This is a genomic window from Phenylobacterium sp., from assembly GCF_013822795.1.
In the GTDB taxonomy this organism is placed as follows: Bacteria; Pseudomonadota; Alphaproteobacteria; order Caulobacterales; family Caulobacteraceae; genus Phenylobacterium.
In genome coordinates this window covers 1-56010 of sequence record NZ_PNLB01000026.1, presented here as the reverse complement: position 1 = coordinate 56010, position 56010 = coordinate 1, and the positions used below count along the sequence as shown (strand labels likewise).

54 protein-coding genes and 2 tRNA genes (1 of these 56 only partly in view) are annotated in these 56010 nt (G+C 67.2%); 22 read left to right on the top strand and 34 right to left on the bottom strand.

Going from position 1 to position 56010, the window contains the following annotated elements; genetic code table 11:
* On the bottom strand, positions 1 to 831 hold the 5' portion of the coding sequence (gene proS, locus C0481_RS20010; RefSeq protein WP_293407191.1) for a proline--tRNA ligase. Its footprint begins 729 nt before the window's first position; only the first 831 of its 1560 coding nucleotides appear in the window; its start codon is at positions 829 to 831; its stop codon lies beyond the left edge, outside the window.
* A 102-nt stretch (positions 832 to 933) separates the two neighbouring features.
* Here proS and C0481_RS20005 point away from each other — a divergent pair, with 102 nt between their 5' ends.
* Positions 934 to 1383 carry a MaoC family dehydratase gene (locus C0481_RS20005; RefSeq protein WP_293407188.1) on the top strand — a complete coding sequence of 150 codons (450 nt, stop codon included), beginning with the start codon at positions 934 to 936 and terminating at the stop codon, positions 1381 to 1383.
* Between the two features lie 61 nt (positions 1384 to 1444).
* Here the strand turns inward: C0481_RS20005 and C0481_RS20000 are convergent, their stop codons facing one another.
* On the bottom strand, positions 1445 to 2269 hold the full coding sequence (locus C0481_RS20000; protein ID WP_293407186.1) for a serine protease: 825 nt from the start codon (positions 2267 to 2269) through the stop codon (positions 1445 to 1447).
* Positions 2270 to 2451: 182 nt separating this feature from the next.
* On the opposite strand from C0481_RS20000, the gene C0481_RS19995 reads away from it, so the two are divergent.
* From C0481_RS19995 to C0481_RS19985, 3 genes are read left to right on the top strand one after another with little or no spacing between them, the layout of a single operon-like run.
* Complete coding sequence (locus C0481_RS19995; RefSeq protein WP_293407184.1) at positions 2452 to 2937, top strand: peroxiredoxin; 486 nt, start codon at positions 2452 to 2454, stop codon at positions 2935 to 2937.
* A gap of 39 nt (positions 2938 to 2976) precedes the next feature.
* Positions 2977 to 5058, top strand: a complete 2082-nt coding sequence (locus C0481_RS19990) for a S9 family peptidase (RefSeq protein ID WP_293407182.1) — start codon at positions 2977 to 2979, stop codon at positions 5056 to 5058.
* Positions 5055 to 5600, top strand: a complete 546-nt coding sequence (locus C0481_RS19985; protein WP_293407180.1) for a GNAT family N-acetyltransferase — start codon at positions 5055 to 5057, stop codon at positions 5598 to 5600. The genes C0481_RS19990 and C0481_RS19985 overlap by 4 nt, the downstream gene beginning before the upstream one ends.
* Here the strand turns inward: C0481_RS19985 and C0481_RS19980 are convergent.
* A complete protein-coding gene (locus C0481_RS19980; RefSeq protein WP_293407178.1) occupies positions 5597 to 6061 on the bottom strand; it encodes a cupin domain-containing protein in 465 nt (154 codons plus the stop codon). The two genes, C0481_RS19985 and C0481_RS19980, sit on opposite strands and share 4 nt — an antisense overlap.
* 92 nt (positions 6062 to 6153) lie before the next feature.
* Here C0481_RS19980 and C0481_RS19975 point away from each other — a divergent pair, with 92 nt between their 5' ends.
* Entirely contained in the window at positions 6154 to 7074 is a 921-nt protein-coding gene (locus tag C0481_RS19975) for a LysR family transcriptional regulator (RefSeq protein ID WP_293407175.1), read from the top strand.
* A gap of 7 nt (positions 7075 to 7081) precedes the next feature.
* On the opposite strand, the gene C0481_RS19970 is transcribed toward C0481_RS19975, so the two are convergent.
* Positions 7082 to 7155, bottom strand: a tRNA-Gln gene (locus tag C0481_RS19970).
* A 144-nt stretch (positions 7156 to 7299) separates the two neighbouring features.
* Between C0481_RS19970 and C0481_RS19965 the strand changes: the two genes are divergently transcribed.
* Positions 7300 to 7376 (top strand) — tRNA-Pro (locus C0481_RS19965).
* An 82-nt stretch (positions 7377 to 7458) separates the two neighbouring features.
* On the opposite strand, the gene C0481_RS19960 is transcribed toward C0481_RS19965, so the two are convergent.
* From C0481_RS19960 to C0481_RS19935, 6 genes are all read right to left on the bottom strand, one after another.
* The gene (locus C0481_RS19960) at positions 7459 to 8229 is read right to left on the bottom strand and encodes a L,D-transpeptidase (protein WP_293407173.1); all 771 of its coding nucleotides are present in this window, start codon (positions 8227 to 8229) and stop codon (positions 7459 to 7461) included.
* Positions 8230 to 8312: 83 nt separating this feature from the next.
* The gene (locus tag C0481_RS19955; protein WP_293407171.1) at positions 8313 to 8636 is read right to left on the bottom strand and encodes a hypothetical protein; all 324 of its coding nucleotides are present in this window, start codon (positions 8634 to 8636) and stop codon (positions 8313 to 8315) included.
* A gap of 120 nt (positions 8637 to 8756) precedes the next feature.
* Positions 8757 to 9992 carry a membrane dipeptidase gene (locus tag C0481_RS19950; protein WP_293407169.1) on the bottom strand — a complete coding sequence of 412 codons (1236 nt, stop codon included), beginning with the start codon at positions 9990 to 9992 and terminating at the stop codon, positions 8757 to 8759.
* 157 nt (positions 9993 to 10149) lie between these two features.
* Positions 10150 to 11553 (bottom strand): TolC family protein, encoded by a 1404-nt coding sequence (locus C0481_RS19945; RefSeq protein WP_293407167.1) that lies wholly within the window; start codon positions 11551 to 11553, stop codon positions 10150 to 10152.
* Positions 11550 to 14774 carry a multidrug efflux RND transporter permease subunit gene (locus tag C0481_RS19940; RefSeq protein WP_293407165.1) on the bottom strand — a complete coding sequence of 1075 codons (3225 nt, stop codon included), beginning with the start codon at positions 14772 to 14774 and terminating at the stop codon, positions 11550 to 11552. Before C0481_RS19940 ends, C0481_RS19945 begins: the two co-directional genes overlap by 4 nt.
* Positions 14775 to 14798: 24 nt before the next feature.
* Positions 14799 to 15947: an efflux RND transporter periplasmic adaptor subunit gene (locus C0481_RS19935; protein ID WP_293407162.1), complete on the bottom strand. Its 1149-nt coding sequence runs from the start codon at positions 15945 to 15947 to the stop codon at positions 14799 to 14801.
* A gap of 109 nt (positions 15948 to 16056) precedes the next feature.
* On the opposite strand from C0481_RS19935, the gene C0481_RS19930 reads away from it, so the two are divergent.
* Positions 16057 to 16629: a TetR/AcrR family transcriptional regulator gene (locus tag C0481_RS19930; protein ID WP_293407159.1), complete on the top strand. Its 573-nt coding sequence runs from the start codon at positions 16057 to 16059 to the stop codon at positions 16627 to 16629.
* On the opposite strand, the gene C0481_RS19925 is transcribed toward C0481_RS19930, so the two are convergent.
* From C0481_RS19925 to C0481_RS19905, 5 genes are all read right to left on the bottom strand, one after another.
* Entirely contained in the window at positions 16626 to 17093 is a 468-nt protein-coding gene (locus C0481_RS19925) for an Lrp/AsnC family transcriptional regulator (protein ID WP_293407156.1), read from the bottom strand. The two genes, C0481_RS19930 and C0481_RS19925, sit on opposite strands and share 4 nt — an antisense overlap.
* A gap of 128 nt (positions 17094 to 17221) precedes the next feature.
* On the bottom strand, positions 17222 to 17578 hold the full coding sequence (locus C0481_RS19920; protein ID WP_293407153.1) for a MarR family winged helix-turn-helix transcriptional regulator: 357 nt from the start codon (positions 17576 to 17578) through the stop codon (positions 17222 to 17224).
* The gene (locus tag C0481_RS19915; protein ID WP_293407150.1) at positions 17565 to 17786 is read right to left on the bottom strand and encodes a hypothetical protein; all 222 of its coding nucleotides are present in this window, start codon (positions 17784 to 17786) and stop codon (positions 17565 to 17567) included. Before C0481_RS19915 ends, C0481_RS19920 begins: the two co-directional genes overlap by 14 nt.
* Positions 17787 to 17990: 204 nt before the next feature.
* The gene (locus C0481_RS19910) at positions 17991 to 21023 is read right to left on the bottom strand and encodes a TonB-dependent receptor (protein WP_293407147.1); all 3033 of its coding nucleotides are present in this window, start codon (positions 21021 to 21023) and stop codon (positions 17991 to 17993) included.
* A 310-nt stretch (positions 21024 to 21333) separates the two neighbouring features.
* The gene (locus C0481_RS19905) at positions 21334 to 23118 is read right to left on the bottom strand and encodes a CIA30 family protein (protein WP_293407144.1); all 1785 of its coding nucleotides are present in this window, start codon (positions 23116 to 23118) and stop codon (positions 21334 to 21336) included.
* A gap of 235 nt (positions 23119 to 23353) precedes the next feature.
* On the opposite strand from C0481_RS19905, the gene sppA reads away from it, so the two are divergent.
* A complete protein-coding gene (gene sppA / locus C0481_RS19900; protein ID WP_293407141.1) occupies positions 23354 to 25129 on the top strand; it encodes a signal peptide peptidase SppA in 1776 nt (591 codons plus the stop codon).
* Between the two features lie 4 nt (positions 25130 to 25133).
* On the opposite strand, the gene C0481_RS19895 is transcribed toward sppA, so the two are convergent.
* From C0481_RS19895 to C0481_RS19885, 3 genes are all read right to left on the bottom strand, one after another.
* Positions 25134 to 26171 (bottom strand): aspartyl protease family protein, encoded by a 1038-nt coding sequence (locus C0481_RS19895; RefSeq protein WP_293407138.1) that lies wholly within the window; start codon positions 26169 to 26171, stop codon positions 25134 to 25136.
* A gap of 189 nt (positions 26172 to 26360) precedes the next feature.
* Positions 26361 to 29336, bottom strand: a complete 2976-nt coding sequence (locus C0481_RS19890; protein ID WP_293407135.1) for a TonB-dependent receptor — start codon at positions 29334 to 29336, stop codon at positions 26361 to 26363.
* A gap of 223 nt (positions 29337 to 29559) precedes the next feature.
* Positions 29560 to 31236, bottom strand: a complete 1677-nt coding sequence (locus tag C0481_RS19885) for a peptide ABC transporter substrate-binding protein (RefSeq protein WP_293407132.1) — start codon at positions 31234 to 31236, stop codon at positions 29560 to 29562.
* 9 nt (positions 31237 to 31245) lie between these two features.
* On the opposite strand from C0481_RS19885, the gene C0481_RS19880 reads away from it, so the two are divergent.
* Entirely contained in the window at positions 31246 to 31791 is a 546-nt protein-coding gene (locus tag C0481_RS19880) for a hypothetical protein (RefSeq protein ID WP_293407129.1), read from the top strand.
* Positions 31792 to 31794: 3 nt separating this feature from the next.
* Here the strand turns inward: C0481_RS19880 and C0481_RS19875 are convergent, their stop codons facing one another.
* Both C0481_RS19875 and oppB read right to left on the bottom strand, forming a co-directional pair.
* Positions 31795 to 32643 carry an ABC transporter permease subunit gene (locus tag C0481_RS19875; protein WP_293407126.1) on the bottom strand — a complete coding sequence of 283 codons (849 nt, stop codon included), beginning with the start codon at positions 32641 to 32643 and terminating at the stop codon, positions 31795 to 31797.
* A gap of 47 nt (positions 32644 to 32690) precedes the next feature.
* Complete coding sequence (gene oppB, locus C0481_RS19870; RefSeq protein WP_293407123.1) at positions 32691 to 33614, bottom strand: oligopeptide ABC transporter permease OppB; 924 nt, start codon at positions 33612 to 33614, stop codon at positions 32691 to 32693.
* A 104-nt stretch (positions 33615 to 33718) separates the two neighbouring features.
* Between oppB and C0481_RS19865 the strand changes: the two genes are divergently transcribed.
* The 3 genes from C0481_RS19865 to C0481_RS19855 all read left to right on the top strand — a co-directional run bounded on the left by C0481_RS19865 (position 33719) and on the right by C0481_RS19855 (position 35601).
* The gene (locus C0481_RS19865; RefSeq protein WP_293407120.1) at positions 33719 to 34129 is read left to right on the top strand and encodes a TIGR01244 family sulfur transferase; all 411 of its coding nucleotides are present in this window, start codon (positions 33719 to 33721) and stop codon (positions 34127 to 34129) included.
* Positions 34130 to 34244: 115 nt separating this feature from the next.
* The gene (locus C0481_RS19860) at positions 34245 to 34862 is read left to right on the top strand and encodes a TetR/AcrR family transcriptional regulator (protein ID WP_293407117.1); all 618 of its coding nucleotides are present in this window, start codon (positions 34245 to 34247) and stop codon (positions 34860 to 34862) included.
* The gene (locus tag C0481_RS19855) at positions 34852 to 35601 is read left to right on the top strand and encodes an SDR family NAD(P)-dependent oxidoreductase (protein WP_293407114.1); all 750 of its coding nucleotides are present in this window, start codon (positions 34852 to 34854) and stop codon (positions 35599 to 35601) included. The genes C0481_RS19860 and C0481_RS19855 overlap by 11 nt, the downstream gene beginning before the upstream one ends.
* Before the next feature lie 16 nt (positions 35602 to 35617).
* Here the strand turns inward: C0481_RS19855 and C0481_RS19850 are convergent, their stop codons facing one another.
* Positions 35618 to 35779, bottom strand: a complete 162-nt coding sequence (locus C0481_RS19850) for a hypothetical protein (RefSeq protein ID WP_293407111.1) — start codon at positions 35777 to 35779, stop codon at positions 35618 to 35620.
* A 65-nt stretch (positions 35780 to 35844) separates the two neighbouring features.
* Between C0481_RS19850 and C0481_RS19845 the strand changes: the two genes are divergently transcribed.
* On the top strand, positions 35845 to 36744 hold the full coding sequence (locus C0481_RS19845; RefSeq protein WP_293407108.1) for an MBL fold metallo-hydrolase: 900 nt from the start codon (positions 35845 to 35847) through the stop codon (positions 36742 to 36744).
* Here C0481_RS19845 and C0481_RS19840 read toward each other — a convergent pair.
* The 8 genes from C0481_RS19840 to C0481_RS19805 all read right to left on the bottom strand — a co-directional run bounded on the left by C0481_RS19840 (position 36741) and on the right by C0481_RS19805 (position 41655).
* Positions 36741 to 37766: a DJ-1/PfpI family protein gene (locus tag C0481_RS19840; RefSeq protein ID WP_293407105.1), complete on the bottom strand. Its 1026-nt coding sequence runs from the start codon at positions 37764 to 37766 to the stop codon at positions 36741 to 36743. The two genes, C0481_RS19845 and C0481_RS19840, sit on opposite strands and share 4 nt — an antisense overlap.
* Before the next feature lie 111 nt (positions 37767 to 37877).
* Entirely contained in the window at positions 37878 to 38141 is a 264-nt protein-coding gene (locus tag C0481_RS19835; protein WP_293407102.1) for a hypothetical protein, read from the bottom strand.
* A gap of 3 nt (positions 38142 to 38144) precedes the next feature.
* Positions 38145 to 38288, bottom strand: coding sequence for a hypothetical protein (locus tag C0481_RS19830; RefSeq protein WP_293407099.1), 144 nt, complete (start codon positions 38286 to 38288; stop codon positions 38145 to 38147).
* Positions 38289 to 38306: 18 nt separating this feature from the next.
* Entirely contained in the window at positions 38307 to 38666 is a 360-nt protein-coding gene (locus tag C0481_RS19825) for a DUF6481 family protein (RefSeq protein WP_293407096.1), read from the bottom strand.
* A gap of 8 nt (positions 38667 to 38674) precedes the next feature.
* Positions 38675 to 38878: a hypothetical protein gene (locus C0481_RS19820; protein ID WP_293407093.1), complete on the bottom strand. Its 204-nt coding sequence runs from the start codon at positions 38876 to 38878 to the stop codon at positions 38675 to 38677.
* A 67-nt stretch (positions 38879 to 38945) separates the two neighbouring features.
* Positions 38946 to 39155, bottom strand: a complete 210-nt coding sequence (locus C0481_RS19815) for a cold-shock protein (protein ID WP_293407090.1) — start codon at positions 39153 to 39155, stop codon at positions 38946 to 38948.
* A 251-nt stretch (positions 39156 to 39406) separates the two neighbouring features.
* A complete protein-coding gene (locus tag C0481_RS19810; RefSeq protein WP_293407087.1) occupies positions 39407 to 39883 on the bottom strand; it encodes a hypothetical protein in 477 nt (158 codons plus the stop codon).
* The gene (locus C0481_RS19805; protein WP_293407084.1) at positions 39808 to 41655 is read right to left on the bottom strand and encodes a long-chain-fatty-acid--CoA ligase; all 1848 of its coding nucleotides are present in this window, start codon (positions 41653 to 41655) and stop codon (positions 39808 to 39810) included. Before C0481_RS19805 ends, C0481_RS19810 begins: the two co-directional genes overlap by 76 nt.
* Before the next feature lie 148 nt (positions 41656 to 41803).
* On the opposite strand from C0481_RS19805, the gene C0481_RS19800 reads away from it, so the two are divergent.
* Positions 41804 to 42172, top strand: coding sequence for a VOC family protein (locus C0481_RS19800; protein WP_293407081.1), 369 nt, complete (start codon positions 41804 to 41806; stop codon positions 42170 to 42172).
* A 60-nt stretch (positions 42173 to 42232) separates the two neighbouring features.
* A complete protein-coding gene (locus C0481_RS19795; RefSeq protein WP_293407078.1) occupies positions 42233 to 43411 on the top strand; it encodes an NAD(P)/FAD-dependent oxidoreductase in 1179 nt (392 codons plus the stop codon).
* Between the two features lie 7 nt (positions 43412 to 43418).
* Here C0481_RS19795 and C0481_RS19790 read toward each other — a convergent pair whose 3' ends face one another.
* Positions 43419 to 44921 (bottom strand): bifunctional aminoglycoside phosphotransferase/ATP-binding protein, encoded by a 1503-nt coding sequence (locus C0481_RS19790; protein ID WP_293407076.1) that lies wholly within the window; start codon positions 44919 to 44921, stop codon positions 43419 to 43421.
* Positions 44918 to 45583, bottom strand: coding sequence for a pyridoxamine 5'-phosphate oxidase (gene pdxH / locus C0481_RS19785; protein WP_293407074.1), 666 nt, complete (start codon positions 45581 to 45583; stop codon positions 44918 to 44920). Before pdxH ends, C0481_RS19790 begins: the two co-directional genes overlap by 4 nt.
* Positions 45584 to 45680: 97 nt before the next feature.
* Between pdxH and C0481_RS19780 the strand changes: the two genes are divergently transcribed.
* The 5 genes from C0481_RS19780 to C0481_RS19760 all read left to right on the top strand — a co-directional run bounded on the left by C0481_RS19780 (position 45681) and on the right by C0481_RS19760 (position 49558).
* Complete coding sequence (locus tag C0481_RS19780) at positions 45681 to 46367, top strand: DnaJ domain-containing protein (RefSeq protein ID WP_293407072.1); 687 nt, start codon at positions 45681 to 45683, stop codon at positions 46365 to 46367.
* 33 nt (positions 46368 to 46400) lie between these two features.
* Complete coding sequence (gene aroC / locus C0481_RS19775) at positions 46401 to 47525, top strand: chorismate synthase (protein WP_293407071.1); 1125 nt, start codon at positions 46401 to 46403, stop codon at positions 47523 to 47525.
* Between the two features lie 137 nt (positions 47526 to 47662).
* A complete protein-coding gene (locus C0481_RS19770; protein WP_293407070.1) occupies positions 47663 to 48172 on the top strand; it encodes a response regulator in 510 nt (169 codons plus the stop codon).
* 129 nt (positions 48173 to 48301) lie between these two features.
* Positions 48302 to 48520 (top strand): hypothetical protein, encoded by a 219-nt coding sequence (locus tag C0481_RS19765; protein ID WP_293407069.1) that lies wholly within the window; start codon positions 48302 to 48304, stop codon positions 48518 to 48520.
* A 57-nt stretch (positions 48521 to 48577) separates the two neighbouring features.
* Positions 48578 to 49558 (top strand): NADPH:quinone oxidoreductase family protein, encoded by a 981-nt coding sequence (locus C0481_RS19760; protein ID WP_293407068.1) that lies wholly within the window; start codon positions 48578 to 48580, stop codon positions 49556 to 49558.
* A gap of 6 nt (positions 49559 to 49564) precedes the next feature.
* Here the strand turns inward: C0481_RS19760 and C0481_RS19755 are convergent, their stop codons facing one another.
* From C0481_RS19755 to queC, 3 genes are read right to left on the bottom strand one after another with little or no spacing between them, the layout of a single operon-like run.
* Positions 49565 to 49945, bottom strand: a complete 381-nt coding sequence (locus tag C0481_RS19755) for a 6-carboxytetrahydropterin synthase (RefSeq protein WP_293407067.1) — start codon at positions 49943 to 49945, stop codon at positions 49565 to 49567.
* 41 nt (positions 49946 to 49986) lie between these two features.
* Entirely contained in the window at positions 49987 to 50619 is a 633-nt protein-coding gene (queE, locus tag C0481_RS19750; protein WP_293407066.1) for a 7-carboxy-7-deazaguanine synthase, read from the bottom strand.
* Positions 50616 to 51347, bottom strand: coding sequence for a 7-cyano-7-deazaguanine synthase QueC (gene queC / locus C0481_RS19745; RefSeq protein WP_293407065.1), 732 nt, complete (start codon positions 51345 to 51347; stop codon positions 50616 to 50618). The genes queE and queC overlap by 4 nt, the downstream gene beginning before the upstream one ends.
* Positions 51348 to 51806: 459 nt before the next feature.
* Here queC and C0481_RS19740 point away from each other — a divergent pair, with 459 nt between their 5' ends.
* A complete protein-coding gene (locus C0481_RS19740) occupies positions 51807 to 54584 on the top strand; it encodes a TonB-dependent receptor (protein ID WP_363223837.1) in 2778 nt (925 codons plus the stop codon).
* Positions 54585 to 54978: 394 nt separating this feature from the next.
* Positions 54979 to 56010: TonB-dependent receptor plug domain-containing protein (locus C0481_RS19735; RefSeq protein WP_293407063.1), on the top strand; the 1032-nt coding region annotated here is incomplete at its 3' end.

Here is a 56010-nt window from a genome sequence, read left to right as displayed (position 1 = left end):
CGAGGTGCCCCAGCTGGAGGTGTGGCAGAACTCCATCTCGCCGCTGTCGCTCTGGTAGCGGATGTTTTGCGCGCGCGAGAAGCTGGTGCCCAGATAGTGCGAGGTGCCGGCCTGCAGGGCCTTACCGTCCTGCATCATGGCTTCGATCGAATAGGTGGCGTCGGCGCCGGGAAAGCGCTCGTTCTCCGGCTTCTCACCGGCGACGACCGGCATGGCCAGGACGTTCTCGGAGAACTCCCGGTACATCTCCAGCGCCAGCAGGGTCGACGCCAGCGCGTCCTCACGCGTGGCGTGGGCGGTATGGCCCTCCTGCCAGAGGAATTCCGACGTGCGCAGAAACAGGCGCGTGCGCATCTCCCAACGGACGACGTTGGCCCACTGGTTGATCTTCAGCGGCAGGTCCCGATAGCTCTTCACCCAACGCGAGAAGGCGTCGCCGATGATCGTTTCCGAGGTCGGACGGACGATCAGCGGCTCTTCCAGCTTGGCGTCGGGATCAGGCTGCAGCTTACCGTCGATGCTCTTCAGCCGATGGTGCGTGACCACCGCCATTTCCTTGGCGAAGCCGTCGACGTGCTCGGCTTCCTTGGCGAAGAAGCCAAGCGGGATGAACAGCGGGAAGTAGGCGTTGTCGACGCCCATCTCCTTGATCCGACGGTCCATGGTCTGCTGGATCCGTTCCCAGACGCCATAGCCCCACGGCTTGATGATCATGGAGCCGCGCACCGGGCTGGATTCAGCCATGTCCGCCTCGCGGACGATCGCCTGGTACCAGTCGGGGAAGGTCGACTTGTTGCCGGTCATCCGGCTGACGCTGAGAGCTCGTTGCATAAGGCGCTCTTTAATGTCCCTGGCGGCGGCGTAAAGGCGTTGCGAGCGCCCAGACAGGTGCTAGACCTCGAACATCTGTTTCAATTGATTTGGGAGCAAACGATGAACCCGGTGGAGTTCAAGGATCTGGCCGGCCTGGTCGGTCAGGAAGTCGGCGTTTCGGATTGGGTGGAAATCACCCAGGAACGAGTCAACCAATTCGCCGAAGCCACCGGCGACCATCAATGGATCCACGTCGACGTCGAGCGCGCGACCAAAGAAATCGGCGGCCCGATCGCCCACGGCTATCTGACCCTGTCGCTGATCCCGTTCCTGGGCGCCGGCATGCTGCCGATCAAGGGCGTGACCCGCGGCATCAACTACGGCTCGGATAAGGTCCGCTTCATCAACATGGTCCGCGTCGGCAAGCGCGTGCGCATGCGCCAAAAGCTGATCGGCGCCGAGCCGAAGGCCGGCGGCATGCAGCTGAAGAACGAGTGCACGATCGAGATCGAAGGCGAGACCAAGCCCGCCTGCATCGCCGAGACCATCTCGGTGGTCTACGGCGCCTAAGCGCTCCGACTAATCGTCAGAACGTGAGAACGCCGCCCGTCTCGATGACGGGCGGCGTTTTTCATTGCGGCGAGACCGCTTCTTCGGCCGAGGCCGCGCGCGCTCCGGTCATGGGTTCGGACCGCGCCATCGTGATCGGCGCATGCGGGTCGTCCATCAGCGCCATCGTCTCACGGATGAACTTGGCGTGGGTGACGATGCCGATCTCCAGCCGCTCGTTGTTCAGCTCGACCTGTTGGGTCAGCAGGCCGGCGATGAACTGGACATCCTGCCCCGCGTCGGCGCCGCCGACCCGGCGATGAGCCGCCTGCGACATGAAGACCGGGCCGCCCGAGTTGCCCGGGAACACCGTGAAGTCGAGCAGGAACGTCGGGAACACCTGGGCCGGCGCCACCGGGAACGAGGCGACGCGCCCCGATCGCAGGATCGGGAAGCCGGCCTGGTTCGCCGCCAACCCGCGCGGGAAGCCCAGGGCCATCATCTCGTCGCCAGCCCCGATGTGGTTCGACTGGAAGGTGTCGTCGCCAGCCAACCACTGCATCGGAATAGCGGACTTAGCGAAGGCTTCCGGCGCGGTGATCGAGATCGCCGCGACGTCGCGCGAAGGATGCTTGGTCCACAGCTGCGCGCCGTTGGCGTCCCTGATCTTCAGCGTCTGGGGCGAATAGCTCCAGCTGCCGTCGGGATTGGAGATGCGATAGCCGATCCGCGCCTCGGCGCCCGGCATTTTGGCCAGCACGTGATTGGCGGTCACCAGCACCGTGCGCGGGGCGCCGTCCGGCCCGGTCTCAGCGATGAGGAACCCGGTGCCCACCGTGCGCGTTCCATCGCCCAACGGCTGCTCCAACTGGACGGTCGCGTGTATCAGCTCAACTGCAAGATCCAAGGCATTCGCCCCTAGACTAAAGAACTCGTACGCTCCCCGACGATGAGCGTTACTTAGTTAAGAACGCCGTTAGCGGAAAGTCCGCTGGGCCGCGCCCGATTGCCGCGCGGCGTCTCTGTGCGCGCTATTAAGCGGCCAGTAGGGAGCCCGGCACAAGACTCGCACGGAGAGTTGAGCCGAGCATGTTGAAGCGTATCGCCGCCGGGGTGCGGATCCCCCCGGCCTCCCTTGCAGAACTTCAAAGCGGCGAGCTGACGGTCCTGTCGACCGAGCGGCTGTTCGAGGGTCGGCGCGCCATCGTCATGGGCATGCCCGGCGCCTTCAGCCCGACCTGCGCGCAAAAGCACCTCCCCGACTTCATCGCCAACGCTGAGCGGCTACGATCGGCGGGGTTCCAGCTGCTGGCCTGCGTCACCCCCAACGATCCCTGGGTCATGGACCGCTGGGCCCAGGAGCTCGATCCAGGCCGCAAGATCCGCTTCCTTTCCGACGGCAATCTCGAACTGACCCGCAAGCTCGGCCTCAGCGTGCGGGCCGACGGTTATCATCTGGGCGAACGCAGCGCCCGCTACACCATGATCCTCAAGAACGCGGTGATCGAGAAGCTGGCGGTCGAAAACACCATCGAGGAGTTCGCCTGCACGGCCGTGGACGCGGTTCTGCTCTAGGCCTTGAGGCGCGGCCCGCGGCGGCGCATGTAGCTTGCCATGAGCGCTCCCAAGCCCCCCGCCGCCGCCCGCGTCCCCAAGGTCATCGAACAGCTGGGCCGCACCCGCACCGACGACTACGCCTGGATGAAGGACGACAACTGGCGCGAGGTGCTGCGCGACCCCAAGGTCCTGCGGGCCGACATCCGAGAGCACCTGGAAACGGAAAACGCCTACACGAAGGCGCTGCTCGGAAAGACCGAGGCGCTGCAGGCCCAGCTGTTCGCCGAGATGAAGGGTCGCATTAAGGAGGACGATTCCAGCGTCCCTGCCCCCGACGGTCCCTGGGAGTACTACGCCCGCTACGAGATCGGTGCTGAGCACCCCGTCCACGGCCGCCGCGCGCGCGGCGGAGGCGAGGAACAGGTCCTGCTGGACGAGGACGCCCTGGCCAAGGGCAAGTCGTTCTTCCAGGTCGGCGCCGCCAGCCACAGTCCCGACCACAAGCTCTACGCCTGGGCGGCCGATGAGCAGGGCTCGGAGTACTACACGATCCGGGTCAAGGACCTGGAGAGCGGCCAGACGTTCGATCACGCGATCGACAGCGCCTACGGCTCGTTCGTGTTCTCGCCCGACAGCAAGTGGATCTTCTGGATCTGGCGCGACGAGAACGCCCGCCCCTCCAAGGTCTATCGTCGCCCGTCGCGCGGCGGCGACGACGTGCTGGTCTACGAGGAGACCGACGAGGGCATGTTCCTCGGCGTTGGCCTGGCGTCCGACCGCAGCCACATCCTCATCCATGTCGGCAACCAGGAGACCACTGAGCTCTGGCTGATTCCGGCCGCCGATCCGGCCGCCGCCCCGGTGGTGGCCGAGCCGCGCCAAGAGGGCGTGAAGTACGAACTCGACCACTGGTCGGACCGCTGGGTGATCCGCACCAACGCCGATGGCGCCGTGGACTTCAAGCTCGCCCAGTCTTCCGCGTCGGTCCCGGCCCGCGCGACCTGGACCGATTTCGTGGCCCATGAGCCCGGCCGTTTCATCACCGGCTTCGCCGCCTTCGCCGGCTTCCTGGCGCGCCTGGAGCGGGTGAACGCCAACGACCGCATCGTGATCATGGCTCGCGACGGCGCCAGCCACGAGATCGCCTTTGACGAGGAAGCCTACGCCCTCTCGTTGGAAGGCGGGCTGGAGTACGAGACGACGCTGACGCGCTTCGTCTACCAGTCGCCGACCACACCGAGGCAGTGGTTCGACTACGACATGGCCAGTCGCGAACGGACCCTGCGCAAGACGCAGGAGATCCCCTCGGGCCACGACCCGTCCCGTTACGTCGCGCGGAGGCTCTACGCGACGGCGCAGGACGGCGTCCAGGTGCCGGTCACCGTGCTGATGCTGAAGGACACGCCGCTCGACGGCTCCGCGCCGCTGCTGCTCTACGGCTACGGCTCCTACGGCCACGCCATGGAGCCGACCTTCTCGATCCGCAACCTCAGTCTCGTCGACCGAGGCTGGATCTGGGCGGTGGCGCACATCCGCGGCGGCTCCGACAAGGGCTGGGGCTGGTTCCTCGACGGCCGCAAGGAGAAGAAGACCAACACCTTCACCGACTTCATCGCCAGCGCCGAGCACCTGAGCGCCAACGGCTATGGCAAGGCTGGGCGGATGGTCGCCTATGGCGGCTCGGCCGGCGGCATGCTGATGGGGGCGGTCGTCAACATGCGCCCGGACCTCTGGAGCGGCATCATCGCCGCCGTACCGTTCGTCGACGTGCTCAACACCATGAGCGACACCACTCTGCCGCTGACGCCGCCCGAATGGCCCGAGTGGGGCAATCCGCTGGAGGACCCCGCCGCATATGACCGCATCGCGGGCTACAGCCCCTACGACCAAGTCACCGCCAAGCCCTATCCGCCGATCCTAGCGACTGGCGGGCTCAGCGACCCGCGGGTGACCTATTGGGAGCCGCAGAAGTGGGTCGCCAAGCTGCGCGACAACACGACGGGCGATGCCCCGATCCTGCTGAAGATCAACATGGAGGCCGGGCACGGCGGCGCGTCCGGCCGTTTCGACTTCCTCAAGGAAATCGCCCTCGACTACGCCTTCGCCATCTGGGCGCAGGAACGGGGTTGGGAACAGTGATCGTCAGGGCTTCGACGACGGAGGACGCCACGGCGCTGGCCGAGATCTACGGCCACCACGTGCTGAACGGTTTCGGCACCTTCGAGGAGGTGCCCCCGACGATCCAGGACATGGCCGCCCGCCGCCAGGCGATCGTCGAGCGCGGTCTGCCATACTTGGTCGCCGAGGACGCCGGCCGCGTTCTGGGCTTCGCCTATGCCGGACCGTTCCGGCCGCGCGCGGCCTATCGCTACACGGTCGAGGACAGCGTCTACATCGCGCCGGACGCGCTCGGCCGCGGTGTCGGCAAGGCGGTGCTGGGCGCCGTCATTGCAGCCTGCGAGGACTTCGGCATCCGCCAGGTGGTCGCGGTGATCGGCGACTCCGAAAACGCCGGCTCAATCGGCCTGCACCGCTCGCTCGGTTTCGAACACGCTGGGGTCGGCAAGGGCTTCGGCTGGAAGAAGGGGCGTTGGGTCGACATCGTCTGGATGCGCAAAAGCCTCAATGGCGGCGACTCCAGCGCCCCGGACGCCGCCGGCATGGTCCTGGGCGGCGCCTAACCCAGCCCCATCGGCGGCCCCACCAGGGCGATGCGATGGCCCGCAGCGGCCTCGCTCAGCACCGACTGCATCTGCGGGGTCGGTGCGACCGGCGCCGGCAGCCCCGGCGCGGCCGCCGGACGCCCCATCTCCCGCACGAACCCCTCGAAATCACCGCCGCGGGTCATGATCAGGCAGCGGGCGCCGGCCGCCGATCCGACGACGAAGCCGTGCGGCACGCCCTTGGGGCCGACCACCGTCTCGCCGGCCCGGACGATTCGTTCCTGCTCGCCGACGCGAAAGCGCACCACGCCTTCCACCAGATGGAAAATCTCGTCCTCGCGCTCGTGCACGTGCATCGGCGGGGAGTCCCCATAGGGCATCCAGTGCTCTTGAATGCAAAGACCATCAGCCGCCTCGCTCGAGGCGCGGCGGATGACGATGCGGGTGTTGAGGAACCAGAACGCTTGATCGTTGGTCATGGCCGGACCTCCTTCGGTTTGCAGAGGCTGATCGAGTAAGGGCAGGATCGCGCTCACGGAAATCGAACGATGTTATGGGCGCCATCACGCGCATGAATTTTCAGACCTTCGATCTCAATCTGCTGCGCGTCTTCGACGCCCTGATCCGTGAGCGCAGCGTCACACGCGCGGGCGAGCGCGTTGGCCTCAGCCAACCGGCGGTCAGCGCGGCCCTGGCTCGCCTGCGCGCGGCGCTGGACGACCAGCTGTTTATCCGACGCGGCCCTGAGATGACGCCGACGCCGCGCGCCGAGACCCTGGCCCCGTTTGTTCGCGACGCGTTGAACAACCTTGAGCGCGGCTTGTTCGGGGATCAGCGATTCGACCCGGCGACCGCCCAGGCCAGCTTCACCCTGCTGGGTGCAGACTTCTTCTCGACGCTGGTGCTGCCAGGCCTGGCCGCACGGCTGCGCGCCGAGGCGCCTGGGATACGGCTGCGTTTTCTCGACTCGGCCCATGGCGACGTCGACCGCCTGCTGCTGGACGACGCCATTGACCTGGCGCTGGAGCGGCCGCTGCAGGTTCCCGATTGGGTTTCGAGTCAGGTGCTGTTCGTCTCGCCCTTTGCAGTCGTCGCGGCCAAGGGGCACGACGCGCTGCGCGACCTGCCGCCGGGCTCGCCGATTCCGCTTGAGCAGTTCTGCGCCCTGCCCCAGGCGATCCGCACCATCTCCGGCGATATGTCCGGCGACGTCGACGAAGCGCTGGCCGCGATCGGCGCGCGTCGCGAGGTGGTGTTGGGACTGCCGCACTTCCAGAGCGTGGCGCTAGCCGTGGGACGCAGCGACCTGATCGCCGCCCTGCCCGTCCAGTACGCCCGCGCCGTGGCCGTCGAGGCAGGCCTGGACCTCTTCCAGTTGCCGATCCCTAGCCCCGCGCCCGAAGTGCGCATGTACTGGCACAGCCGCCACGACAAGCGACCCGCTCACGCCTGGATCCGGCGCGTGGTCGCGACGGCGGTCGCTGAACTCTAGGGGGAGATGGCTGGGGAACTAGGACTCGAACCTAGAATGACGGTACCAAAAACCGCAGTGTTACCATTACACCATTCCCCAGCAGGAACGGCTCGGGGGGATATGTCCCCCGCGGCGAGGGCGTGGAGATAGCTCAACACTTCGCCGGATGCAACGCCCCAAAAAAGGTCTTTCTGACCCGCTTGCGGTGCTGAACGATCGCCTCTATAAGGCGCCCTCCCAAGTCGGAGTGTGGCTCAGTCTGGTAGAGCACCGCGTTCGGGACGCGGGGGTCGCAGGTTCGAATCCTGCCACTCCGACCATTTTTTCCCGCCTTTCCCGAGGGCGGATTCAGCGCACGGCGGTGGGACGCCGCGCCCCAAGCGCTAGGCGCTTCCTCACCTCTCAGTGACTGTTGGCGGTCGAATAGGGAAAGACGTCCGTCGAACCCGTCGCGACGGTGTCGGCCGCATCAACGCCCGTAGCGCTGCTGGCGGCCAGTTCCGAGCGTGAGGCGTCCTGCGGGCGGAAAGCCGCGAAGACTTCCTCCAGCGGGCGGGTTTCCGGCAGCACGTAGGCCACGCCCTTAGTGCCGGCGAACGTGGGCTGCACGATCTTCTCGTAGAACTCCACCGGCACGTTGATGCATCCAAAGGTGATGCGATTGTCTTTTGGGGTGGGCGACTGCAAGCGCTGCAGACGGTGCTCTTTGGGATTGTTGAGCGGCACCTGGTGGATCGAGACAGCCGTATCGTAGTCGACCCAGAGGACGTCCTTGTCGCTCGGCGATTCGCCGAAGCCCATGACGAATCGGCCGGCAGGCGTCGTACGTTCCTCCGGCGTGATTTTCGACAGTTCCTTTTCACCGATACCCGGCGCTGAATCGTCCCCATGGGCTAGGCCCAATAGGGCCGGCGCCACGCCGCGCAGCCTGCCGTCGCCGCCGAACACGAAGACCTCGGCCGACACCTTGTCGATGATCAAGAACGGCATGCCGTCGTAGTCGTCCGACGCAATCACCCAGTCCGCCAGCCGCACGACCTCTTTCGAAGCCGGCGTCTGCGCCTGCTCGGCCGAACGTTCGGGCGTGGCGGCTGCGGCCGAGGCTGGAGGGACCCCGACCGACAACACACCAAGCGCCCAAGCCGCCAATATCGCTTTCAAAGGATCGCGCATAAAATTCGTCCCACCAACCCGACGCCAAACAACTGGCGTAGAGAGCGAACGTTTGACGGCGCAGATCGTCGAAATTGGGACGATCAGTTTCTCGGCATCTTCGCACTGCGGGTTTGAGCCGCCTGCATGGCCATCTGCTCATTTCGGTCGACACGGGCGGTCAACTGATCGAGCCGCTGGTTAGCGTTCCGAGCGTCATTCCCCGCCGCCTGGGCCGCGCTGTTGGCGGCGTCGGCGCGTTGAATTGCGTCTGTCGCCTTAGCGTCGACGGCGTCGATACGGCCGTTGACCGCAGCGATCTGCTCATTGACGTAGTCAGTTGTGGCGCAGCCGCTCAAAGCCAACCCGCCCACAGCCAGGATCGAGACGAAGCGTACGCTCGCCCAGGGATTCATCAGTCGGACCATTTCGCACGTCCTCTATGGTTGAAGACGAATGGTCGCCCAATCTGCTGAGCGCCTACACCCGGCGAATCCCTTAGTTCGTGTCCGCTTGTCTGCTGATGCTGGCCTGGGGCGTGGCCGCGCCTAATCGGCCTTGGCCAGGCCTTTCGCCCCGGCTTCGGCCGCCGCCAGGACACGCAGGAAGTTTCCGCCCCAGATCGCGTCGACCTGCTCCTCGCTGTAACCGCGCGCCAGCAGTTCGCCCGTCACGTTGGCGGCGTCAGCCTCGTCGCGGAAGCCCGGAACGCCCGAGCCGTGGTTGAAGTCGGTGCCGACGCCGACGTGGTCGGCCCCAATGCGCTTGGCGATGTAGTCGATGTGATCGACATAGTCCTTCAGCGTGGCCTGGGGCGACAGGGCTCGGTAGGCGACGAAGAAGGCGTCGCGGCGATCAGCCGGAAGGTCGTCTGCGCCCTGGTAGCCGGACTTGTCTAGCGCCAGGCCGTACTGCGCCCGCAGCGACTTCAACCGCTGCGCATAGTCGGTCGGCGCCGGCAGCAGATAGGCGTTGAACGGCACGACCTGCACCACCCCGCCGTTGGCTTTGATCGCGTCGAGCTCGGCGTCGGACAGGTTGCGGGTGTTGTCGACCAGGCCGCGCGCCGCCGAATGCGTCGCCACGACCGGCGTACGGGTCAGCTCCAGCGTCTGGAACACGCCCTTGGGCGTCAGCTGCGACACGTCGATCAGGACGCCCAGATCGTTGAGACGGCCGACCGCGGCCTTGCCCAGGGGCGAGAGGCCGCCGTGCTGCTCGCCGGCCCCTTGCTGGGGCCGCGACGAATCCGCAAAGGCGTTGTTGCCGGCGTGGTTCAGGGCCGCGACCCGAACGCCGTCGGCCTTTAGGCGATCGAACTCGGCGACGTCGGGCTTCAGCGAGTAGGCGTTCTGGAAGCCGATCAGCACCGCAATCTTGCCCTGCCCCACGATCTTGCGCACGTCTTCGGCCGAGTAGGCGATGGCGATGTCGCCAGGATGATCGACGGCCAGCTTACGGATCGCCGCCAACTTGGCGTCCGCCTCGGCGCGAGCGGCGGCGTGCCCTTCAGGAGTGTCGGGTCCGGTCGAAACCGCGACCGCGTAGACCAAGGCGTCGACGCCGCCGGCCTTGAGCTTGCCGAGTTCGGAGAAGGTCGTGCCGTCAGGCGCGTAGTAGCGGGCGTTGGTCCCCGGCAGCAGCACATCGACGTGGCCGTCAAGGACCAGGGCCCGGCCATGCACTGCCGCGGCATCCGCGGCGATGGCCGGCGCCGACATCAGTCCCAGCATCGCCCCCGCGGTCATCAGGGTTCGACGCGCCAGTCGTGCGCTCGAGATCATGATCGTCTCCAATGAAACGGGCGCCGCCCCAGCGCGATCGCCGCTACATTCCTACAATGTGAATAGGAATTATCGTCTCAATGGAGATTTTCTGCCGCAGCTAAGAGCCAAGCCGCAGCCTGCGACAGGGCGAGGGGATCCCCTCGCCCTGCGCGGGTCATTCGCCGGCGGCTTCCCAGCCGCCGCCCAGCGCCTTGAACAGGGCGATCTGGTTGGTGGTCACCTGGGCGTCGGACTGCGCGAGCTGGGCCTCAAGCGAGGCCAGCTGGCGCTCGGCCACTAACACGGCCAGCAGGCTGTCGACGCCGGCCTCGTTGCGCAGGCGGGCCAGCCGGGCCGCGGTCTCGCCTTCGTCGCGGGCGCGCTTGAGCGCGGCGCGGCGGTCGAGCTCGCGGGCGTACTGGGTCAGGGCCGTCTCAGTCTCCTGCAGCGCGGTCAGGTTGACCTTCTCGAAGGTGGCCAGCGCGGCTTCCGCCCCGGCCCCAGCCTGCTTCACACGGGCGCGAGCGGCCAGGATGTTCGGGAAGTTCCAATTGATCAGCGGCCCGACATTGAAGGTGTAGTCGTCCCCAAGGTCCCCGCTCCGCGCCCCGGTGGTGGCGATGCCGCCGCCGATGGTCACCGACGGATAGAGCGAGGCCGTAGCCACGCCGATGCGCGCGGTGGCCGCGGCCAGGTCCCGCTCGGCCTGACGCACGTCTGGACGCCGGGCGAGCATGCCCGCCCCATCGCCGACCGGGATAGCCTGAGCCACCTGCGGCGTCGCCTGGCAGCTCAACACCGCCTGCGGCGCTTCGGCCGGGGTCTTGCCGGTCAGCAGCGCCAGACGGAACAGCGCCGCCGAACGCTGGGCGTCGAGCGACGGCAGCACCGCCTTCGAGGTCTCGAGCTGAGTCGCCGCCGCCGAGGTATCGGCAGCAGTGCCGCGCCCGGCCTCAAGCTGACGGGCGGTCAGGTCGTAGGTATTCTGCTGCAGCTCGATGGTCCGCTTGGTCACCGCGATCTGGGCGTTGGCCGCACAGATGTCGGCATAGGCCCGGGCGGTCTCGGCGGCGACCGAGACGCGCACCACGTCCAGCGCCGCCTGCGCGGCGGCCACGTCGGCGCGGTTGGCCTCCAGGCTGCGGCGCACGCGGCCGAACAGGTCGACCTCGTACGACATGTCGAAGCCCGCGCGGTACTGGTCGCCCTCGGCGAACTGGCCCGTCACCACGTCCTGACCGCGGACGCGCTGTCCCGACGCCGAGATGGTGGTCGACGGCAACAGCCCCGAGCGGGTCTCGCTCAGCACCGCCCGCACCCGCGAGAGGTTCGCGGCCGCGACAGCGACATCCTTGTTGGCGACCAGGGCCTCCTGAACCAGACCATCGAGGGTCGGGTCCTGGAACAGCCGCCACCAGTCGCCGGGAGGGGCGTCGGCCGCGGCGATCGCCGGTTCGGCCGAGATGAACGCCCCCTGCCCCGAGGCCGCCGGCGCCGGGACCTGGTAGTTCGGTCCGACGGCGCAGGCGGTCAGCGCCGTAGCGCCCAGCAGCGCAGGGATCAGCTTAAGGCGGATCACTTCGCGCCTCCTTCATACTCGAGCGGGTGGTGCGGCGTGCCGCCCCCGGTGGTCGGATAGGTCTTCTCTTCCTTGCCCTTGGCCTTCGGTAGGCGAGCGGCCAGCCAGCGGCAGAGCACGTAGAAGACCGGCGTGAAGATCAGGCCGAAGACAGTCACGCCCAGCATCCCGAAGAACACCGCCGTGCCCAGCGCCTGACGCATCTCCGCCCCCGGCCCCGTGGCGATCGCCAGCGGCAGCACGCCCAAGATGAAGGCGAACGAAGTCATCAGGATCGGCCGCAGACGGGTCCGGGCCGCCTTGATGGCCGCTTCGAACCGGTCGGCCCCCTCGTCTTCCTCCGCCTGCTTGGCGAATTCGACGATGAGGATCGCGTTCTTGGCCGCCAGGGCGACAAGCACGATCAGACCGATCTGGGTCAGGATGTTGTTGTCCTGGCCCCGCAAGTTCACGCCGAGAATGGCCGCGAGGATGCACATCGGCACGATCAGGATGACCGCCAACGGCAGGGTGAAGGCCTCGTATTGCGCGGCCAGCACCAGGAACACGAACACCACTGCCAGGAGGAAGATCAGGGCGCCGGAGTTGCCGGCCGCCTTTTCCTGATAGGCGAGTTCGGTCCACTCGTAGCTGAAGCCGGCCGGCAGCACCTTGGCGGCGTGTTGCTCCATCGCCGTGAGCGCATCGCCCGACGCCACGCCCGGAGGCGCCCCGCCCTGCACTTCTGCGGCCGGGAAGAGATTGTAGCGCACCACGCGGACCGGACCGGTTTCGTCCTTCACCGTGGCCAGCGAGCCCAGGGGCACCATGCCGCCCGACGCCGAACGGACCTTGATGCCGGCGATGTCGGACGGGTCGTCCCGCGCGTCGGACTCGGCCTGCGCAGTCACCCGGAAGGTGCGACCCAGCAGGTTGAAGTCGTTGACGTAGGTCGAGCCGAGATAGGTGCTCATGGCGTCGTAGATCGCGCCAGGCTGCACGCCCATCAGCAGGGCCTTGTCGCGGTCGATCTCGGCGGTCACGCGCGGCGAGCCGGTGTTGAACTGCGAGAAGACGCCCACGGTGGACTGCGGCGTTCCAGCCGCGGCCCCAACCAGGCCGTTGGCCGCCTGCTCCAGCGCAGCATAGCCGGCGCCCGAGCGATCCTGGACCATCATCTTGAAGCCGCCGGCGTTGCCCATGCCTTCGACAGGCGGCGGCGCCAGGAAGAAGATGTTGGCTTCCTGGATGCCCGACAGACGTCCCATGACCATGCCGGCCATGTTGTCGGCGCTCAGTTCCTTGCCGCGCTCGGACCAGTCGTCGAGCTTCACGAAGAACACGCCGCCGTTGGACATGGCCGAGAAGCTGGCCCCGTCGAGACCGGCGAAGGCCGAGACGCCCTGAACGCCAGGGGTGTCCTGCACGATCGCCGCGGCTTGGCGGACGACTGCGTCGGTGCGCTCGAGCGAGGCGCCCGGCGGAAGCTGGACGACGCCGATCAGGAAGCCCTGGTCCTGCTGCGGGATGAAGCCGGTCGGGGTGGCGGTCAGACGCCAGCCGGTCAGCAGGATCAGGCCCGCATAGATCACCAGCACGATCATGCTGGCGCGCACCAGGCGGGCGGTCAGCGCGCCGTACTTGTCGCTCAGCCAGTCGAAGCCGCTGTTGAACTTGTGACCGGCCATCTTGATCGGACGCATCCAGCGCGGGCCGGTGTCGAGCGAGTGCTCGACATGCGGCTTGAGCAGCAGCGCGGCGAGGGCCGGCGACAAGGTCAGCGAAGTGATCAGCGAGATCACCGAGGCGGCCGAGATGGTGACCGCGAACTGGCGGAAGAACATGCCGGGGATGCCGGGCATAAAGGCGGTCGGCACGAACACGGCCAGCAGCACCAGACCGATGGCGATCAGGGCGCCGGACACTTCGTCCATGGTCCTGAACGCCGCCTCTCTTGGCGTCATGCCTCGGCGTATGTTTCGCTCCACCGCCTCGACCACGACGATGGCGTCGTCGACGACGATGCCGACCGCCAGCACGAGGGCGAACATCGACAGCGAGTTCAGCGAATAGCCGAGCGCGAGTTGCACCGCGAAGGTGCCGACCAGGGCGACCGGGATCGCCAGGATTGGGATGATCGCCGCGCGCCAGGTCTGCAGGAACACCATGATCACGACGACCACGAGGATCACCGCTTCGAACAAGGTGCTCTGCACCGAGGCGACGGACGCCTCGACGAATTCAGTCGGATTGTAGGGGATCGAGTAGCTCACGCCTTGCGGCATGGACGGCTTCAGTTCCTCAACCGCCTTCATGACTTCGGCGGCGGTCGACAGGGCGTTGGCGCCCGGTTGCTGAACGATCGCCAGGCCGATGCCGCGCTTGCCGTCGAAGTAGCCGCGCATCCCGTAGTCCTGGGCGCCCAGCTCGACGCGGCCGATGTCGCGCACGCGGGTCACGCGTCCGTCGGCGTCGGTGCGGATGACGATGTTGGCGAACTCTTCCGGATCGGCCAGTCGGCCCTGGACCTGCACCGGCAGCTGGAAGGCCGCGCCGGTGTCGTTCGGAGCCTGACCGAGGGCGCCGCCCGCAGCCTGGACATTCTGGGCTCGCAGCGCCGCCACGATCTCGTCGGAGGTCAGGTTGCGCGCCGAGGCCTTGCCCGGGTCGATCCAGACCCGCATCGAGTAGAAGCCGCCGCCGAACACCTGCACGCCGCCGACGCCCTTGATGCGCAGCATGCGGTCGCGAACCGTCGAGTTCGCGAAGTTGCCGATGTGGTCGAGGTCGGCGTTGGGATCATCAGAGGTCAGCGCGACGAGCAGCAAGAAGCCTGAAAGCTGCTTGTTTACGGTCACCCCGACCTGACGCACCTGCTCGGGCAGGCGCGGCGTGGCGAGCGCCACCCGGTTCTGGACGAGCACCTGCGCGGCGTCGAGGTCGGTGCCCGGCTCGAAGGTCACGGAGATCGTCGCCATGCCGTCGGCGGTCGACGACGAGGTCATGTAGAGCATGCCCTCGACGCCGTTGATTTCCTGCTCAATCGGCGCGGCGACGGTCTCGGCGAGGGTCTCGGCCGAGGCGCCGGGATAGGTGGCGGTGACCGCGATGGTCGGGGGCGCGATGTCCGGATACTGCGACAGCGGCAGCAGCGGCAAGGCGAAGGCCCCGATCAGGGCGATGAACACCGACAGCACGCCCGCGAAGATCGGGCGGTCGATGAAGAAGTGCGAGAAACGCATGGATTCCGTCCCTGGATCGGGCCCTTAGCGGGCGCCGACCGGCGTGGCGCTCGAGGCCACGGGAATGGTGACAGTGGACGCGGCCTGGGCAGCGGCCTTCTTGGGCTCGATGGTCACGACCTTGGCCTTGACCTTCATGTTCGGCCCCATCAGGCGCACGCCGCCGTTCACGATGACCTTGTCGTCCGGCTTGATGCCGCTGCGGATGACCCGCAGGCCCTGCGTGGTCGGGCCAAGCTCGACCGGCTTCAGGGTCACCGAGCCGTCGGCCGCCACGACGTTGACCGCCTTGCGGGCGCCGTCGGCGACGATGGCGGCTTCCGGCACCAGCAACGCGTCATAGGCCTGGCCGCCTTCGACCTTGGCCTTGGCGAACATGCCCGGCTTCAGGAAGCCGTTCGGGTTGGGGACCACGGCGCGCATCCGGATGGCGCCGGACGCGCCGTCGATGCTGTTGTCGGTGAAGTCGATCTGGCCGGTCCAGCGGTAGTCGGCCTCGTCCTGCAGGCGGATCTGCACCTTGCCGCCCTTGCCCGTCGCGCGCTGGTCCTTGAGCAGCTGGGCCTCGGAGGCGTCGAACAGGAAGTGGATCGGCGTGGTGGAGACGATGGTGGTCAGCACGTCCGCGCCGGCCCCGCCGCCCGAGATCACGTTGCCCGGATCGACGCGGCGATCCGAGACGACGCCCGAGGTCGGCGCAGTGACGCGGGTGAACTCGAGGTCCAATGCCCGCGCCTGGACCGTCGCCTGGGCGACTTCGCTGGCGGCGCGCTTGTTGTCGTACTCTTCGCGGCTGATGGCCTGGACCTTCAGCAGGGTCTCGGCGCGAGCAAGATCCGCTGCAGCCAGCTTGGCCTGGGCGCGCGCGGCGGCGAGCTGGGCTTCGGCCGGACGCGGGTCCAGCGTGAACAGCAGCTGGCCCTTGTTGACGAATTGGCCTTCGCGGAAATGGGCGGCTTGCAGGTAGCCGCTGGTGCGGGCGCGCACGTCGACGCGCTCGGGCGCTTCGAAGCGTCCGGTGAAATCGTCCCAATCAACGACCGATTGCCGCAGCGGCGTGGCGACGGAAACCTCCGGCGCCGGCATCTGCGGCGGACCTTCAGGCTTGCCGCATCCGGCCAGAACCAATGCAGCGGCGGCCGTTGCGACGAACGGCGCGAAAAACTTACGCATGATTTATCCCACGGGCGGGGGAGCGCCCAAGTCAACGGTTGATGACTTTTACATCGACAGGGCCTACATATGTCAACAGCCGATGACAACAAGGGAGCGAACGGCGAAAATGGCCGAAAATGTGGCGCCGGTGCGCGCGCGCAACGCGGCGGCGACAAGACAAGCGATCCTCGACGCGGCGAAAAGTCGTTTCGCCAAAGAGGGTTATGACGGCGCGAGCCTCCGCGAGATCGCCGCCGACGCCCGCGTCGACGCGGCGCTGGTTTCTCGCTATTTCGGCTCCAAGGAAGAGCTCTTCGTCGAGGTCCTGAACTGCGGACCTGACGCTACGGAACTCTTTCAGGGCGAACTGAGCCAGTTCGGCGAGCGCGTCGCCGACAAGCTCATGGACGATCCCGACCGCCAGGACGGTCTCGATCACCTCTTGATCATGCTGCGATCGGCGTCGTCGCCAGCCGCCGCCGAGCCGCTGCGACGCTCCATGCGGACCTGGTTCCACGATCCCTTCGCGGCCTATCTGGGCGGCCCCGAGGCCGATGTCCGAGCCCGCCTGGCCGGCGACCTGATCATGGGCGTGGCGATCTCCCGCGCCATCACCGACGACCACGACCTCGACGTGGAGGGACAGGCGGCTCTGCGCCGCCGACTGGCCAAAGTCATCCAGGCCGCGATCGAGCCCTAGGTCAGCGGTATGGCCGCGCCAAACTTCACGCGTCGGCGCACGAACACCGCCTCGAAGCGCCCCACCGACGGGTGATCGGCGATCTCGGCGTCCACGAACGCGTTGAATCCGTCCATGCTTTCAAAGACCGTGATGCACATCAGGTCGTAGGCGCCGGCCAGCTCCATGACCACCTGCACATGTGGCGAGCGGCTCAGCCGCGCCCGCACATCGGCGACCCGCGCGGGCCCCTGCTGCGCCAGCTGGATCATCACCATCACCGAGATGTGGTCCCCCGCCAGTCGCGGGTCCAGCACCGAGATGTCGGCGGCGATGACGCCGTTGCTCCGATAGCTGCGGATCCGCCGCTGGATCGCCGACGGCGACAGCGGCACCCTGTCGGCCAACTCATGGGCGCTAGTCTGGTTCGACACCTGCAGGGCCGACAGTATCCGCAGGTCCAACCGGTCGAGCTGCATCTCCATCGCCGTGTCCTCCAGCCGCGGGCGACCGTCGAATGGAGCACGCCGGCAGATGGGTCATGGAGTTCGCGACAAACGACGACGCCCACGCGTCGAAGGACGATTTCACTGATGAATGCAGACGCCGCAGGTCAGGCTGACCGTCCGACGATCGCATCCAGTCGATCGCGCACAGCGCGTCCGGCCGGTGTGAGATGCAGAACCCGACTGCGGCCGTCGTTCGGGTTCAAGAAGGCCTCGACCAGGCCGCATGCCGGCGCTCTGGCCCACTCGGATCCCGGCGGCCCGAACGAGCGGATGCTGCGCGAAGCCGTTGGTTCGGTCATGCACGCTTGTTCAGCCAACTCCTGAATGGTCAGGCCTTCACGATCGCAGGCGTGCAGGAACGCAGCGATCTCGTTGACGGTGATGGTTGGGTTGAAGCTCCGAAAAAGAGTCAGGGCCTCGACGAGCACGATCCGCGACCGCATCGGCTCAGCCGTCCACATGGGCGCCGGCTCGCGTCGCCAGATTAGCCGGCAGGGCCCGCACGGCCGGCGTCGGCCGCCGCTCACGCCGCTCGCGCATAGCTAGCGTCGCTTCCGGATAGACCGCCCTCGCCTGCTCCAAAATGGCTTCCAGTCGGCGTTGGTGCTCAGCCGCCTCGACATAGTCGCCGACATTGAGCTCGATCGAAATCTGGCCCCACAGCTTCATGGCGCGCCTCCAAAGCCAATTGTCTCGTTGTTCCTATCCCTAACCTCCGGCGCACGCGGTTTCGGCGCGTTATGACGCTCGCCTGCGCGGCGACGCGGCGATGATCGGCGGCAGGCGCCGCCATACCGCACCGGCCACAAAAGCAAACCGGCCGGTCCCTCGCGGAACCGGCCGGCGCTTGGTCTTTCGAGTTTCCGTTCGCCCTTAGAAGGACTTGCGGACGCTCACGTACCAGTAGCGGCTGTAGGGCTGGTAGAGCGCGCCCAGATAGCCGTCCGAGGCAAGCGGCGGCTTCTCGTCGGTCAGGTTGCGGACACCGACGCGCAGGCGGGTGTTCGACGCCAGGCCTTCAGTGAACTCGTACTGGCCGTAGAGGTTGGCCGTGAGCTGCGAGTCGACCACCCAGGCCGCGCCAGTGGAGTCCAGCAGCTGCGTGTCATCCACGTCGCTGATGTACTGGGTGAAGGCGCCGACGGTCCACTGGTCGTAGCTCCAGGTCGCCGAGGCCGACCACTTCCACTCCGGACGACCGTCCTGGCGGACCAGATCGCCGCCGCCGCCGATGAAGATCGTCGGGTCGATCTCGCCAGCCGCTTGGGCGGCGATGAGCTCGGCCACGCCCGGCGAGGGCGAGCGGTAGAACTTGATCAGATGGGCGGCGTTGAAGTTGACGCTGAAGTCGCCGTACTGGGTACCACGCAGGTTCCACATCACGCCGATGTCCAGGCCGCGCGCCTCTTGCGGCAGCAGGTTCTGGTACTGGTCGGTGATGTAAAGGATCTGGCCGACCGGAGCCAAGCCAGTGCCCGCGAAGGCGGCGATGTCGTCGGCGGTCGGCGCAGCGCGAACCACGTTGGCGAACGACGAACCGTTCAGGCGAGCGTAGTAGTCGGCGGTGATGGCGTTGCCGCCGCCGAACAGGCCGACGATACCGTCCTGCTTCACGCGCCAGTAGTCGACGGTGAAGGTGAAGCGGCCGAAGTCCTCCGGAATGAAGCGCGGCTCATAGACCACGCCGACGCCCCAGGTCTCCGACTCTTCCGGCTTCAGTTCCGGGTTGCCCGAACGCCGCTCGGCGGTGGCCGGCGCGGAGCAGGCCTGCAGGTTGCTGAGGCGGCCGGCGCGGACGTCGGCTTCGCAGCGATACCAGTCGCGACGGTTGTTCGAACGCGTCACCAGGGTGGCGTTGACCTGTTCGAGGTTCGGGGCCTTGAAGCCTTGAGCCCACGAACCGCGGAAGCGCAGGCCGTCGACGACGTCCCAGGCCATGGCGACCTTCGGCTTGGCCACATCGCCAGCGTCGCTGAAGCTCTCGTAGCGGCCGGCGACTTGGGCTTCCAGGTTATGGACGAACGGGATGTCCATTTCCGGCGAGACGAGCGGAATCGCGAACTCGAGATAGGCCGAGGTCACGTTGCGCGACCCCTTGGTGTCCGGCGACGGGCTCGACCCCACCAGGTCGTTGGCGTAGGTCACGCCGGTGTTGGCATTGGTGAAGGTGATCGTGCCGTCCAGTCGGGCGTCACGGTCGTCCTTCTGGGTTTCACGACGATACTCGACGCCGGCGGCGAAGCCGACGTCGCCGCCCGGAACCTGGAACAGGTCGACCTTCGAAACCTTGAAGTCAGCCATGGCCAGCGAGCTGGTGTTCTTGCGGACAGTCTTGACGCGGATGGCGTCGATCGCGGCCTGCGAGCTCGGACGGTTGTCACCGATGCTCGGGTTGTCGAGGCTGCCGCCGTTGAACGGGTTGTAGGCATCCGGCGTGGCCAGAGCCATCTGACGCTGCAGCGCCGTGGCGCTGATGCCGTCCGAGGTGTCCTCGACCGAGGCCTTCGAATAGAGCAGCGCGCCTTCCCAGTTGAAGCCGAACTTCTCGCCCTTCAGGCCGCCGAGGAAGCGCCATTGCTCGTTCTCGACGTCGACGCGGTTCGGGCCCACGTCCACGAAGTTGTAGGCGGCCATCGTCGCGGCGACGCCGGCCGGACCGACGCTCAGGCCCGGCAGACGGTTCGGGTTGGCCTGACCGTTCGGCAGGACCGCAGCGCCGAAGGGGTTGTAATAGTTCGACGCGGCGATCGCGATCGGCAGGGTGCTGAGGTTCGTCGTCGAGGTCTGCACCGCGTGGGTGGTGGCGGTGTAGTAGCCGAACTCACCGAACGCGCGCAGGTCGTCGCTGATGTCGTACTTGCCGGTCAGGAACAGGTTGACCCGCTCCAGCTCCGGCATGACCGAAGTGTTGAAGGTGCCGGTGTCAAAACGCAGGTTGCGGTCGGCGCCGGTCGCCGAGTTGGCCGCCGCGCCGGTGGCCAGGCAGATGCCGCCGCCCAGCTGGGCCGCGCAGGCCGAGTTGGTCGAGGGCTGGATGTGGAACGCGCCGGCCGTCGAGGTCAGCAGCGCGCCGTTCTGACGGACGGCCGTGAGGGCGGTCAGGCTGGCCCACGGCGAGGCCGTCAGGCGGTCGTCGAGGGTCACGTTGCCGGCGTACGAAGTGCCCGCGAACAGCGGCGTCTTGTCGGACGAGGAAGTGAAGTCCTGGTCCCAGGCGTTCAGCGACGTGCGGTTGGTATAGTTGGCGAACAGGCTGATGTTGCCGCGGCCTTCGTGGAAGTTGCGGCCAGCCTGGATGTTGAACTCACCCTCGCGCAGGTGCGTGCCTTCGGCCGCGCCGTACTGGGCTTCGACCGTCAGGCCGTCGAAGTCGTCCTGCAGCACGGTGTTGACGACGCCGGCCACAGCGTCCGAGCCGTACAGCGCAGCGGCGCCGTCACGCAGGACTTCCAGGCGCTTCAAGCCGTTCACCGGAATGGCGTTGGTGTTGTAGGTCAGCACCGGCACCAGGTTCTCGTCGGCGCGGCTGGTCGGGTGAGCCACCACGCGGCGGCCGTTCAGCAGGACTAGGGTGTTGCCGACGCCGAGGTTGCGCAGGTTCACCGAACCGACGTCGCCGCGGGCGCTATTGCTGGAGTTCGGCAGGTAGCTCGAGTTGAAGCTGACGTCACCCATCTGCGGAATGGAGCGGAACAGGTCGTCGCCCGAGGTCGCGGCCACGTTCGCGAGTTGAGCCTGATCGACCACGGTGACGGGGAGAGCCGCCGTGACCTTCGCGCCTTCGATCTGCGAACCGACGACGATGATTTCTTCAACCGTGTCGTCGGCGGTCTGAGCGTTGGCCGCACCCGCGATAGAGAGGGCGCAAAGCGCCGAGGTCGCGAGCATGGCGTCGCGCCAAGACATGCGAGAATTCATTGAGATTATCCCCTCAACCCATAAGTGTACTATGTCAATTTGCAGCTAAAACTGCAAAAGACGACGTCGGCGTGACAAACACATGATCGCTGCCGCTACGTCACCCTTCTCGTTTTGACCCGACGAGAAATAACGGTGTCTGTGGCATTGCAGCCACCGACCCAAGGCGAGACGCCCGACTGCTCACCTCAACTGAATGGAGACTTAAGGAAGTGGCGGCGCGACGCGCAGCAGAACCCGCGCGACGGCAAGACCGACGCGCGCGCTCGATGCCAAGACGCAGTGGAGACTCAGATCCTCAGTAGAAACTGACGTTGTCGATCTCGAGCCACATCTTCTCGCCACCCGGCCGGCCGCCGTCGATGGTGATCTCCAGAACGTCGTCGCCGGTCCAGGGGCCAGTCCCCGCGCCGCGGCCGCTCGTCCGCTTCAGGGCGCTGAACGGCACATCAACCGTCCGCCACTCCGAGCCGGAGGCGACTTCGGCGATCCAGCGGCCGTTCTGCGTATTGACGCCGAGATCATAGGCCTTGCCGTCGCCGCGCAGTTCAAAGCGCACGCCCTTGTAGGCGCGCACGTCAACCGGTTCGACCGAGCCGCGGCTGAGCGGGATGATCACGCCAGCATTGGCGTCGTCCTTGGCCGACATCCGCGCAGCGATACTCAGCGCATGGTCGGTGGCGGTGCGGTTGATCACCTGCGCCACCTGAATGGTGCGGTCGATGCCGCCGTCCATATCGTCCATCCGCAGGGTGTCGTAGTTGGAGCGCGCGCTCTCGAAGTCGTCGATCAAGGGACCTTTAGCCTTGATCACCGGCATCGACTTCAGGCTGTTGGCGGCAGGCAGCTTGGTTCCCGGGCCGTGCACCTGCACGCCGTCCACGAAGACGCGGTCGGTCTTGTAGACGTCGGCGATGTTGGTCCAGGGCTGGCCGGCGATCAGCACGATGTCGGCGCGCTTGCCCTTCTCGATGGTGCCGCGGTCGTCCAGCTCGCCCAGCACCTTGGCGCTGTTGGCGGTGCCGGCGATCAGCGCCTGCGAGGGTGTCAGCCCCGCGCGGACCAGCAGTTCCAGCTCCTTGAGCGTCGAGGCGCCATGCGGCGTGCCGGTCATGCCCGCGTCGGTGCCAAGGGCGATGGTCACCCCGGCGTCGTGCAGCGCCTTCACGTTATGCAGCGCATAGCCGAACTTCTGCTCGCTGCGGCTGCGGGCCTCGGGGCTCTGCGAGGGGCCGGCCTTGGCCGGGTCATAGACGGCGAGCGTCGGCGCATAGGCAGTGCCTCCTGCCTTGATCGCGTCGATTGTGGCCTGGTCGACCTCACGGTCCTGCAGGCTGTGGGCGATGACGTCGACCTTGGCGCGGCCGGCGATCGCCCCACGGTCGACGGTGACCGTATGCGTCAGGACCTTGAGGTTGTTGCGGTGGGCCTCGTCGACCAGGGCGCTCAGCGTGCCCTCGTCCATGCTGGTGTTGTCGGCCGACGCGCCATAGCGCCAGCCGTCGGCGAAGGCCTTGATGAAGTCGGGCTTGTAGGGAACCAGCGCTTTCACTTCCATGCGCGCGCCCTGGGGCGAGTTCACCCACTTGGTGGTCGCGCGGTCGGCCCAGTCGGCGCCGTGGCCGCCCGGCGTGCTCATGCGCGCGACGAAGTTCACGTGCGGCGAGGCCATCGACGCGATCCAGCGGCGGCGCGGCTCGAACGACTCCGGCTGCTGATGGAAGTCGTTCACCGTCGTCACGCCGGCGGCGATGTAGGCGTTGGCGATCTGCGGCGAGATCCGCGGATCACCGGCCGGCGTCCAATGGGTATGAACGTCGAAGAAGCCCGGCAGCAGCGCCTTGCCCTTGGCGTCGATCACCACAGCGCCGCGCGGCGCCTTCACGCCTGGCCCGACCTCGGCGATACGGCCGTCCTTGATCACGACATTGGCCAGGTGCGGGGCCGCGCCCGTCGCGTCAAACACCGTCGCGCCGATGATCGCCACCGGGCGGCCCTGCGCCTGAGCCGCGCCAGCGAACGCCAAGATCCCGCCGACGGTCGCCAGACCGACCGAACGCCAACCGTTCCGAACCACGCTCACCTGCACCCCCGGTACTCGTTACTGAACTGACGGAGCGAGCTTGCCCGTTCCCCGAATGCGTCCAGTTAGGCTTGGGTCGGCAAGAAAGCGATTCATATCGCCGTTCCGAGGGATGAATTTGCCCGTTACCTCGCGGCAGAGCAGGTGTACCAAGTCCTGACAACGTCTTCATTTGAACGCAACGCGTGCGCATGTAGCCTGGGCGGCGAACACCTCCCTCCTTGGCGACCTCCCAATGAAGCAATTCCTTCTCACCATGGCCGGCGTCTTCGCGGGCTTGGTGCTGTTCCTGATCGGCGTTCCGTTCCTGCTTATCGTCATGGCCGCCGGGGCCGCCAAGCCGGCGCCGACGCCGGCCCACACCGTGCTCGCCCTCGACCTGCGCGACCCGCTGACGGACCAGGACCCGGTCAACCCCTTCGCTTCGATCGGGCGTCGCTCGATGTCAGTCATGTCGGTGATCGAGACGCTCGATCGGGCCGGCAAGGACGGCAAGGTCAAGGCGGTGCTGGTGCGCCTGCCGGAAGGCGGCATGCCCCCCGCCGCCGCCGACGAGATCCGCCTGGCGCTGAAGAAGTTCCGCGCCTCCGGCAAGCCGGTGATCGCCCACAGCCAGGGGCTCTATCCCTCGGGCGTGATCACCTCGACCTACATGCTGGGCGCGGCTGCTGACGAGTTCTGGATGCAGCCCGGCGCCTCGCTGCAGGCGACCGGCCTGGCCACCGAGGACGTCTTCTTCAAGCGCTTCTTCGACAAGTACGGCGTCAAGGCCGACTACGAGCAGCGCTACGAGTTCAAGAACGCGGTCAACCCGTACCTCTACAGCGACTACACGGCGCCGCACCGCGAGGCTCAACTCTCCTGGATGGGCTCAGTCTACGGCTCGACCCTGGTCAACGCCGCCACCGACCGCAAGCAGACGCCGCAGGTCCTGCGCACGAACCTTGAGGCTGGCCCCTACATCGCCGAGGACGCACTGAAGCTGAAGTTGATCGACAAGGTCGGCCAGGTGAAGGACGCCGAGACCGCCGTTCTGGCCAAGGCCGGCAAGGGCGCCGAGCTGGTCGAGTTCGAGAAGTACATGCGCTCCACCCGTGAACGCGTGCCGCGCCCGGGTCCGGCCATCGCCATCGTCGAGGGCGAAGGCGCGATCGTCACCGGCCACGATGGTTCGGCCAATCCGTTCTCCTCGTCCTCCGCCATGCATTCGGACGACATCGCCGAGGCGCTCTACGACGCCATTGAGGACAAGGACGTGAAGGCCATCGTCTTCCGCGTCTCCTCGCCCGGCGGCTCCGACACCGCATCCGAGCAGATCCTCGCCGCCGTTCGGGCGGCCAAGGCTGCAAAGAAGCCGGTCGTGGTGTCGATGGGGACCTACGCGGCCTCGGGAGGCTACTGGGTGTCCAGCGAGGCCTCGGCGATCGTCGCGCACCCCTCGACCCTGACCGGCTCGATCGGGGTGTTCGGCGGCAAGTTCGCCCTCGGCCCGGCTCTGGAACGCTATGGGATCGACGTTCGCCAGGTCGGGGTTGGCGGCGAGTACGCTGGCGCCTTTGGGGTCGGCGGCGAGATGAACCAGGCCCAGCGCGCAGCCTTCTCCGGCTGGATGGACCGCATCTACGCCAACTTCGTCGACCGCGTGGCCGAAGGCCGCAAGCTGCCGCCCGAGCGAGTGCGCGAGATCGCCAAGGGCCGCGTCTGGACGGGCGCCCAAGCCCGGGAGATCGGCCTCGTCGACGAGGTCGGCGGCTTCTACCAGGCGGTGGACAAGGCCAAGGCCCTGGCGGGCCTGCAGGGCGACGTGCGCCTGAAGCGCATGACCACCCAGGTCTCGCCGTTCGAGGCCCTTGAAGGCGCCCTCGGCGTCTCGGCGAATTCGGCTCGCACCCTGGCGGCGGCCGCCTGGATCTTCGGCGATCCGCGCGCCCAGGGGCTGCTTGACGAGATGGCCCAGGAACGGATGCGCAGCTCGGGCGCGATGGTCCTGTCTCCGACGCCGGTGAAGTAAGCGGTCAGGTCGTCGGCCGCCGCCGCATGTTGCTCGCCGGCAGGGTGAAGATCACCTGCCGGCGCCCGTAATCTAGGGTGATGGCGTCGAACTGGCGCATGGCGTCCGCGCCGATCAGCAGGCTGGGCTTGGCCTTCAGGTCCCAGATGTCGAAGACGTGCAGGTCGGCGAACACCGTGGTCAGCCGTGTGATGTCCAGCCCGCCGATCCGCAGCAGCGGCAGCACCGCCAGTTCGCCCTGGGCGGTCTGCCCGGTGGCGCTCAGCACCGGCACCACATAGCGCGGCGCCCGTAACTCCGCCGTCCCGATGACCAGCTTGTGCAGGGCTTCGTTACCCACCGTGCTCTGCGAGCCGGAATCCAAAAACGCGGTCACAGGCCGCCCCGCCACATCCGCGCCGACGATGATCAGTTGTCCGAACCGGTAGCGTGCAGGCACGACCACCTGACGTGACGACACCGCGTCCTGGCTCGGCAGGCGACTGGCCGCCGCAGCGCTCAGCCCGACGCGGGTGGGCTGCGATCCCGGCCCGCGCGACGGGGTGATCCGGAACTCGTTATTCAGGAAATCGATGGTCACGCGCCGGCCGCGCAACACATCGACGCCCAGCAGGCCGTCGGCGCCGAGGCGTTCGCGGCCGAGCGTAGGCGCACGGATCGCACGGGTGGCGACAGCGTCGACCTCCAGCAAGTCGATAGTGACGGTGTTGGACGGCTCGACTCCGGCGACGCCGTGCACGTCGGCCGGCCCGGCGTCAGGCAGGCCCAGCTTGGCGGCCAATTCCCGGGTGATGACGGTGCGGTTGGCGCCGGTGTCGACGACGAAGTCGAATGGCCCCTGCCCGTTGATCCGCACCGGAGCGGTCACTCGCCCAGCCATGTCGGCGTCCGTCGTCAGGGCCGCGCCATCGTCGCCCCCTGCTCCGGGCGGCGGCGCGGCGCCGGCCATGTTGATCATGACCGGCGGCGACTGCAACGGCGTCGCGCAGCCGGAAAGCGCCAACAGGCCCAGCCCGACCGTCCGCCTGTCGAAAGACTGCACCGCTATCCTCCCGCACGTATCCGCTGCCCTGCTCGGACATCGATCTCTGCTTGGAGGGTGTGGGCAGGGCAGCGCCCCTGTCCAGGGCCGTCGCGCTCAACCGCGCCGCCGCAGCGACCGACGCGCGGGCAAAGAAAAAGGGCGGCGGATTTCTCCGCCGCCCTTCGCCTCCCCTTGCGGGAATGCGTCTTAGAAGTTGGCCGTGAAGCCGATGAACAGCTTGCGACCCAGCAGATCGTAGGTCGGGTAGGTGTTCGGCAGACCGGTGCCGGCGATACGCGAGTTCACCAGCGGCGGGTCTTGGTCGAGGATGTTGTTCACACCAGCGCGCACCGTGAAGGTGTCGTTGACGTTCCACACGCCCGACAGGTCGAGGTAGCTGCGAGCCGGCAGGGTGTGGTTGAACGCGTTCTGCGAACCCGTGCCGATGGTCGGCTCTTGGGTGTCGGTTTCCAGCTTCACTTCGCCGATGTAGCGCCAAGCGGCCGAGAACGTCATGTCCCACGGAGTGGTCCAGTTCATCCGCAGCTGGTGACGCCACTTCGGGTACACGGTCTGGCACTGCGGACCGAACAGGCCGGCGCAGTCGTATTCCTTCTCACCCGGCAGCGGGATCGTGGTGGTCTCGATCAGGTAGGCGCCGTTCAGAGCGACCGACACGCGGCCGTACTCTTCCAGACCGACCATCTCCATCGGCAGGTTGTAGTTGACCTGAACGTCGACGCCCGAGGTGGTGCCCGAACCGATGTTGACGTTGGCGCCGTTGATGTAGCCGCCGGCGGCCACGTCGTCACCGAACAGAGCGCCGTTGACCGGGTTACGAACGATCTGCGAGCAGAACGCGTCGTCGCCGGTCTCAAGGCAGCGCTGCATGATCACGCCCAGCGGGATGTTCCCGATCGTGCCTTCCAGGTCGATCGTGAAGTAATCCAGGCTGGCGGTCAGGCCGGTCAGGAACGTCGGGGTCAGGGTGAAGCCGATCGAGAAGGTCTTGGCTTCTTCCGACTTCAGCTCCGGGTTACCGCCGGTCAGCACCGAGCACTGACCCGAGGGGCACTGCGGGATGTTGCCGTACTGCGCCGCGGTGATGCCGGTGTTCAGGCAGGCCGCGAGGCTCGCCGGAGACGGGGCCGCTTGGGCGCAGGGGTCGGACGACACCTGGCTGGTGTTGGTCACCGACTGCGGGGTGTACAGCTCAAGCAGGTTCGGCGCGCGGATCGCTTGGTTGTACGAGGTGCGGAACCGGATGTCGTCGGTCGGCGCCCACTGCAGAGCCACCTTGTAGGTGTCAGCGGTGATGCCGGTCGAGTAATCCGAGTAGCGGTAGCCGACGTCGAGGACGACGTCCTTGGCCCAGGCCATGTCTTGGATCAGCGGGATACGAGCTTCGCCGAAGCCTTCGGTGACGGCGATGCTTTCGTCGATGGTCACCGAAGCGCCGCCGGCGCCCGACAGGTCGCCGCTCAGCTGAGCGACGTCAGGGGCGTATTCCAGGTGCTCACGACGGTTCTGGAAGCCGAAGTTGACCGCCACGCTGTCGTTGGCCCACGGCGACTTCACGCCGTATTCGCCCAGGTCGCCAGTGATGGTGCCTTCAACGACCCGTTGGCTGACCGCACCGCGCGAGGTGCCGTTGACGGCCAGGTAGGACAGGGCCTCGTTGGTCACGCCGCCGTCGCGGAAGATGTTGTACGGGACGCAGTCGCCGCCCGAGATACAGACCGGGCCGTTCGGGCCTTGGACGACCTGAAGGGCGTTCTGGATCTTCGAGATCGAGAGGTAGTTCTGCGAGGCTTGGTACAGGCTGGTGTAGTAGTACGAACCGTACAGGTCGTAGGTCCAGGGACCAGCGATCTCGCCGCGCGAACCCAGAACGACGCGATAGTTCTGGTGCTCGTAGAAGCCGACGCGGCCGCCGCCTTCGATGTTCCGGCGACCGATGTACATGTCGACGCTGTCGCCAGCGGTGATCATGCCCGGGGTACAGCCGATAGCGCCTTGTTGCTGGGCGCTCATGAACGGGTTGTTACAGTTGACCAGGAAGCCGCTCGTCTCAGACGGGCCGCTGCCTTGGAACAGGCCGGTCGGCGCGATCTGCACGTTCGTGCGGTCGTTCATGAACGTGAAGTCGGAGTACAGCTTGAAGTTATCGTTCACGTCGTACTTGGCGAAGAAGCCCGCGGTGTAGCGGGTGCTTTGCTGCATCAGGTACGAGTACTCGTTCGAGTTGAACAGCGGCGGCGGGGTCGTCGTCGCGTTCGCGTTGTACGGCCGGAACTCGTTGCCGACGACGGCGAGCTGGCCGCCGGTGCCGTCAGCGCGGAACCACTGGTTCGAGTTCGGCGAACCGGCGCAGCTGGCGACGCCCGAAGCGCTGGCGACCACCTGACAGGCCGACCAGTCGCGCTTGCCTTGGGTGACCGGCTCTTGGTCGTGATAGGTGAAGTAGGCGGTGACGTTGCCGCGACCGTCTTCGGTGTTGGCGCCGTAGATGATGCTCAGGTCACGCGAAGCGCCGTCCCAGGTGTCGTCCTTCGGCTTGGCGACTTGGCGCGGGCCCAGCAGGCTCTGCACGAACTCGTTGTGCTGGCTGTGCTGATAGACGCCCCAGTTGCCGTCGATCTGCAGGCCTTCGAAGTCGCGCTTCATCACGAAGTTCACGACGCCGGCGATGGCGTCCGAACCGTAGGTCGCCGAGGCGCCGCCGGTCAGCACGTCGACGCGGTCGATCAGCTGGCTCGGGATCTGGTTGATGTCGGGCGAGGGGTTCGGGTTGCCGGTGTTCGGGTCGCCGATGCCCAGGCGACGGCCGTCGACCAGCACCAGGGTGCGGGTTTGGCCCAGACCGCGCAGGTCGATGGTGGCCACGCCGCCCGGACCCGACAGCGGGTTCGAGGTCGACGACAGGCCGGTCGCGGCGTTCTGCGAGATTTGCGGCAGTTGGTTCAGGAAGTCCGCGGTGACCGGACGGCCGCCCAGGGTGACTTCCTGCGAGCCGACCACCTGGACCGGGCTCACGCTGCTCAGGTTCGGCTGCGGAATGCGCGAGCCGGTGACGACGATTTCGGAAACTTCCGCGTCTTGGGCGACCGCTTGGCCGGCGCCGAGAGCGACGATTCCGCAAATCATCGACGACGCCAGCAGGCGTCCACGTTGCGTAGTCATTTTCAAGGTCTAGATCCTCCAGCGGTTCGCCCACCGAGACGGCGGCGATGCCCGCTCCCCACAAAAGGTTCGGTCCCGGATTCGAATTCGAACCCGGTTACCTTGGAGTTACGGGGCTTACAGCGGGAGGGTCAACGCAGATTAGGTGGCCGCAATGTTGTGGACGCCAACCTGTCGCATTCTGGTCACAGATTGTGCCCTAGCTGGGCCGTCGCGCACGATTTCACCCTTTTGACGTAACGGAATTCGTCGGTGCGGGCGTGCCTTTCGCGACACACCAGTAACGCGCCCGATGCTGATCGACGAGGTTGTCGACAAAGCCGGTGACCTTCGGCGAGACCAGATTCTTATTCACGTAGAAGTAGATAGGCGCAACCGGCGCGTCATCGAGCATCAGCGCCTCGGCCTGGGCGAGATAGCCGGCGCGAACCTTGGAATCGACTTCGGCGTCGGCCTTGGCCAGCAGCGCGTCATAGGCCGGGTTGCGATAGTCGCCATAATTTTGCGGGCCAGTGGCCGACTGCTGCAGGTAGAGGAAACTCATGGCGTCGTTGTAGTCGGCGATCCAGGCGGCGTCGGCGACGTCGAAGTCGCGCGAGCGGAAGGCCGCATAGGCAATCTGGGCCTCGTTCTGGACCAGCCGCGCATCGACCCCGATTTCTTTCCAGTCGGCCTGGATGGCCGGCATGAACAACATTGGATCAGGCGTGTTGCGGTGCTTGATCTCGATGCGCAGCGCTTTCTGGGGCCCATAGCCGGCCGCCGCCAGCAGGCGGCGAGCCTCGGCCTGGCGCTTCTCGAGCGGCCAGGCGGCCCAGGCCGGCGGCTGCGCCGGCTGGTACTCGGCGACGCCCGGCGGGACGAAGGTGTAGGCCGCCTTCTGCCCGCCGCGCAGCAGCTTTTCGGTGATGAAGTCGCGGTCGATCGACATGGCCAGGGCCTGGCGCACGCGCTTGTCCTTGAACGCCGGAACGTTCGAGTTGAAGGCCAGATAGGTCACGCCCAGGAAGGTGTGGGTGCGCACGTAGCCGGGCATGGTCTCGCGCAGGAAGGCGATGCGGTTCGATTGAATGTCGGCGTTCATGTCCAGTTCGCCGCGGGCGACCCGCCGCTCGGCCATCGCCGCGTCCGGAGTCGGGTAAAGGTAGATCTGGTCGACGCAGACCTTGGACGCCTCATAGAAGCGCGGGTTTTTCACCAGCCGCACATAGTCGCCGAGCTTCCAGTCGGTGACGATATAGGGGCCGTTCGACAGATAGTTTCCCGGCTGCACCCACGCCTCGCCGACCTTGTCGAGCAGGTGCTTGGGCAGAGGCGACATGGTGTGGTGCTTGGCGAGTTCGGGCAGGTACGGAGCCGGATGGTTGAGCGTGATCTCAAGCACCTTCGGCGAAAGCGCGCGTACGCCGAGGGCTTCCTTGGGGGCCTTGCCCTCGTTCACCGCCTGGGCGTTCTTGATCAGGTAGAGAACCGAGGCGTACTCCGAAGCCGTCTCGGGCAGCAGGATGCGGCGCAGGGAGAAGACAAAGTCGTCCGCCGTCACCGGGACGCCGTCCGACCAGTTCGCGTCGCGCAGGTAGAAGGTCCAGACCAGCCCGTCGGGGGTGGTCTCCCAGCGCTCGGCCATGCCGGGAACCGCCTCGCCCTTTTCGTCAGAGTCCGTCAGCCCGATCAGCAGGTTGGAGATGATCCGGTCTTCCCAGGTCCCGGTGGACTTGTGCGGATCCAGCGTCACCGGCTCGGAGACGTTGCCCGCCTGGATGCAGACCTGGCCCGCCGGGCACGGCGGTCGCGAGGGGCCCTTGGGCGCGCAGGCGGCGATGGAAAAGGCTGCAGTAGCCAGGATCAGCGTATTGCCGAGCGCCCGGAGCGCCCTATCAATGCGGGACGTCGAAACCATGGGTCACGGATGACATACTTTCCCACGCGCTCAAAGCTGACCGCCATCGCCCTGCTGGCCGCCCTCGCCGCCGCGGGCCAGGCCGCCGCCCAAGCCAAGCCTGAGGGGCGCGCAGCCGTCCTCCAATCGCTGCTGGACTGCAAGACCAAGACCGACCCGACCGAGCGCCTGGCCTGCTACGACGCCGCCGCCGGCGCCATCGACACCGCCGAGAAGAAGGGCGACATCGTTGTCGTCGATCGCGAACAGGCCAAGGCCGCGCGCAAGCAGGCCTTCGGCCTCAGCCTGCCGACCCTGGACATGTTCAACAAGGCTGAGGCGACGCCCGAAGAAGCCAACCGCATCGAGGACACCGTCGAGCGCGCCTATCGCGGCGGCGACGGCAAGTGGGTGTTCGAACTGACCAGCGGCGCGGTCTGGCAGTACTACGACGCCGCCGACCTTGGCCGGCAGCCGAAGAAGGGCAGCAAGGTCGAGGTGCGCAAGGGCGCGGTCGGCGGCTACTTCATCAGCTTCGATGGCCAGTCCGGCGCCCGCGCCAAGCGACTGCGCTAGGGCTCAGCGGTCCTTCGGGTCGATCGCGTCCCGAAGGCCGTCGCCGATGAAGTTGAAGCTCATCAGCGTGACGACCATGGTCAGGGCGGGGAAGATCAGCAGCCAGGGCGCGAGCTCCATGTCCTGCGCCCCGCCCGCGATCAGCGTGCCGAGCGACGCCATCGGCGGCTGGACCCCCAGCCCCAGGAAGCTGAGGAAGCTCTCGGCCAGGATAACGGCAGGTATCGTCAGCGTCACATAGACCACCACCGGCCCCAGCAGGTTGGGGATGATGTGGCGCGAGATGATGCCGCCCTGACTCAGGCCCGCGGCCCGCGCCGCCTCCACGAACTCCTTATGTTTCAAGCCGAGCGTCTGGCCCCGGACGATGCGGCTCATGGTCAGCCACTCCACCGCGCCGATGGCGATGAAGATCAGGATGATGTTCGACCCGAAGGTCACCATCAGCAGGATCACGAAGAAGATGAACGGCAGCGAGTAGAGCACGTCGACGACGCGCATCATGATCTCGTCGAGCGCCCCGCCGACATAGCCGGCGACGGCGCCCCAGGCGATGCCGATCACCAGCGAGACCAGCGTCGCCACCAACCCGATGGCCAGAGAAACCCTAAGCCCCATAAGAAGTCTGGCCAGCAGGTCGCGGCCCAGAGAGTCGGCGCCCAGCAGGTGGCCGGCGGTGAGCGGCGGCGCCCAGACGTCATCCTTGTTGATCTGGTCGTAGCTGAACGGCGTCAGGTGCGGCCCGACGATCGCCACCAGCACCAGCACCGCCAGCACCGCCATCCCGCTGACCGCCGCCCCATTGCGGAACAACCGACGCCGTGCGTCGTCCCAAAGGCTGCGACCTTTCACAGCCTTTTCCATGACTTGCGCGCCGGCGCGCGAACCGGGAGCCAAGATCAAGAAAGCCTCACGCGGGGATCAAGCGCCGCATAGAGCAGGTCGGCGATCAGGTTCAGGACGAGGATCAGGGCGGCGTAGAAGATCACCATCCCCATCACCACGGTGTAGTCGCGCTGGAGCGCTGAAATGACGAAGAACTTGCCCAGTCCCGGCAGGTTAAAGATCTTTTCCACCACCAAGCTGCCGGTCAGCAGGCCGGCGCAGGCCGGGCCGAGATAGCTGACCAGCGGCAGGATCGCCGCGCGCAGGGCGTGCTTTCCGACAATCCTGTGTTCCGGCAAGCCTTTAGCGCGGGCGGTGCGGATGTAGTTCGAGCGCAGCACCTCGATCATGCCAGCCCGGGTCAGCCGCGAGATGATCGCGATCTGCGGCAGCGCCAGCACCGCTACCGGCAATATCAGGTTTGCCAGCGCCCCGCCGTTCCAACCCCCAGAAGGCAGAAGCTGCAGTTTCGATCCGAATATCAGCACGAGCAGCGGCGCCGTGACGAACGTCGGGATGCAGACCCCGATGATGGCCACCGCCATGACCCCATAGTCGATGAGCTGGTTCTGCCGCAGCGCCGCCAGCACCCCCAGGGTCACGCCGACCACGCTGGCCAGGATGATCGCCGACAGGCCGAGCGTCAGGCTGACCTTGTAGTTCTCCTTGAGGATCTGGAGGACGGACTTGTCCTTGTACTTCAGCGACGGTCCGAAATCGCCGTGGGTCACGTCGCGGAGATAGTTGAAGTACTGCTCGTGCAGCGGCTTATCCATGCCGTACTTGGCCATCACGTTCCGCTCGATCTCGGGCGAGAGCTTGCGGTCCATGTCAAACGGGCTGCCCGGGGCGGCGCGCATCATGAAAAACGCGACGGTCACCACCAGAAACAGGGTCGGGATGGCCACCAGCAGGCGGCGGCCGATGAAGCGGAACATCAGGGGCTCAAGGTGACGGCCGATGGTCGGCCGGGCGTTGCGAAACTTTCACCGCCCCCCGATGATGTCAAACGATCGCCCCTCCCCTCCTACCGGTATTGCAGATGACTGACTTCCGACGCGTCACCGACCAACTCTCGGTCGCCCCGCAGATCTCGACCACCGACCTGGCGAACGCCGCGGCCCAGGGCTTCAAGTTGGTGATCAACAACCGCCCGGACGGCGAGGACCCGAGCCAGCCGAGCAGCGCCGAGATCGAGGCCGCCGCGCGCGCCGCCGGCCTGGACTACATCCACATTCCGGTGCGCGGCGGTCCGACCCCCGACCAGATCGAAGCCAACCATCGCGCCGTCGAGGCCGCCGGCGGCCCGGTGCTGGCTTTCTGCCGCTCAGGCACCCGCTCGATCGTCACCTGGTCGCTGGGCCAATTCCAGGCCGACGAGCGTTCGGCCGACGAACTCGTCGAGCTCGGCGCCCAGGCCGGCTACGACCTCTCGGGCGCCTTCCCCCGCTAGACGCAAATGTCGGCCCGCGCCCGGTGACGGGAGCGGGCCCTGATCGCCGTCCGAGTGATTGTCGCGCCGCGATGGGTACTTGACGGTACCCATATCCTGTCGCCACATGGTACCCATGAGTACCGATATAGCGATCCAAAGACCCGGCCGACCGCGCGACGACGACGCCACGGCGGCGATTTTGACCGCAACGCTGCGGTTGCTTGCAGCGCAGGGCTATGCCGGAACCAGCACCGCCGACGTCGCGGCGGCGGCGCGGGCGAGCAAGGCGACCGTCTATCGCCGGTGGCCGAGCAAGGTCGCCCTGGTCGCCGAAGCGATCCAGCAGGGCCTGCGCGAAGCCCACGCGGCGCCGGCCCTGACCGGCGACGTGCGCGAGGATCTGGCACAGGCGCTGGCCGCCAAGATGCAGGCGCTGTCCGAAGGACCTCTGGGCGGCGCGATCCGCGCGGTGATCTCGCATGCGGCCCACGAACCGGAACTCTCGGCGGCGATGGCGATGATCCTGGCCGGCGCCCGCGACCACGGAGCCCTGCGCCCGCTCGTCGAGGAAGCCCGCCGGCAGGGGCTGGTCGCCGCCGACGCCGATGTCTGGCTGATGTTGGACCTGCTGCTGGGGGCCCCGTTCTTCCAACTTCTGGTGCGGCAGGTCCCGCCCGATCCAGCCGATGCGCGGGCGCTGGTCGACCTGCTGCTCGGCCCTGCAGCCAAGGCGAAGTGCGATGCAGCTTAACGGCAGGACGGTCCTGGTCACGGGCGGCGCCCGCGGCATCGGCCTTCAACTCACCAAGCAGTTCGTCGCCGAGGGGGCGCATGTCGTGGCGGTTGGGCGCGACCGCGCCAGCCTGGCGCGACTGCAGTTGGCCGGGCCTGGCCAGATCAGCTGCTGGGCGCTGGACCTGTCCGACCCGCAGGCGACCGACGCGTTCATCCGGGACTTGCCAGGCCGCCACCCGACGCTGTCGGTCGTGGTCAACAATGCCGGCGTGCAGACCCTGACCGACTTCCTTGTCGAGGATCCGTCGGCGCTGCGCCCTGCCCTGCAGGAAGAGATCGCGCTCAATTTCGAGGCCGTGGTGGCGGTCTCCACGGGCCTGCTGCCCCATCTGCGCCGCCAGCCGTCGGCCATGATCGTCAACGTCACCAGCGGCCTGGCGCTGGCCCCGAAGACCTCCTCGCCCGTCTACTGCGCGACCAAGTCGGCGGTGCGGACCTTCACCAAGGCGTTGCGCTATCAATGCGAAGACGGCGCCCCCAACGTGCGGGTGATGGAAGCGGTGATGGCGCTGGTGGACACCGACATGACCGCCGGCCGCGGCTCCGGGAAGATCAGCCCCGCCCAGGCCGCCAGCGAGGTGATCGCCGCCATCAAGCGCGACCGCGACGAGGTCTATGTCGACCGCGCCAAGCTGTTGCCGATCCTGATGCGTGTCGCGCCGGGCCTCGGCGAGCGGATGATGCGCCGCGGTTAGAACCGCACGCGGACGTCTATCGCCCCGGATCGAGTTGCACCCGGGCGGCGCCCATGGCTACCTGCTCCGGTTCGCAACTCGCGACGGCCAGCACCAGTTGGGCCGCGAAGAGACAGAGCAGCGCGAAGGCCACCCTCTGAAGCCGTTTTGATACATAAATCGCCGTGTCCGTCACCATGACCGACCTCGCATCCCAAGTTCGAGGCCGCAGCAGCAAGACGGGCGCCGCCCAAGGACTTTTCGATGATCCCTTATGTTCGTGAGATTCAGTTCGAGTACGGCGCCTGCGACCAGGTCTCGCCGCTGATCCGCCGGGTGGTGGCCAACAATCCCGGACCGTTCACCTATCTGGGTACGGGCACCTTCATCGTCGGCAAGGGCGAGGTCGCGGTGATCGACCCTGGCCCCGACCTGCCCGAACATCTCGATGCGCTGATGGCGGCGCTGGAGGGCGAGACCGTCACCCACATCCTGGTGACCCACCACCACTCCGACCACTCCCCGCTGGCCCGGCCGCTGCAGGAGAAGACCGGCGCGAAGATCTATGGCTGCGCGGTGGGCGCCAAGGCCGGCGACTCGACGGTGATCACCGAGGCGGGCCACGACCTCAGCTTCACGCCGGACATCGACATCTGCGGCGGCGGGGCGGTGTTTACGGGACCAGGTTGGTCGCTGGAGGCGATCGCCACCCCCGGCCACACGTCGAACCACATCTGTTTTGCCCTGAAGGAAGAGAACGCGCTGTTCTCGGGCGACCACATCATGGGCTGGTCGACGACGGTGGTGTCGCCGCCGGACGGCGACATGACCGCCTACATGGAAAGCCTGGATCTGGTGAAGGATCGCAACTTCGACGTTCTGTGGCCGACCCATGGTCCGCCGGTGCGCGAGGTCCGCCCGTTCATCGAGGCCTACATCGCCCACCGCCGCGCCCGCGAAGCGCAGGTGCTGAAGGCGGTCGGCGAGGGCCACGGCAAGATCAAAGAGATGGTGCCGGTGCTGTACGCCGAGGTCGACAAGCGACTATGGCCGGCGGCGGCGCGCTCGGTGCTCGGCCACATGATCGACCTGACCCGCCGGGGCGTGGTCGTCTCAGACGACCGCGATCCCGGACTGGACAGCGACTATCGGCTGGCGGGCTAGGACCGATCGACCGCGCCGGCAGGGTGCTCGAACTGCAGGGCGACGAAGCGGGCGGTCGAGACGCCGTAGGCCGTGGCGATCTCCCTGAAAGTGTTGGTCATCACGTCGGGGCGCTGCAGGACCACTTCGCGCGCGAAGCGGGCAGGCGTCTCAGCACTGCGATAGACGAGGAGGCCATGTCGCGTGCGGACCGTCGGCGGGCCGCTGGCCCAGGCCCGGGAGCGATAGGTGCGCGACCAGGCGTCGAGGGCCGTGCCGAAGGCGAGTTCGTCGAGGTTTTCGGCGAGCGGCACGGCGACCGTCTCGCGCCGCCAGAAGGCCAGCCGGTTGAGCACGACGGTGGTCATGCCGGGCAAGGTCAGCCGATAGTCCTGTCCGTTATGCCCCGCCTGCGGCATCGGCAGTTGCAGCCGCTCGGCGGTCTCCCGCATCACAGCCTTGCCAGCCAATTCGCCGAGCAGGTGCAGAGTCGCCGGCTCTCCCGCGCTGATGCCCGCCGTCGTGGTGACCGGACCGTCGCTCACCCAGCGCAGATCTTCGCGCCAGGTCGTCCGCGGATAGGCCTTTCGCATCGGCTTGCGGCTGTACCAGTGGATCACCGCCTGGCGCCCGTCGAGCAGACCGGCCGCGGCCAACACCTTGGCGCCGTTGCAGATCGACATGACCCGGGCGCCGCCCTCAACCTGACGGCGCAGCCAGGCCGACCGGGCAGGATCGTCCTCGATGCTCATGGCCGGTACGATGATCACGTCGGGACGCCGCCCGCTGCGGGATAGCTGGGTCAACGTCGCCTGCGGCGACACCCAGGCGACACCGGGCGTCAGACGAACAGGCGCAGAGGTCGCAGAAGCGACGGCCACGTCGACCGCGCCGCTCTCGGCCAGGATCGCGTAGGGCGCCAGGAGGTCGGTAGCGACTGTCCCACGCGCATCGGCCAGCACCACAACATAGGGTCTGGCGGCGGCGGCTCCGGCGAAGAGGAGCGTGACAAGAGCCAGGATCGAAGCCACCAAGCGACGCATCTGCGACCTCCTATTGGGCAGATGATCGAAGGCTAGCGGCCCGGCGTCATGGCGGAAATGACGCATTTCCCACGTTTTCCGCCAATCGCCGATTGGAGCGCAGGCGGCGCGTCAGCGCGCGACGCCGGTGATTTCCTTGATGGCGGCCTGGACCGAGGCCTTTTCGCCCGCGCCCCACAGGTTCTTGAGGTAGGCGAGCGTGTTGCCGGCTGGGCCGTCAAACCGCCACTCGCAGTCCTGGAAGCGGCAGTGTTCGAAGATCGGCGGCTCGCCGCCGGCGTAGATCAAGCGGGACTTGAGGAACTCGCAGTCGGAGAACACCTGTCCGTCGAGGCTGACCGTCTCATGGCTGTAAACGACGCTGGTGGTCGACATGGGCTATTTGTCCTCTTCGGGCGGGGCGGTCGACGCCCGCGCGCGTTCGCGCTCTTCGCGCTTTTCAGCGGCCTTGGCCGCGGTCTTGCTCGCCTTCAGGCGCTCGCGCTCCATGCGCTCAAACTGATAATTCGGCTTCCTCGCCATCGGCGCTCCTGTGGGTAACTACTGACGGGCCTTGCGGGCGGCGTAGCGCAGGTCGCGCTTGGCCTTCTGCTCGGCCTTGGTGAGCGCCTTGCGCTCCTTGCGTTCGCCCCGCTTGGCGTCGAGCGAGGCGGCGGCGGCGGCCTCGTCGGCCTGACGTGCGGCTTCCTGCGCCTCTGCGGCGGCCAGCTGCTTGTCGGCCTTGGCCTGGCGGCGGGCAGCGCGGACCTGTTCCAGCTCAGCGGCGCGCCGGGCGCTGCGGTCGGGGGTCTGGGCGGCGGTGACCGTCGGCTTGGGCCGAAGCTTGGCGAGGAGCGCGCTGCGCGCGTCGGCCGCCGTCTTCAGGCGCTCGGCGAATTCTGTGCGTTGGGTTTCGTTCATTTGTACTTTCAGCTGTCGGGCGTGTCCGCGGCCGCCGGCTTGAAGGCGGCGAGGCAGATGGCTTCCAGATGGCCACGCAGGCTGCGCGGCGCCAGCAGGGCGTCCACCGCGCGGCAGCCGTCGGCTTCAAGCTGGCGCTTGAGCGTGGCGATGTCGCGAGCCTGGCCCGATCGCGCGATCTGGAATGCGCGCTCGATGGTGGGGATGGTCATGATCTTGGCGGTTCCTCCGCCGAGCGAGCCGGGCGAACCGGCCCGGCCCAAGCGGAGGACAAATGGCTTAGACGGCTTGCAACTGGACGGCGGTCATCTTGCCGCTGCGCGAGTCCAGTTCCAGTTCGTAGCCGAGCTTCTGGCCCTCTTCGAGCGAGCCGAGGCTGGAGCGCTCGACAGCGCTGATATGGACGAACACGTCCGCGCCGCCCGCGTCAGGTTGAATAAAGCCGAAGCCTTTGGTGGGGTTGAACCACTTCACGATACCGGTCGTCATAATTGTCACCTTTCAGGCGCAAGTTTTCGCGCGCCCAATGCGGGGCGGCGGATCAAATTTTCGGAGAAGGTTGAGGTCGGCTCGGGGCGCTTCTTGAAGAAAAAGCGATGAGAACAACCGAGCCGAAAGCGATCTTCGATTTCGGCTTATAGCGGAAATATGGACTTCAGGCCAGACGCAATTGTGGAAGCGCTGGCGCCCGCCCGGAAGATCGGGAGCTCAGGCGGCCCCCGTCCCGCTGCTGCACCGCGCTAGCCGGCGTCTGCGACAGCGGCCGCTGGCTGGCGCACCTCGCGTTCCCAGACGTAGGCGAACAGGGTCGTGGTGGTGATGGCCAGCACCAGCAGCGCCCGCAGCCAGAACCGCGAAAAGCCGGCGAGCAAGGCGACCAGCACGCCAAAGGCCCCAGCGGCGACACTGGCCAGGGCGATATGCGGCGCCCATTGCATGGCGAGCAGGCCGATGCCGACTCCCTCGCTCATCAGGCCCAGCCGCGGCGCGACCACCCCGACCGCGACCAGGAAGGCCGGGGCCAGGGCGATCAGCGTCGCCCCCGTCAGATAGATATCGGCGAAGCCGTGCGAGACGGCGCGCTCGCGCTGGCGGGACGGCGTGACCGGCCGAGCTGGCGCGAGGGCCGGCTCAGGCGCGGTCAGCTCCGCCGAAAAGGGCGCACGGCGTCCGCCGGGGCCTCCGGCGGCTGCGGTTCGGCCGGCGTGGCCGCGCACGACGGCGCGGCGGAACGGTCGACCGCCTGGTCCGGTCCTGGAAGCCACTGCAGCCAAGAGCCGTCGTCAGGCGCCGCGACGGCCGCCGGCTCGGGCGCGTAGATCTTCGGCTCTGGCGAGACGGCCAACGCCGCCGCGCCGCCGCTCGCCGCGGTCGGCAGGACGTAGTCCTTCATGCGGTCGCGGATGACCTTCTTGTCGATCTTGCCGGTGGCGCCGAGCGGGATTTCGTCGACGAAGGCCACGTCGTCCGGCGTCCACCACTTGGCGATCTTGCCTTCGAGGAATTGCAGAAATTCCTCCTTGGTGGCGGTCTCGCCGGCCTTGAGCTTGACCAGCAGCAGCGGGCGCTCGTCCCACTTGGGGTGGGCGACGCCGATGACCGCGGCCAGTTCGGCCTTCGGGTGGCCGGCGGCGATGTTCTCGATCTCGATCGAGGAGATCCATTCACCGCCCGACTTGATCACGTCCTTGGCGCGGTCGGTGATCTGCATAAAGCCGTGCTCGTCAAGCGTGGCGACGTCGCCGGTGTCGAAGAAGCCCGCTTCATCGAGGATGTTGCCGCCCTCGGACTTGAAGTACTGGCCGACCACGAACGGGCCGGCGACTTTCAGGCGGCCGAAGGTCGAGCCGTCGTGCGGCAGCTCCTTCTCGTTATCGTCGACCAGCTTGAGCTCGATGCCGAGCGGGGCGCGGCCCTGCTTCAGCTTGAACTGCAGCTGGGCCTCGGCGTCCATGGCGGCGATGGCGGCGTTGGGGGTGGCCTGGGTGCCGAGCGGCGAGGTTTCGGTCATGCCCCAGGCGTGGGTGACGTCGACGCCGAACTCGTCGCGGAAGCCGCGCACGATGCTCTCGGGCACCGCCGAGCCGCCGATGACGACGCGCTTCAAGGTGGTCAGCTGGCCCTTGGTGGCCCGCAGGTGCTGCAGCAGCATCTGCCAGACGGTCGGCACGGCGGCCGAGAAGGTGACCCCCTCGGTCTCCAGCAGCTCGTGCACCGAGGCGCCGTCCAGCTTCTGGCCCGGCATGACCAGCTTGGCCCCGACCGCCGGGGCCGAGAAGGCCAGGCCCCAGGCGTTGGCGTGGAACATCGGCACCACCGGCAGCACCGTGTCGGTCGCGCGGATGCCCAGGACGTCGCCGCCCATGGTCACCAGAGTGTGCAGGAAGTTCGAGCGGTGCGAGTAGAGCACGCCCTTCGGGTTGCCCGTCGTGCCGGAGGTGTAGCAGAGGCCGGCGGCGGTGTTTTCGTCGAAGCCGCCCCAGGCGACGTCGGCGGAGGCCTGCTCGATCAGGCTCTCATAGGCCAGCGCGCCGGGCAGCTGGTCGCCGAGGTGCGCCTGGTCGGTGAAGACGACGAAGTGCTTCACGCCGGGGATCTGATCGCGAATGCCCGCCAGGATCGGCAGGAAGGTCAGGTCCGTGAAGATGACCTTATCGTCGGCGTGATTGATGATGTAGACGAGCTGCTCGGCGAACAGGCGCGGGTTCAGCGTGTGGCAGACCGCGCCGATGCCCATGATGCCGTACCAGGCTTCGATGTGGCGGCCGGTGTTCCAGGCGAGCGTGGCGACGCGGTCGCCGGGCGCGACGCCCAGGGCCTTCAGCGCATTCGACACCCGCTTGGCGCGCTCGTGGATCGCGGCGTAGGTGGTGCGGACGATCGGCCCCTCGACCGAACGGCTGACGACCTCGCGGCCGCCGTGCCAGGCCTTGGCGTGGTCGAGGATCTTGTCGACCGTCAGCGGCCAGTCCTGCATCAAGCCTTGCATACTCGTACTCCCTCCCGACGACGCCGCCCTCTCTGGGGCTGGCGCAAGCTAGATTCACCAAGTCCTTAACGCAACGCGGCTCGGTGAACAGGGGCTTGTCGAGAAATCCCGCTGCGGCATGGTGTTTCGCGGGGAATGGAGGTTTGCGATGGCGACGATCCGATACCTGGTGACCGATGTCGAGGCGGCGACGGCGTTCTATGTCGAGGCCTTGGGCTTCGAAGTTGTTCAGCAGTTTCCCCCGGCGATGGCGATCCTGAGACGCGGTGACCTGACGCTGTGGACGGCGGGACCGCCATCGTCCGCAGCGCGCCCGATGCCCGACGGCCAATCGCCGGCGCCCGGCGGCTGGAACCGCATGGTGCTGGAGGTGGCCGATATCGAGGCGGCGGTGGCGTATCTGTCCGGCCTCGGCGTTTCATTCCGCAACCAGATCGTCGTCGGGCCGGGCGGACGCCAGATCCTGTGCGAGGATCCGTCCGGCAATCCGATCGAGCTGTTCCAGCCCGCCAGTTGACTTGTCGGCCCCTCTCCTATCGAAGGGCCGGCTTTCCTTTATCCAAGCCGCGAGGACCTAGTGGATCAGTTCGACGTCGTGGTGATCGGCGCCGGCGCGGCGGGCATGATGTGCGCGATCGAGGCCGGCAAGCGCGGCCGCAAGGTCCTGGTGATCGATCACGCCGCCGCGCCGGGCGAGAAGATCCGCATCTCCGGCGGCGGGCGCTGCAACTTCACCAACGTCAACGCCGCCCCGGCCAACTTCCTCTCGGCCAACCCGCACTTCGCGATCTCGGCGCTGCGCCGCTACACGGCCAAGGACTTCATCGCCTGGGTCGAGCGCGAGGGGATCGCCTATCACGAGAAGACCCTGGGCCAGCTGTTCTGCGACAACTCGGCCAAGGACATCATCGCCATGCTGACCGGCGCGATGCGCCAGGCGGGCGTGACCTTGCGCCTGAAGACCAGCGTCGAGCGGGTCGAGCAGGAGGATGAAGGCTTCTCGCTGGAGACCAGCGGCGGACGGGTGACCTGCGAGGCGTTGGTGATCGCCAGCGGCGGCAAGTCGATCCCGAAGATGGGCGCCACCGGTTTCGGCTACGAGATCGCCCGGCAGTTCGGGCTGAATATCGTCGAGACGCGCCCGGCCCTGGTGCCGCTGACTTTCGAGATTGGGATGCTGGAGCGGCTGAAACCGCTGGCCGGAGTGGCGGTGGATTCCGTCGTCGCCAGCGGCAAGACCAAATTCAGCGAGGCGATGCTGTTCACCCATCGCGGGCTGTCGGGCCCGTCGATCCTGCAGATCTCGTCCTACTGGCGCGAGGGCCAGGCGATCACGGTGTCGATGGCGCCGGGCGTGGACATGGCCGCCACCTTGAAGACCGCGCGCCAGACCCGCGGCAAGCAGGCGGCGATCACGGTGCTCTCCGAGCACCTGCCGCGGCGCGTGGCGCAGATGATCCTGGACGAGGCCGCGGCTCCAACCAACGCCGGCGACCTGTCGGACAAGGCCATCGGGCGTATCGACACGGCGGTGAACGCCTGGACGGTGAAGCCGGTCGGATCGGAAGGCTATCGCACCGCCGAGGTGACGCTGGGAGGCGTGGACACCGACGCGCTGGAGTCCAAGACCATGCAGGCCAAGGCCGTGCCGGGGCTCTACTTCATCGGCGAGGTGGTCGACGTCACCGGCTGGTTGGGCGGGTATAACTTCCAGTGGGCGTGGTCGTCGGGCTGGGTGGCCGGACAAGCGGTCTGAGGCTGAACTAGACCAGCGGCGCGCCGGCGTACTGGATCGACCAGGCCTCGGCGGCGTCCTGGGCTGGGCCTGAGGCGTCGACGCCGATCCAGTCGATGGGGCCGACGTCGCGTTCGAGCTGCATGCGCAGGGTGGCGACCGTGGCGTCGGAGGCGTCGCCTTCCCTGCCCTCGATGCGCTGGGCCAGGATTTCCGGCGCGGCCTGCAGCCAGACCCCGTGGAACGGCACGCCGGCGTCCTTGGCCAGCGCTTCGACGCGGCCGCGCAGCTCGGGCTGGATGAAGGTCGCGTCGACCACCACGGCGCGGCCGGCGTCCAGCAGGGCGCGGGCCTCGGCCAACAGGGTGTCGTAGACCTCCTGATAGAAGGCGGGCGAGTAGACGCTGGCCGGCAGCGAGGCGTCGGGCGCCACGCCCAGCAAGCGCTTGCGGATCTCGTCGGTGCGCAGCACCACCGCGCCTGGCGAGGCGCCCAGGCCCGGCGCGATGAGCCGCGCGAAGGTCGACTTGCCCGAGCCCGAGAGCCCGCCGACCGCGGTCAACTTGGGCGGCGGCGGCGACAGGTGCGCCAAGCCGGCGTCGAGATAGGCGCCCGCGCCTTCCAGGTCGGAGCTGTGCGCCTGGACATGGGCCCGCACGCCGGCACGGACAGCCATCATCAGCGGCAGGGCGGCGAGGCCGTCCAGCAGATCCGGCCCGAAGTGGCGACGGCCCTCGTCGACATAGGCCGACAGCACCCGCACCGCCGCATCGCGCCGCCGGCGGAAGTCGAGGTCCATCAACAGGAAGGCGAGGTCGTACTGGATGTCGATGTCCGACAGGATGTCGTTGAACTCGATGCAGTCGAAGAGGACGGGCCTGCCGTCCTCCAGCAGGATGTTCCCGAGATGCAGGTCGGCGTGGCACTGGCGGGCGAAGCCGGCGTCGCGGCGGGCGTCCAGCAGGGCCTCATGGCGGAAGAACTCGGCGTCAGTGGCCGCGATCAGCGCTTCGACGCGGGCCTCGCCGAGCTTCGGCGCCAGTTCGCGCAGCAGCTTGGCGTTGGAGTCGATGGTGTATTTCAGCGCCTTGCCGCCGCCGCCCTGCGGGCGCAGCTCGGCCTTGGCGTGGACGCTCGCGACCTCGCGGCCCATGGCCTCGGCCAGCGGCCCGTCGACCGCCCAAGGACGGGCGGCGAGCACGAAGCTCTCATCGAAGCGGCGCATCTCCAGCGCGTACTCGACCACAGCGCCGGCGCCGTCGAGTTCGAGCCCGCCGCCGCTCTTGCGGGTGATCGTCCGCACCGCGCGATAGATGTCGGAGGTGGCGGCGCGATTGAAGCGCAGCTCCCGCTCCAGCGCCCAGTGGCGTAGGTCGAGCGTGGAGTAGTCGAGGAAACCCAGATCGACCCGCTTCTTGACCTTGAAGGCGGTGTCGCCGGCCAGGAACACCCAGGCGCAGCCGGTCTCGATCTTGCTTTCGGCCTCGCCTTCCAGCCAGGCGACGACTTCGGCTTCTTCAGCGTCGGTCAAGGATAGAGGCGCTGGGTGGTCCAGCCCTCCCCCACGCGGACGAAGACCAGGCGCTCGTGCAGCCGGAACGGCCGGTCGCGCCAGAACTCGATCACCTCAGGCTGCACGCGGAAACCCGACCAGTGCGGCGGGCGCGGCACTTTGCCGAGGCCGAACTTCAGGCCGATCTCGGCGATGCGCTTTTCGAGGGCCAGTCGGTCGGGCAGCTGCTGCGACTGGTCCGACGCCCAGGCCCCGATCTGGGCTGGGCGAGCGCGGGTGGCGAAATAGGCGTCGGCCTCCTCCGGCGTCACCGGCGTCACCGTGCCGCGAACGCGGACCTGGCGGCGCAGCGACTTCCAGTGAAACAGCAGCGAGGCCTTGGGATTGGCGGCGAGCTGACGGCCCTTGGCGCTGCCGAGATTGGTATAGAACACAAAGCCCTCGGGGCCGGCGTCCTTGAGCAGCACCATGCGCACGTCCGGCATGCCGCTTTCGTCCACGGTGGCCAGCGCCATGCCGTTGGGATCGTTGGGCTCTTTGGCCGCGGCCTCTTTCATCCATTCAGCGAACAGCTCGAACGGGTCCTGGGCCGACAGCAGCGGCGGCGGCTCGGCCGCGGTCACCTGGCGGACGTAGTCGTCCTCGCTGGGCGAGGGAGGAATTGCGGCCTTGTCGCTCATGCCGACGATATAGCGCCTTGGCGCGCGCTTGCCATGCTTAACGCACCGTTGACCATGCGCCGTCCACAGTCGCCGGATGGCCGCGCCCAAGTCACCCATGCTGGACAGGAAGCAGGCGCGCGCAGTGCTGGGCGTCGCGTCCGGCGCCGCGCCCGCCGAACTGCGCCGCGCCTTCCGCGAGGCGGCCAAGGGCGCCCACCCCGATCGCCCCGGGGGCGACGCCGAGCGCTTCCGCCAGGTGGTCGAGGCCTACCGCCTGCTGAGCGAGCCGATCCCGACCGGTACGATCATCCAGCCGCCCGCCACCGTCAGGAAAACCGCGCAGGACGACAGGATCCTGCCGATCACGCCGCTGCTGTCGCTAAACGGCGGGGTGGTGCTGCGCGAGACCACGGACGGCCGCAGCCTGAAGATCACCCTGCCCGCCGGTCTGCGCTCAGGCGACCTGCTGCGGGCCGGCGCCGACATGTTCGAGATCGCCGTGCGCGGCGATGCGCAGATCATGATCCGCGGTCACGACCTGTGGGTCACCACGCCGCTGCATCCGCACGTTCTGGCGCAGGGCGGCCGAGTGGCGGTGGACACGCCGCTGGGGCGCCGGGTGGTCTGGATCACCAAGAAGGCCGGAGAACGCGGTCTGGTCCGGTTGGCCGGCCAGGGACTACCGGCCCGGGGCGACCATCCGCAGGGGCACCTGTTCCTGCGCCTGACCGAGCAGACCCGCACCACCGACACCGCCACGCGCACCCTGCGCCGCCGGTTCGCCGCGGCCTGGGCGGCCTAGCCTTGAGCCCAAGCCGGCTTTAAGAACGCCGCCATGTCGCACAACACCTTCGGCCATCTGTTTCGCGTGACCACCTGGGGCGAGAGCCACGGACCGGCCCTGGGCTGCGTCATCGACGGCTGCCCTCCCGGCATCGGCCTGACCGCCGAAGAGGTGCAGGTGTGGCTGGACCAGCGCCGTCCCGGCCAGGGCAAGTTCGTCACCCAACGCCAAGAGCCGGACGCGGTGAAAATCCTGTCGGGCGTGTTCCAGGACGAGCGCACTGACGGCCAGGTGACCACCGGTACGCCGATCTCGATGCTGATCGAGAACGTCGACCAGCGCTCGCGCGACTATGGCGAGATCGCCACCCAATTCCGTCCCGGCCACGCCGACTACACCTATTTCGCCAAGTACGGCGTGCGCGACTATCGCGGCGGGGGCCGGGCCTCGGCGCGCGAGACCGCCGCGCGGGTGGCGGCCGGCGCCGTGGCGCGCAAGATCATCGAGGGCGTCACTGTCCGCGCCGCCGTGGTGCAGATCGGCCCACACGCCATCGACCGCAGCCGCTTTGACTGGGATCAGCGCCACGAGAACGGCTTCTGGTGTCCGGACGCCCAAACGGCGCCGGTCTGGGAAGAGCACCTGGAGCAGGTCCGCAAGGCCGGGTCCTCGACGGGCGCGATCGTCGAGGTCGAGGCGCTGGGCGTGCCGGCCGGCTGGGGCGCGCCCGTCTACGGCAAGCTGGACGCAGAGCTGGCGGCGGCCCTGATGTCGATCAACGCCTCCAAGGGCGTGGAGATCGGCGCGGGCTTCGCCTCGGCAGCCTTCTCGGGCGAGGAAAACGCCGACGAGATGCGCATGGGCAACGACGGCCAGCCGCTGTTCCTGTCCAACAGCGCCGGCGGCATCCTGGGCGGCATCTCGTCCGGCGCGCCCGTGGTGGCGCGGGTGGCGTTCAAGCCGACCTCGTCGATCCTGACGCTGCGCCGCAGCCTGAACGAAGCCGGCCAGGAGATCGACCTGCGCACCAAGGGCCGTCACGACCCCTGCGTGGGACTGCGCGCCGTGCCGGTGGTCGAGGCGATGACTGCCTGCGTGCTGGCCGACGCCTATTTGCGCCACCGGGCCCAGACCGGCGGCGGCGCCTATGTTCCGGGCGGTACGGATCGCCGCTGACCCCGCTGCGGGCGCCGAAATTTCGACACTCACGAATCGCTGTTTTATGACATTGACCGTGCAACTTTCGCGCAGCTAATCAGCTGTTGTCGCGGAATGCATCGTCGCGATTCGGCTCCACAGTCAGCGCGGTGAACGTGCGCCTCGATCGCCTCAAGGTCCTGATCGTCGACGACAACAAGCACACGCGCCTGCTGCTGGCGCAGATTCTGCGGGCGCTCGGCATCACCCAGACCTTTGAAGCGAACGACGGCGTCGAGGGCCTGGCGGCTCTTCGCAACCACGCCGTCGACATCATCCTGACCGACCTAGCGATGGAGCCGATGAACGGCATCGAGTTCGTGCGTTCGCTGCGGACGGGCCCGGACAGTCCCGGCCCGATGCTCCCGGTGATCATGATCACCGGCCATGCGACGATGAAGCGGCTGCAGGAAGCGCGCGACGCCGGCGTCAACGAGTTCATGGGCAAGCCGATCACCGCACGCGGCGTCATCGAGCGGTTGGCCCAGGTGGTCGACCACGCCCGCCCGTTCATTCGCACCGACGACTACTTCGGCCCCGACCGCCGTCGGCGGAACGATCCGAGCCATGAGGGCCCCTGGCGGCGCACAGGCGACCACCGCAACGTCCGCGCGCTCGAGCTCTAGACCTTTTGAATTTGGAGCATTTTCTGCGCCGAACCGGCGGCCACTTCGGCGGAAAATGCTCTAGCGTTCGCCACCATTTGGTGATCTTCGGCCGCTAGGCAGGGATCGTCCCTGTCGGAGTACCCCTGTATGCCCGCCCTTCGCCTTCTCGCCCAGCTGTCGCTGCTGGCGGGCGCGGCCCTGACGCTGTCGGGCTGCCTGGCGGTCGCCGCCACCGGCGCGGTGGTCGGAACCGCTGTCGGAGTGACCGGCGCAGCCGTCGGCGTCACCGCCAAGGGCGTGGGCATGGCCGCCGACGCGATCATCCCCGGCGGCGACGACGACGAGAAGGACGCCAAGCGCAAGTAGCGCCCTGGACTGCCCCGGCGTCAGCGACCTCAGGATCGACGCTCAAGGGAGGCGCCCATGCGTATGGTTCAGGCGACCACGCTGTCGTCGATCGACGACTATCGGATCATCGAGGCCGCCCCGCCGGAGCCCGGTCCGGGCGAGGTGCTGATCGACGTCGCCGCCTGCGGAGTCGGCTATGTCGACGCGCTGGTGGCGCTCGGCCGCTATCAGGTCAAACCGCCGCTGCCGCACACCCCCGGCCAGGAAGCGGCAGGCCGCGTGGCCAAGGTCGGCCCCGGCGTCGAGCACCTGGCGCCCGGCGACCGGGTCATGGCCAGTGTCCGCGGCGGGTTCGCCCAACAGGCCCTGGCGCCCGCGGCCACGGTGCGAGCGATCCCCGAACGCCTGGCGTTCGCGCAGGCCGCCGGCTTCCACATCAACTACGTCACCGCCCTGCACGCCCTGACCGATCGGGCGAACCTTGCCGCGGGCGAGAGCGTGCTGGTGCTCGGCGCGGCCGGCGGGCTGGGCGCGGCGGGGCTGCAGGTCGCCAAGCTGCTGGGCGCCCGGGTGATCGCCGCGGCCTCCAGCGAAGAAAAGCGCGACTTCTGCCGCGCGCTCGGCGCCGACGAGGTGCTGGACACCGCGCCGGAAGGCTGGCGCGAGCGGCTGAAGGCCGCCGGCGGCGGCCGCGGGCCGGACGTCGTGTTCGATCCGGTCTGCGGCCCGCTGTTCGAGCCGGCGTTTCGGTCGCTGAACTGGCGCGGACGCCATCTGGTGCTGGGTTTCGTCGGCGGTCCGATCCCCGCCCTGCCGGCCAACCTGACCCTGATGAAGGGCGCGGCCCTGGTCGGGGTCGATGTGCGTCAGTTCATGCTGTTGGAGCCGGACCGCGCCCGGGCGCACCTGGACCAGTTGCTGGTCTGGGCCGGCGACGGGCGCTTGGCCCCGCCGCTTGGACGCGGCTTTGCCCTCGACCAGTTCGCCCTGGCGCTGGAGTTCGCGCTGACCGGCCAAGGGGTCGGCAAGACAGTGCTCGAGGTCGCAGACCTCTGAGCCGGGTCAGGCGGCCGCAACCGCCATAGCGCAGCTCTCGCCGATGGTCGGGCGCGAGACCACGATGCGCGACAAGCCCGGGAACTTGGGCTGCAGGCGTTCGGCGAAATAGAGGCAGATGTGCTCGAGGGTCGGGCGTTCGAGGCCCGGCTTCTCGTTGAGCAACCCATGGTCGAGTTCGGCGGCGACAGCCTTCAGCTCGGCGTCGAGATCGGCGAGATCTACGACCCAGCCCACCGGCTCCTGCGGCGCGCCGCGGACGGTCGCCTCGACCTTGAACGAGTGGCCATGCAGATTCCGATAGGGCCGGTGCTCGGGCCCTTCGGCGAAGTAGTGCGCCGCGTCGAAGGTCGCGGCCTTGGTGATCTCGAAAATCGGTTGGGTCATCTGGGAGGGTCTGAAGGCGCCCGGCCGCGCTTGTGCGCGTGTCACGGAATGCCGAGATACTTGTGAGTTTGGACGCTTAAACGCCACCGGGGGTGCGCAAGGCAATAGGCGATCGCCGCCTGGGTGTTTTCGACGCGTGCCGGGCCATCCATCGGCTGCAGCAGAAAACGCTCGAAATCCATGTGCTCGAAGCGCGACGGATCGGCCAACGCCTGCGGAAAGACCAGCTTCAGTTCCTGACCGCGGGTCTGCACGACCTCGGCGTCGGCCTTGGGACTGACGCAGATCCAATCGACCCCTTCGGGAACCGGCAAGGTGCCGTTGGTCTCCAGGGCGATGCGGAAGCCGCGCGCGTGCAACGCGGCGATCAGCGGGGCGTCGACCTGCAACAGAGGCTCGCCGCCGGTGCAGACCACCAGGCGATGATCTGGACCGCCGGTCCAGGCCGCCTCGACCGCCGCGGCGAGGTCCTCGGGACCGGCGAAGCGGCCGCCGCCCTCCCCGTCCATGCCGACGAAGTCGGTGTCGCAGAAGGTGCAGACGGCCTTGGTGCGGTCTTCTTCGCGCCCCGACCAGAGGTTGCATCCCGCAAAGCGGCAAAACACCGCCGGCTGACCGGCCTGGCCGCCCTCGCCCTGGAGGGTCAGGAAGATCTCTTTGACGGCGTAGCTCATGACGTCAGTTCCGCGCGGCCGCCTTCGACCCATTCGGCCCAGCCCCTGGCGCGCAGGTCGCAGGCCGGACAATCACCGCAGCCATGCCCCCAATCGTGCAGCGCCCCGCGGGTTCCCCGGTAACAGGTGTGGCTGTCACGGACGATCACGTCGACCAGGTCCTCGCCGCCGAGCCCCTTGGCCAGCGCCCAGGTCTGCGCCTTGGTCAGCCACATCAGCGGCGTCTCGACGACAAAATCCTGGGCCATGCCGAGGTTCAGCGCCCGCTCCAGGGCGTCGAGCGTCTCGCGGCGACAGTCCGGATAGCCGGAGAAGTCCGTCTCGCACATCCCGCCCACTAGAAATTTCAGTTTCCGGCGATCGGCCAGGGCGGCCGCATAGGTCAGAAACACGAGGTTGCGGCCCGGCACATAGGTGTTGGGCAGCCCCTTCTCGGTGATCTCGAACGCTCGCTCCGTCGTCATCGCGGTGTCGCCGACGGCCCCGAAGCCGGTCAGGTCGAGAACGTGATCCTCGCCGAGCCGATCGGCCCATTGCGGAAACCGCGCGCGGATCGCCCCGCGAACCACAGAACGCTGTTCCATTTCCACCGCGTGCCGCTGGCCGTAGTCGAAACCAACGGTCTCGACATGATCGTGCCGGGCCAGCGCCCAGGCGAGGCAGACGCTGGAATCCTGACCGCCCGAGAACAGGACCAGGGCGCGAGACTGCGGAGAAGCTTGGCTCATCGGCCCCATATGCGCGCGCGCGGCGCAAATCGGAAGCCCGGCGCGTCGCCGCGCCGCGCCGACCGCCATACCGCTGAATCTAAAACACTCGCAGAAACAACGACCTCGCACATGCAGCACGACGAATACCGCACCTGCACAAGCTTCACCTTAAGATAGACCGGCCCAACCACTTACAATTGAAAGAATTTGAAGCTTGTGCATTTCAGCAACAGACCTTGGTTAGTTTCGACCTGATCACCGATAACTTAACATCGTCACGTTGACAGACTCCACAACTGAGCGCGAGCCTTTGCCTTGTCGCGGGTGTGGCCGCCAACCCAGGACAAATCTCCGTGCGGCGAAAGGTGACGCACCAGGCCGGTTTGTAGAGAGCCGTGGGCGTCTTGGGAGGAACCTGGAATGTTGAATACTCTGCATTTGCGGAGCGCGCTGATTGTTGGCGCGTCTGCTGTAGCGTTGAGTTCAGTTGCGTCCCCGGCCTGGTCCCAGAACGTCATTCAGGAACTGGTGGTCACCGCCCAGAAGCGCGAGGAGGCCCTTCAGGACGTGCCGATCGCGGTGTCGGCGTTCAACCAAGACACCCTTGAGAAGGCCAAGATCGACGGCGGGCCGAACCTGGTCATCGCCGTGCCGAACGTGAACTTCTCCAAGGGGAACTTCACCGGCTACAACTTCCAGATCCGCGGCATCGGCTCCAAGCTGGTCGCCGGCTCGGGCGACGCCGGCACCGGCATCCACCTGAACAACGCGCCGCTGCTCTCCAACAACCTGTTCGAGACCGAATTCTACGACGTGGAACGGGTCGAAGTTCTGCGCGGTCCGCAAGGCACCCTCTACGGACGCAACGCCACCGGCGGTGTGGTCAACATGATCACCGCCAAGCCGATCGACGAGTTCGAGGCGATGATCCGCGGCGAGGTCGGCAACTACAACACCATGAAGCTGCGGGGCATGATCAACGTGCCGCTGGGCGACATGTTCGCCCTGCGGGTCGCGGGCTCGTGGCTGAAGCGCGACGGGTTCGGCGACAACTTGGTGACCGGCAACGACGCCGACGACCGCGACCTGTTCGGCACGCGCACGACCCTGGCGTTCAACCCCACCGACACCTTCCACGCCTACTTCCTGTGGGACCACTTCGACGAGGACGACAACCGCTCGCGGATCGGCAAGCAGTTCTGCACCAAGGATGTCGGCCCGGCGAACGTCGGCGGGGTCGACTTTTCGGCGGCGGCCGGCGGCCTGATCGGCCAGATCCAGCGGGGCCTGTTCAGCCAGGGCTGCTCGGCGACCTCGCTCTACTCGGCCGGCGCACTGGGAACGGTGAACTCGCAGGCGACCCTGGGCGGCCTGTTCGGCGCTCTCGGCGGCTTCCAGACCGGCGACGCCTATGCCGGCAAGATGCAGACGACCAATGTCCGCGACATCGAGTCGACCTTTGACCCGATCTATCAATCGACGACCGACATCTACCAGTTCAACGTCGACTGGGATGTGACCGACGAACTGCGGCTGACCTGGCTGACGTCTTACACGGACTTCGACCTCTACACGCGCCAGGACTACAACCGCTACGTCCCGAGCACGAGCTTCAACTCGACCCCGAACCCGGTCAACGCCTTCGCCGCCGTGCCAGGCTACGCCGCCATCTACGGCGCGCTGTTCCCCGGGGGCGTGATCAACGACGCCCAGAACAAGCCGTTCAACCGCTTCACGACCAGCGACATCTCGTCGGCCTACACCAAGGGCTGGAGCCAGGAGCTGCGACTGCAGTCGGCCTATGACGGCCCGTTCAACTTCAACGTCGGCGGGATCATGGTTCGCTACCAGGCGACCGGCGACTACTACGTGATGTTCAACACCGGGACCGGCTACTACCAGATCAACAACCTGCTGGCCGCCGGCAATCCCAACTGCGTGGGCGCCGCGCCGTGCATTTCGATCGATCCGAACTACGAACCGACCCGCGTCGGCCGTAACTACTACGACGCCTACGGCCCCTATGACCTGCGCTCGCACGCCTTCTTCGGCGAGCTCTACTGGCAAGCGACCGACACCCTGAAGTTCACCGGCGGCCTGCGCTACACGGTCGACGACAAGGAAGTCGAAAACCATCAGGTCAACCTGGGCATTCCGGGCTCGGGCATCGCCGGGCCGCTGCCAGGCACGCCCGACATCCTGCATGTCGAGTTCAAGGAGACCACGGGCCGCATCGGCTTCGACTGGAAGCCGGACCTCGACTTCACCGACGACACCCTGGTCTATGCGTTCTTCTCGCGCGGCTACAAGGCCGGGGGCCTCAACTCGCCCTGCAGCGGCGGGGCGGGCGTGATCTGCGGGCCGCCGACCTTCGACCCGGAGTTCATCAACGCCTACGAAATCGGCACCAAGAATACGGTGCTGGACGGCACGATGACCCTGAACCTCACGGCCTTCTACTATGACTACGAAGGCTATCAGGTCTCGAAGATCGTCAACCGCGCCTCGACCAACGAGAACATCGACGCCAAGATCAAGGGCGTCGAACTCGAGTCGGTCTGGCAGCCCCTGCAAGGCCTGCGGCTCAACGCGCAGATCGGCTGGCTTGACACCGAGATCAGCTCCGGCACGTCGATCGACACCTTCAACCGCACGGGCGGCGACCCCAACCTGGTGCTGGTGAAGTCGAGCGCGGCGTCGAACTGCGTCGTCAACATGGCCGCGGCCCAGACCGCCCTGACCATCTCGAACGCCCTCAACAACCCGTTCGCCCTGCTCGGCGTCTGCACCCCGGCCTCCACCGCCGGCGCGGGCACCAACATCGGCAGCGGCGCGCTGGCGGTCGGCACCAACGCCTTCGGCGGCCTGGTCAGCGACGGCGTTCCGCTGTCGCTCGAAGGCAGGGAACTGCCGAACGCCCCACACTGGACCGTCTCGCTGGGCGCCCAGTACACTTGGGAGTTCGGCAACGACTGGTCGCTGACGGCGCGCGGCGACTACTACAAGCAGACCGAGACCTTCGCCCGGATCTACAACACCGAGCCGGACCGGATCGACGACTGGCAGAACGTCAACCTGACCCTGACCCTGACCAATCCGGTCAACGGCTGGGAGGTCGGGGCTTACGTCAAGAACGCCACCGACGAAGAGGCGATCACCGACTTCTACCTGACCGACGACTCCTCGGGCCTGTTCCGCAACGCCTTCTACACCGAGCCGCGCACCTACGGCGTGTCGCTGCAGAAGCGCTTCTGACGACCTGATCTACCCAGCCGCAAGGCCTTGGCCGCCGCCCCTCGGGACGGCGGCCTTTTTCTTTGGCGTGCCCGCAGAATTCGAACGCCATTTTGCGATTCAGGTACGGCGCGCAGGCTCCCGCATGGACCGGAGCTCCTTGTTTTCCTTTGATTCATAAACCGTCAGAAAACGTCGGTCATTTTTGTACTCGCGATTTGAAAGCGCGGTATTTCGGCCACAGACTTTCAAAAGGTCAGATGAATCGCGTTCAGTTATCGCGGGTCACATTGACGCCCGCACCGCCCAGGCGGAGGTTCCCCGCCCTGGCGCCTCCCCGCGCCGGACAACCGCACATCATGCGGGCGGATACGAAGAGGGCGCTCCACGCCCCTCCGCCCTGGGAGGATACTTGATGGCTACCAACGCCCCGCGTCTGCGGACCATGCTGGCCCTGAGCGCTTCAGTTCTGACGCTTTCGGCAATTTCGGCGCCGGCCTTCGCCCAGGAAGAATTCCAGATCGAGGAACTGGTCGTCACGGCCGAGAAGCGCGAACAGGCGCTACAAGACGTGCCGGTGGCCGTCTCGGCCTACACGTCCGAGCAGCGCGACATCCGCGGCATGACCGGCATCCAGGACTTCGTGAACTTCACCCCCGGCATGAACTATTCGGGCACCGACCGCGTCTCGCTGCGCGGGGCTGGCCGCAACACCTTCTACATCGGCAACGACCCGGGCGTGGCGGCCTACACCGACGGCTTCTACTCGGCCTCGTCCTCGGAACTGTTCAAGAGCTCGCTGTTCGTCGAGCGCACCGAAATCCTCCGCGGCCCCCAGGGCACGCTGTACGGCCGCAACGCCATGGGCGGGGCGCTGAACACCATCTCCAAGCGCCCGTCGCATGAGTTCGGCGGCGAAATCCGCGCCGGCTACGGCAACTTCGACCGCACCAAGATCGAAGGCGTCGTCTCGATCCCGGTCGCCGACAACCTGCGCTTCAAGATCGGCGGCAGCCAGGATTGGCAGCGCGAAGGCTTCATCGAGAACATCGGCGGGGCCAACGACGGCGCCACCATCAAGCGCACCTACTTCGAAATCCAGGCCGAGGCCGAACTGGGCGACAACCTGGATGTCTGGGCCCGCTACTCGCGCTCGAACTGGGATGACTCGACCGGCGTCGGCGACCGCCTCGCCAACCAGATCACGCCCTACGACACCACCCGCCCGTTCCAGCCGATCGGCGGCCTGGTGCCGAACGGCCAGTTCGGCATGACGACCGCCAACCCGGGCGTCGCCGACCCGTACAAGCAATCGACCAACCGCGACGGCTATGGCCAGCTGCGCGGCAACCACCTGTTCACGACCTCGATCACCTACGATCTGGGCTGGGCGAGCCTGAAGTACATCGGCGGCTTCCAGCAGTACAACTACCAGACCGGCGGCGAC

Bases quoted from the DNA above. Each gene is read 5' to 3' on its own strand.
- C0481_RS20005 (WP_293407188.1), top strand. From the start codon at position 934: ATGAACCCGGTGGAGTTCAAGGATCTGGCCGGCCTGGTCGGTCAGGAA.
- C0481_RS19995 (WP_293407184.1), top strand. From the start codon at position 2,452: ATGTTGAAGCGTATCGCCGCCGGGGTGCGGATCCCCCCGGCCTCCCTT.
- C0481_RS19990 (WP_293407182.1), top strand. From the start codon at position 2,977: ATGAGCGCTCCCAAGCCCCCCGCCGCCGCCCGCGTCCCCAAGGTCATC.
- C0481_RS19980 (WP_293407178.1), bottom strand. From the start codon at position 6,061: ATGACCAACGATCAAGCGTTCTGGTTCCTCAACACCCGCATCGTCATC.
- C0481_RS19975 (WP_293407175.1), top strand. From the start codon at position 6,154: ATGAATTTTCAGACCTTCGATCTCAATCTGCTGCGCGTCTTCGACGCC.
- C0481_RS19960 (WP_293407173.1), bottom strand. From the start codon at position 8,229: ATGCGCGATCCTTTGAAAGCGATATTGGCGGCTTGGGCGCTTGGTGTG.
- C0481_RS19955 (WP_293407171.1), bottom strand. From the start codon at position 8,636: ATGGTCCGACTGATGAATCCCTGGGCGAGCGTACGCTTCGTCTCGATC.
- C0481_RS19950 (WP_293407169.1), bottom strand. From the start codon at position 9,992: ATGATCTCGAGCGCACGACTGGCGCGTCGAACCCTGATGACCGCGGGG.
- C0481_RS19940 (WP_293407165.1), bottom strand. From the start codon at position 14,774: ATGCGTTTCTCGCACTTCTTCATCGACCGCCCGATCTTCGCGGGCGTG.
- C0481_RS19935 (WP_293407162.1), bottom strand. From the start codon at position 15,947: ATGCGTAAGTTTTTCGCGCCGTTCGTCGCAACGGCCGCCGCTGCATTG.
- C0481_RS19930 (WP_293407159.1), top strand. From the start codon at position 16,057: ATGGCCGAAAATGTGGCGCCGGTGCGCGCGCGCAACGCGGCGGCGACA.
- C0481_RS19925 (WP_293407156.1), bottom strand. From the start codon at position 17,093: ATGGAGATGCAGCTCGACCGGTTGGACCTGCGGATACTGTCGGCCCTG.
- C0481_RS19920 (WP_293407153.1), bottom strand. From the start codon at position 17,578: ATGTGGACGGCTGAGCCGATGCGGTCGCGGATCGTGCTCGTCGAGGCC.
- C0481_RS19915 (WP_293407150.1), bottom strand. From the start codon at position 17,786: ATGAAGCTGTGGGGCCAGATTTCGATCGAGCTCAATGTCGGCGACTAT.
- C0481_RS19910 (WP_293407147.1), bottom strand. From the start codon at position 21,023: ATGTCTTGGCGCGACGCCATGCTCGCGACCTCGGCGCTTTGCGCCCTC.
- sppA (WP_293407141.1), top strand. From the start codon at position 23,354: ATGAAGCAATTCCTTCTCACCATGGCCGGCGTCTTCGCGGGCTTGGTG.
- C0481_RS19890 (WP_293407135.1), bottom strand. From the start codon at position 29,336: ATGACTACGCAACGTGGACGCCTGCTGGCGTCGTCGATGATTTGCGGA.
- C0481_RS19885 (WP_293407132.1), bottom strand. From the start codon at position 31,236: ATGGTTTCGACGTCCCGCATTGATAGGGCGCTCCGGGCGCTCGGCAAT.
- C0481_RS19880 (WP_293407129.1), top strand. From the start codon at position 31,246: ATGACATACTTTCCCACGCGCTCAAAGCTGACCGCCATCGCCCTGCTG.
- oppB (WP_293407123.1), bottom strand. From the start codon at position 33,614: ATGTTCCGCTTCATCGGCCGCCGCCTGCTGGTGGCCATCCCGACCCTG.
- C0481_RS19865 (WP_293407120.1), top strand. From the start codon at position 33,719: ATGACTGACTTCCGACGCGTCACCGACCAACTCTCGGTCGCCCCGCAG.
- C0481_RS19860 (WP_293407117.1), top strand. From the start codon at position 34,245: ATGAGTACCGATATAGCGATCCAAAGACCCGGCCGACCGCGCGACGAC.
- C0481_RS19855 (WP_293407114.1), top strand. From the start codon at position 34,852: ATGCAGCTTAACGGCAGGACGGTCCTGGTCACGGGCGGCGCCCGCGGC.
- C0481_RS19850 (WP_293407111.1), bottom strand. From the start codon at position 35,779: ATGGTGACGGACACGGCGATTTATGTATCAAAACGGCTTCAGAGGGTG.
- C0481_RS19845 (WP_293407108.1), top strand. From the start codon at position 35,845: ATGATCCCTTATGTTCGTGAGATTCAGTTCGAGTACGGCGCCTGCGAC.
- C0481_RS19840 (WP_293407105.1), bottom strand. From the start codon at position 37,766: ATGCGTCGCTTGGTGGCTTCGATCCTGGCTCTTGTCACGCTCCTCTTC.
- C0481_RS19835 (WP_293407102.1), bottom strand. From the start codon at position 38,141: ATGTCGACCACCAGCGTCGTTTACAGCCATGAGACGGTCAGCCTCGAC.
- C0481_RS19830 (WP_293407099.1), bottom strand. From the start codon at position 38,288: ATGGCGAGGAAGCCGAATTATCAGTTTGAGCGCATGGAGCGCGAGCGC.
- C0481_RS19825 (WP_293407096.1), bottom strand. From the start codon at position 38,666: ATGAACGAAACCCAACGCACAGAATTCGCCGAGCGCCTGAAGACGGCG.
- C0481_RS19820 (WP_293407093.1), bottom strand. From the start codon at position 38,878: ATGACCATCCCCACCATCGAGCGCGCATTCCAGATCGCGCGATCGGGC.
- C0481_RS19815 (WP_293407090.1), bottom strand. From the start codon at position 39,155: ATGACGACCGGTATCGTGAAGTGGTTCAACCCCACCAAAGGCTTCGGC.
- C0481_RS19805 (WP_293407084.1), bottom strand. From the start codon at position 41,655: ATGCAAGGCTTGATGCAGGACTGGCCGCTGACGGTCGACAAGATCCTC.
- C0481_RS19800 (WP_293407081.1), top strand. From the start codon at position 41,804: ATGGCGACGATCCGATACCTGGTGACCGATGTCGAGGCGGCGACGGCG.
- pdxH (WP_293407074.1), bottom strand. From the start codon at position 45,583: ATGAGCGACAAGGCCGCAATTCCTCCCTCGCCCAGCGAGGACGACTAC.
- C0481_RS19780 (WP_293407072.1), top strand. From the start codon at position 45,681: ATGCTGGACAGGAAGCAGGCGCGCGCAGTGCTGGGCGTCGCGTCCGGC.
- aroC (WP_293407071.1), top strand. From the start codon at position 46,401: ATGTCGCACAACACCTTCGGCCATCTGTTTCGCGTGACCACCTGGGGC.
- C0481_RS19765 (WP_293407069.1), top strand. From the start codon at position 48,302: ATGCCCGCCCTTCGCCTTCTCGCCCAGCTGTCGCTGCTGGCGGGCGCG.
- C0481_RS19760 (WP_293407068.1), top strand. From the start codon at position 48,578: ATGCGTATGGTTCAGGCGACCACGCTGTCGTCGATCGACGACTATCGG.
- C0481_RS19755 (WP_293407067.1), bottom strand. From the start codon at position 49,945: ATGACCCAACCGATTTTCGAGATCACCAAGGCCGCGACCTTCGACGCG.
- queE (WP_293407066.1), bottom strand. From the start codon at position 50,619: ATGAGCTACGCCGTCAAAGAGATCTTCCTGACCCTCCAGGGCGAGGGC.
- queC (WP_293407065.1), bottom strand. From the start codon at position 51,347: ATGAGCCAAGCTTCTCCGCAGTCTCGCGCCCTGGTCCTGTTCTCGGGC.